Source organism: Pandoraea pnomenusa (assembly GCF_040391475.1).
GTDB classification, from domain to species: domain Bacteria; phylum Pseudomonadota; class Gammaproteobacteria; order Burkholderiales; family Burkholderiaceae; genus Pandoraea; species Pandoraea pnomenusa_C.
Genome location: NZ_JBEBXS010000001.1, coordinates 287,687 through 345,357 on the forward strand (window position 1 = coordinate 287,687; position 57,671 = coordinate 345,357).

Annotated in this window: 44 protein-coding genes and 2 tRNA genes (2 of these 46 running past the window's edge); 22 read left to right on the forward strand and 24 right to left on the reverse strand. The window is 64.0% G+C overall.

Going from position 1 to position 57,671, the window contains the following annotated elements; translation table 11 throughout:
* The 3 genes from ABWO90_RS01185 to ABWO90_RS01195 all read right to left on the reverse strand — a co-directional run.
* On the reverse strand, positions 1-463 hold the beginning of the coding sequence (locus ABWO90_RS01185; protein WP_353189371.1) for a branched-chain amino acid ABC transporter permease. Its footprint begins 794 nt before the window's first position; the window shows 463 of its 1,257 coding nt (coding positions 1-463); its start codon is at positions 461-463; its stop codon lies off the left edge, out of view.
* A complete protein-coding gene (locus tag ABWO90_RS01190; RefSeq protein ID WP_353189372.1) occupies positions 463-1,419 on the reverse strand; it encodes a branched-chain amino acid ABC transporter permease in 957 nt (318 codons plus the stop codon). Before ABWO90_RS01190 ends, ABWO90_RS01185 begins: the two co-directional genes overlap by 1 nt.
* Positions 1,420-1,653: 234 nt before the next feature.
* Complete coding sequence (locus ABWO90_RS01195; RefSeq protein WP_353189373.1) at positions 1,654-3,282, reverse strand: 3-(methylthio)propionyl-CoA ligase; 1,629 nt, start codon at positions 3,280-3,282, stop codon at positions 1,654-1,656.
* Positions 3,283-3,638: 356 nt separating this feature from the next.
* On the opposite strand from ABWO90_RS01195, the gene ABWO90_RS01200 reads away from it, so the two are divergent.
* The 6 genes from ABWO90_RS01200 (at position 3,639) to ABWO90_RS01225 (ending at position 8,109) form a co-directional block, all read left to right on the forward strand.
* Positions 3,639-5,156, forward strand: a complete 1,518-nt coding sequence (locus ABWO90_RS01200; protein WP_353189374.1) for a protein adenylyltransferase SelO — start codon at positions 3,639-3,641, stop codon at positions 5,154-5,156.
* 136 nt (positions 5,157-5,292) lie between these two features.
* Positions 5,293-5,715 carry a peptide-methionine (R)-S-oxide reductase MsrB gene (msrB, locus tag ABWO90_RS01205; protein WP_353189375.1) on the forward strand — a complete coding sequence of 141 codons (423 nt, stop codon included), beginning with the start codon at positions 5,293-5,295 and terminating at the stop codon, positions 5,713-5,715.
* 167 nt (positions 5,716-5,882) lie between these two features.
* Positions 5,883-6,293, forward strand: a complete 411-nt coding sequence (locus ABWO90_RS01210; protein WP_353189376.1) for a YgiW/YdeI family stress tolerance OB fold protein — start codon at positions 5,883-5,885, stop codon at positions 6,291-6,293.
* Positions 6,294-6,425: 132 nt separating this feature from the next.
* Entirely contained in the window at positions 6,426-6,959 is a 534-nt protein-coding gene (locus ABWO90_RS01215; protein WP_353189377.1) for a septation protein A, read from the forward strand.
* A gap of 29 nt (positions 6,960-6,988) precedes the next feature.
* Complete coding sequence (locus tag ABWO90_RS01220) at positions 6,989-7,252, forward strand: BolA family protein (RefSeq protein WP_010808081.1); 264 nt, start codon at positions 6,989-6,991, stop codon at positions 7,250-7,252.
* Positions 7,253-7,314: 62 nt separating this feature from the next.
* Positions 7,315-8,109 (forward strand): peptidylprolyl isomerase, encoded by a 795-nt coding sequence (locus tag ABWO90_RS01225; RefSeq protein WP_353189378.1) that lies wholly within the window; start codon positions 7,315-7,317, stop codon positions 8,107-8,109.
* Between the two features lie 243 nt (positions 8,110-8,352).
* Here the strand turns inward: ABWO90_RS01225 and purL are convergent, their stop codons facing one another.
* A complete protein-coding gene (gene purL, locus ABWO90_RS01230) occupies positions 8,353-12,384 on the reverse strand; it encodes a phosphoribosylformylglycinamidine synthase (protein ID WP_353189379.1) in 4,032 nt (1,343 codons plus the stop codon).
* 267 nt (positions 12,385-12,651) lie between these two features.
* On the opposite strand from purL, the gene ABWO90_RS01235 reads away from it, so the two are divergent.
* The 3 genes from ABWO90_RS01235 (at position 12,652) to pgi (ending at position 17,667) form a co-directional block, all read left to right on the forward strand.
* Positions 12,652-13,926, forward strand: coding sequence for a D-amino acid dehydrogenase (locus ABWO90_RS01235; protein ID WP_353189380.1), 1,275 nt, complete (start codon positions 12,652-12,654; stop codon positions 13,924-13,926).
* 242 nt (positions 13,927-14,168) lie between these two features.
* Positions 14,169-15,875, forward strand: a complete 1,707-nt coding sequence (locus tag ABWO90_RS01240) for an NAD(P)H-hydrate dehydratase (RefSeq protein ID WP_353189381.1) — start codon at positions 14,169-14,171, stop codon at positions 15,873-15,875.
* A 133-nt stretch (positions 15,876-16,008) separates the two neighbouring features.
* Positions 16,009-17,667, forward strand: a complete 1,659-nt coding sequence (gene pgi, locus ABWO90_RS01245) for a glucose-6-phosphate isomerase (protein ID WP_353189382.1) — start codon at positions 16,009-16,011, stop codon at positions 17,665-17,667.
* Between the two features lie 111 nt (positions 17,668-17,778).
* On the opposite strand, the gene ABWO90_RS01250 is transcribed toward pgi, so the two are convergent.
* Entirely contained in the window at positions 17,779-18,471 is a 693-nt protein-coding gene (locus ABWO90_RS01250) for an ABC transporter ATP-binding protein (protein ID WP_353189660.1), read from the reverse strand.
* A 52-nt stretch (positions 18,472-18,523) separates the two neighbouring features.
* Here ABWO90_RS01250 and ABWO90_RS01255 point away from each other — a divergent pair, with 52 nt between their 5' ends.
* Positions 18,524-19,183 (forward strand): arylesterase, encoded by a 660-nt coding sequence (locus ABWO90_RS01255; protein ID WP_353189383.1) that lies wholly within the window; start codon positions 18,524-18,526, stop codon positions 19,181-19,183.
* Positions 19,184-19,240: 57 nt separating this feature from the next.
* Here the strand turns inward: ABWO90_RS01255 and ABWO90_RS01260 are convergent, their stop codons facing one another.
* From ABWO90_RS01260 to tig, 8 genes are all read right to left on the reverse strand, one after another.
* Positions 19,241-21,166 carry a SurA N-terminal domain-containing protein gene (locus ABWO90_RS01260; protein WP_353189384.1) on the reverse strand — a complete coding sequence of 642 codons (1,926 nt, stop codon included), beginning with the start codon at positions 21,164-21,166 and terminating at the stop codon, positions 19,241-19,243.
* Positions 21,167-21,248: 82 nt separating this feature from the next.
* A tRNA-Asp gene (locus tag ABWO90_RS01265) sits at positions 21,249-21,325 on the reverse strand.
* A gap of 14 nt (positions 21,326-21,339) precedes the next feature.
* Positions 21,340-21,415: transfer RNA gene (locus tag ABWO90_RS01270), tRNA-Val, on the reverse strand.
* 56 nt (positions 21,416-21,471) lie between these two features.
* On the reverse strand, positions 21,472-21,774 hold the full coding sequence (locus tag ABWO90_RS01275) for an HU family DNA-binding protein (protein WP_353189661.1): 303 nt from the start codon (positions 21,772-21,774) through the stop codon (positions 21,472-21,474).
* A gap of 279 nt (positions 21,775-22,053) precedes the next feature.
* Positions 22,054-24,474: an endopeptidase La gene (gene lon / locus ABWO90_RS01280; protein WP_353189385.1), complete on the reverse strand. Its 2,421-nt coding sequence runs from the start codon at positions 24,472-24,474 to the stop codon at positions 22,054-22,056.
* A 194-nt stretch (positions 24,475-24,668) separates the two neighbouring features.
* Entirely contained in the window at positions 24,669-25,949 is a 1,281-nt protein-coding gene (gene clpX / locus ABWO90_RS01285; RefSeq protein WP_353189386.1) for an ATP-dependent Clp protease ATP-binding subunit ClpX, read from the reverse strand.
* 236 nt (positions 25,950-26,185) lie between these two features.
* The gene (clpP, locus tag ABWO90_RS01290) at positions 26,186-26,839 is read right to left on the reverse strand and encodes an ATP-dependent Clp endopeptidase proteolytic subunit ClpP (protein WP_353189662.1); all 654 of its coding nucleotides are present in this window, start codon (positions 26,837-26,839) and stop codon (positions 26,186-26,188) included.
* Between the two features lie 125 nt (positions 26,840-26,964).
* Positions 26,965-28,305: a trigger factor gene (gene tig / locus ABWO90_RS01295; protein WP_353189387.1), complete on the reverse strand. Its 1,341-nt coding sequence runs from the start codon at positions 28,303-28,305 to the stop codon at positions 26,965-26,967.
* 464 nt (positions 28,306-28,769) lie between these two features.
* Here tig and ABWO90_RS01300 point away from each other — a divergent pair, with 464 nt between their 5' ends.
* The 7 genes from ABWO90_RS01300 (at position 28,770) to ABWO90_RS01330 (ending at position 39,068) form a co-directional block, all read left to right on the forward strand.
* Positions 28,770-29,609 carry a TetR/AcrR family transcriptional regulator gene (locus ABWO90_RS01300; protein WP_353189388.1) on the forward strand — a complete coding sequence of 280 codons (840 nt, stop codon included), beginning with the start codon at positions 28,770-28,772 and terminating at the stop codon, positions 29,607-29,609.
* 345 nt (positions 29,610-29,954) lie between these two features.
* Entirely contained in the window at positions 29,955-32,453 is a 2,499-nt protein-coding gene (locus tag ABWO90_RS01305) for an acyl-CoA dehydrogenase (protein WP_353189389.1), read from the forward strand.
* Between the two features lie 70 nt (positions 32,454-32,523).
* Positions 32,524-33,957, forward strand: a complete 1,434-nt coding sequence (locus ABWO90_RS01310; protein WP_353189390.1) for a 3-oxoacyl-ACP reductase — start codon at positions 32,524-32,526, stop codon at positions 33,955-33,957.
* A 2-nt stretch (positions 33,958-33,959) separates the two neighbouring features.
* Entirely contained in the window at positions 33,960-34,898 is a 939-nt protein-coding gene (locus ABWO90_RS01315; RefSeq protein ID WP_353189391.1) for a MaoC/PaaZ C-terminal domain-containing protein, read from the forward strand.
* A complete protein-coding gene (locus ABWO90_RS01320; protein ID WP_353189392.1) occupies positions 34,895-36,217 on the forward strand; it encodes an acetyl-CoA C-acetyltransferase in 1,323 nt (440 codons plus the stop codon). Before ABWO90_RS01315 ends, ABWO90_RS01320 begins: the two co-directional genes overlap by 4 nt.
* A gap of 117 nt (positions 36,218-36,334) precedes the next feature.
* Positions 36,335-38,062, forward strand: coding sequence for an AMP-binding protein (locus tag ABWO90_RS01325; protein ID WP_353189393.1), 1,728 nt, complete (start codon positions 36,335-36,337; stop codon positions 38,060-38,062).
* Positions 38,063-38,207: 145 nt separating this feature from the next.
* A complete protein-coding gene (locus tag ABWO90_RS01330) occupies positions 38,208-39,068 on the forward strand; it encodes a DUF1571 domain-containing protein (RefSeq protein WP_353189394.1) in 861 nt (286 codons plus the stop codon).
* A 175-nt stretch (positions 39,069-39,243) separates the two neighbouring features.
* Here ABWO90_RS01330 and minE read toward each other — a convergent pair whose 3' ends face one another.
* From minE to minC, 3 genes are read right to left on the reverse strand one after another with little or no spacing between them, the layout of a single operon-like run.
* The gene (minE, locus tag ABWO90_RS01335; RefSeq protein ID WP_023595730.1) at positions 39,244-39,498 is read right to left on the reverse strand and encodes a cell division topological specificity factor MinE; all 255 of its coding nucleotides are present in this window, start codon (positions 39,496-39,498) and stop codon (positions 39,244-39,246) included.
* 9 nt (positions 39,499-39,507) lie between these two features.
* On the reverse strand, positions 39,508-40,323 hold the full coding sequence (gene minD, locus ABWO90_RS01340) for a septum site-determining protein MinD (protein ID WP_353189395.1): 816 nt from the start codon (positions 40,321-40,323) through the stop codon (positions 39,508-39,510).
* 43 nt (positions 40,324-40,366) lie between these two features.
* Positions 40,367-41,119 carry a septum site-determining protein MinC gene (gene minC / locus ABWO90_RS01345; protein WP_353189663.1) on the reverse strand — a complete coding sequence of 251 codons (753 nt, stop codon included), beginning with the start codon at positions 41,117-41,119 and terminating at the stop codon, positions 40,367-40,369.
* Positions 41,120-41,469: 350 nt separating this feature from the next.
* On the opposite strand from minC, the gene ABWO90_RS01350 reads away from it, so the two are divergent.
* Positions 41,470-41,670: a hypothetical protein gene (locus ABWO90_RS01350; protein WP_502922519.1), complete on the forward strand. Its 201-nt coding sequence runs from the start codon at positions 41,470-41,472 to the stop codon at positions 41,668-41,670.
* Between the two features lie 483 nt (positions 41,671-42,153).
* On the opposite strand, the gene ABWO90_RS01355 is transcribed toward ABWO90_RS01350, so the two are convergent.
* Positions 42,154-42,945 carry an SDR family NAD(P)-dependent oxidoreductase gene (locus ABWO90_RS01355; RefSeq protein ID WP_353189396.1) on the reverse strand — a complete coding sequence of 264 codons (792 nt, stop codon included), beginning with the start codon at positions 42,943-42,945 and terminating at the stop codon, positions 42,154-42,156.
* Positions 42,946-43,017: 72 nt separating this feature from the next.
* Positions 43,018-43,734, reverse strand: coding sequence for an SDR family oxidoreductase (locus ABWO90_RS01360; RefSeq protein ID WP_353189665.1), 717 nt, complete (start codon positions 43,732-43,734; stop codon positions 43,018-43,020).
* Positions 43,735-43,912: 178 nt separating this feature from the next.
* Between ABWO90_RS01360 and ABWO90_RS01365 the strand changes: the two genes are divergently transcribed.
* Complete coding sequence (locus tag ABWO90_RS01365; protein WP_502922520.1) at positions 43,913-44,818, forward strand: LysR family transcriptional regulator; 906 nt, start codon at positions 43,913-43,915, stop codon at positions 44,816-44,818.
* Between the two features lie 30 nt (positions 44,819-44,848).
* Here the strand turns inward: ABWO90_RS01365 and ABWO90_RS01370 are convergent, their stop codons facing one another.
* Positions 44,849-45,421 carry a TetR/AcrR family transcriptional regulator gene (locus tag ABWO90_RS01370; protein ID WP_353189398.1) on the reverse strand — a complete coding sequence of 191 codons (573 nt, stop codon included), beginning with the start codon at positions 45,419-45,421 and terminating at the stop codon, positions 44,849-44,851.
* 217 nt (positions 45,422-45,638) lie between these two features.
* On the opposite strand from ABWO90_RS01370, the gene ABWO90_RS01375 reads away from it, so the two are divergent.
* The gene (locus ABWO90_RS01375; protein ID WP_353189399.1) at positions 45,639-46,349 is read left to right on the forward strand and encodes an SDR family oxidoreductase; all 711 of its coding nucleotides are present in this window, start codon (positions 45,639-45,641) and stop codon (positions 46,347-46,349) included.
* Positions 46,350-46,467: 118 nt separating this feature from the next.
* Here the strand turns inward: ABWO90_RS01375 and ABWO90_RS01380 are convergent, their stop codons facing one another.
* The 3 genes from ABWO90_RS01380 to ABWO90_RS01390 all read right to left on the reverse strand — a co-directional run bounded on the left by ABWO90_RS01380 (position 46,468) and on the right by ABWO90_RS01390 (position 50,396).
* On the reverse strand, positions 46,468-47,376 hold the full coding sequence (locus tag ABWO90_RS01380) for a recombination-associated protein RdgC (protein WP_353189400.1): 909 nt from the start codon (positions 47,374-47,376) through the stop codon (positions 46,468-46,470).
* Between the two features lie 97 nt (positions 47,377-47,473).
* Positions 47,474-47,941: a cyanophycin metabolism-associated DUF1854 family protein gene (locus tag ABWO90_RS01385; protein ID WP_353189401.1), complete on the reverse strand. Its 468-nt coding sequence runs from the start codon at positions 47,939-47,941 to the stop codon at positions 47,474-47,476.
* Positions 47,942-47,960: 19 nt separating this feature from the next.
* Positions 47,961-50,396: a cyanophycin metabolism-associated ABC transporter gene (locus tag ABWO90_RS01390; protein ID WP_353189402.1), complete on the reverse strand. Its 2,436-nt coding sequence runs from the start codon at positions 50,394-50,396 to the stop codon at positions 47,961-47,963.
* A 294-nt stretch (positions 50,397-50,690) separates the two neighbouring features.
* On the opposite strand from ABWO90_RS01390, the gene cphA (ABWO90_RS01395) reads away from it, so the two are divergent.
* Together cphA (ABWO90_RS01395) and cphA (ABWO90_RS01400) are read left to right on the forward strand one after the other, a co-directional pair.
* The gene (gene cphA / locus ABWO90_RS01395; RefSeq protein ID WP_353189403.1) at positions 50,691-53,324 is read left to right on the forward strand and encodes a cyanophycin synthetase; all 2,634 of its coding nucleotides are present in this window, start codon (positions 50,691-50,693) and stop codon (positions 53,322-53,324) included.
* Between the two features lie 161 nt (positions 53,325-53,485).
* Positions 53,486-56,065: a cyanophycin synthetase gene (gene cphA / locus ABWO90_RS01400; protein WP_353189404.1), complete on the forward strand. Its 2,580-nt coding sequence runs from the start codon at positions 53,486-53,488 to the stop codon at positions 56,063-56,065.
* A 46-nt stretch (positions 56,066-56,111) separates the two neighbouring features.
* On the opposite strand, the gene ABWO90_RS01405 is transcribed toward cphA (ABWO90_RS01400), so the two are convergent.
* Both ABWO90_RS01405 and ABWO90_RS01410 read right to left on the reverse strand, forming a co-directional pair.
* The gene (locus ABWO90_RS01405) at positions 56,112-56,549 is read right to left on the reverse strand and encodes a GNAT family N-acetyltransferase (RefSeq protein ID WP_353189405.1); all 438 of its coding nucleotides are present in this window, start codon (positions 56,547-56,549) and stop codon (positions 56,112-56,114) included.
* A gap of 110 nt (positions 56,550-56,659) precedes the next feature.
* A protein-coding gene (locus tag ABWO90_RS01410; RefSeq protein ID WP_502922521.1) for a LysR family transcriptional regulator crosses the window boundary here: on the reverse strand, positions 56,660-57,671 show its 3' portion. The gene runs 14 nt beyond the window's last position; only the last 1,012 of its 1,026 coding nucleotides appear in the window; the start codon falls outside the window, past its right edge — the gene reads right to left on this strand; its stop codon occupies positions 56,660-56,662.

Below are 57,671 nucleotides of genomic sequence, written 5' to 3' on the forward strand. Positions count from 1 at the left end.
TGGGAATGCCGCGCTCTCCCCCGAACCACTCGGGCAGCATCGCCGCCATGACCCACACGAGTTCAGCCACACCCAGCGTGATCATCGCGAACGTCAGGCCCGCGCGACGCGTCGTGACGAAACCCAGCGTCGCCCCGGCCACGGCACCGGCGAAAGCGCCCGCGAAGGGCACCAGCGCCATCGACACCGGCAGACTCTGGACACCGATGCGGTTCATGCACCACACGCCGGCATACGCGCCCACGCCCGCGTACGTCGCGTGACAGAAGCTGAGCAGGCCGGTCGAGCCCAACAGAAGATTGAAGGAAAGCGCAAGAATGGCCGCAGTGCCCATCTGCGTCATGAGCGTCAACGCCGCGTCGGACGGAAAACACCAAGGTGCGACGGCAAGCGCAACGGCGAAGACCAGCCACACGGCTGACCGGCGCCGCCACGAGGCAGGTGCGACAGTGACGTCGTTCATCAACCCTCCCGCACACCGAACAACCCGCGCGGGCGCCACAGCAGCACGGCAACCATCAACAGGTACGGAACAGCCGGCGCCAGTTGGGCCACGCTCAGGCGAGCCAGTGGCACCAGTGCATCGCCCAACGTGCCGGAAGCGGCCTGGGACCACCACGATGCGAGGCTGGCATCGCTCGTCACGGCCCACGTCTGCAACAAGCCGATGAGCAACGACGCCACGAACGCCCCGCCCAACGAGCCGAGGCCACCGACCACCACCACCACGAACACCACGCTGCCGACGGTCGCCGCCATGCCCGGCTCCGTCACGAGCACGTTGCCGCCAGCGGCCCCCGCAAGCGCCGCCAACGCCGCACCGCACGCGAACACGCCGGTATAAAGCGCCGGGACGTCATACCCGAGCGCCTGCGTCATTGCCGGTTGCGACAGCGCCGCCTGCAAGACGAGTCCGACGCGCGTCGCACGGAAGGCCACCCACACCAGCAACGCAATCGCACAGGCCAACGCCATCAGAAACAGCCGGTAGGCGGGTACGGCGATGCCCGCCACCTGAACGATGACACCATCGAACGCAGCGGGTACGCCATAATCGACCGGCCCGCGTCCCCACGCCAGTTGCACCAGTTCCACGACGACATAGGCCAATCCGAACGTCGCCAGCAATTCCGCCAGCGCACCGCGCGAGCGCAAACGGCGCAGCACGCCACGCTCGAACAGCGCACCGAAGACACCCACGAGCAACGGTGCCACGACGAGCGCCGCCCAGAAACCGATCTGCGCCGACAGTGCATAAGCGAAGTACGCCCCCAGCATGTAGAAGCTGGCGTGCGCGAAGTTCAGCACGCCCAGCATGCTGAAGATCAGCGTGAGCCCGCTCGAGAGCATGAACAGCAGCAAGCCGTAGCTCACACCGTTCACGAGCACGAGGCCGGCGGTGGCACTCAGCAGATGCACTGCGTCTCCTTCGGAAAACCAATGAAAGACGCGGCGCAGAACGCCGCATCACGGGGATTTCAGGCTGACATTATAGAGGGGACGTACGACGCGAACGCCGCCGGATCGCCCGGAAAACGGCGTCAACAGGACATTTGAGCGATGTCCGAGCGGCGGTTCGGCATTTTCCGGGCGGATCGCAGGAAACTTCCCCGCGATACCGCCGCGACGACTCGCCCTTGGCGGCCACGCCGCTTACGACGCCGGCCGATAATCGCGAAACTTCTCGCGCAACTTGAGCTTGAGCATCTTGCCGGTAGCCGTGTGCGGAATCTCGTCGACAAAGACCACGTCGTCGGGGATCCACCATTTCACGACCCTGCCCTGATAGAACGTCAGCACGTCTTCGCGCGACAGCGACGAACCGGGCTTTCGCACGACGACCAGCAACGGGCGCTCCTCCCACTTCGGATGCGGCATGGCAATACACGCCGCCTCGTGAATCTCGGGGTGCGCCATGGCAATATTTTCGACATCGATCGAACTGATCCACTCGCCGCCAGACTTGATGACGTCCTTGCTGCGGTCCGTGATCTGCACGTAGCCTTCCGGATCGATCGTCGCCACGTCGCCCGTCGGGAACCAGCCGTCGACGAGTGGCGACGCGTCGTTGCGGAAGTAGCGATCCAGTACCCAGGGCCCGCGCGCGTAAAGGTCGCCGAACGCCTTGCCGTCCCAGGGCAGCTCGCCCCCATCCGGACCGACGATCTTCAGGTCGACGCCATAAATCGCTGTCCCCTGCTTCTCCAGAATGTGCTGCTGCGCCTCGGCCGGCATCTCGCGATGATGCTTGCGCAGATGGCACAACGTGCCGAGCGGCGACATCTCGCTCATGCCCCAGGCGTGAATGACGCGAACGCCGTAGTCCTTCTCGAACGTCTGCAACATGGCCGGCGGGCAAGCCGAGCCGCCGATCACCGTCCGCTCCAACGTGGAGAAACGCGCGCCGATGGACTTCACATACGTAATGAGGCCCAGCCAAACGGTCGGCACCCCGGCAGAGAACGTCACGCCCTCTGCCTCGAACAGCTCGTACAACGACTTGCCGTCAAGGTCCTTGCCCGGAAACACGAGCTTCGCGCCCACGAGCGCACTCGAATACGGCATCCCCCACGCGTTGACGTGGAACATCGGCACGACGGGCAGGACGGCGTCGCGCGCCGACATCGCCATCGCATCCGGCAACGCCGCGCCGAACGCGTGCAGCACGGTCGAGCGGTGACTATAGAGCACGCCCTTCGGATTGCCGGTCGTCCCCGACGTATAGCAGAGGCCGGACGCCGTATTCTCATCGAGCGTCGGCCAGGCGAATTCGCCATCCTCAGCGGCCACGAGGTCCTCGTAGCACAACAGCGGCAGGCTCGATGCAGGCAGGTGCGCGCGATCGGTCATCGCAATCCAGCCCGCAACGCCAGGACATTGCGGCGCGATCGTTTCCACGAGCGGCAGGAAATTGATGTCGAACGCGACGTAACGGTCTTCCGCGTGATTGACGATGTAGGCGATCTGTTCCGGAAACAAACGCGGGTTGACCGTATGGATGACGCTGCCCATGCCCGAGACTGCGTAGTACAGCTCGAGATGACGGTAACCGTTCCACGCCAGCGTGCCCACGCGCTCGCCGTCGCGCACGCCCAGCCGACGCAATGCCTGTGCCAGTTGCCTGGCACGCCGCTCGGCGTCACGCCAGGTATAGCGGTGGATGTCACCCTCGACACGACGCGACACGATTTCGGTGTCGCCGTGATGGCGGGCAGCGTGAGTGAGCAGCGAGGGGATCAGGAGCGGCGCGGCCATCATCTGGCCGAGGAGCGGTGTTGCCATGCGTCGAATCTCCAGAAAAGTCGGAAAACCGGAATTACGGGGATACGTCGGGAACAGCGATCGAATACCAACAGACACCCACGTACGTCGTACGCCATGCGCCTCGTACGTTATCTGTGCCTTTTGTTGCACGTGCCCGGTGATTTGGCACGTCTGATGCTTGAATTCGTGGACACCGCGGAGAATCATTCTTGACGTCCGCACGCGCCCGGTCAACGCTCATCGCTTGTGCGGCGCAACAAGGGCAACGGAACCGCCTGCGGTGACGAACGACCCGGCATGCCAGTGTACGCAACCCGGCAGCGCGCTACGGGGAGCTCAAGTAGAATGTTTGTTCACCATCAGGAACATTCCAAATGTCGGCTACCGACCGCCCCGCTGCCGTTTCCCCTGCGCTGAAGCCGTTCGGACCGCTGCCTTTAGCAAATCGGTTCGCTTCGCTTGGCGCCGATTTCTACACGCGGCTTGCGCCGCAACCGCTGCCCGCGCCCTATCTGGTCGGCTTTTCCCCCGACGCCGCCCGTTTGCTCGGCTGGTCGCCGGAGGCGGCACGCGATCCCGAATTTCTCGCTACCTTCGCCGGCAACGCGCCGCTCACCGGTGGCGACCCGCTTGCCAGCGTCTATTCCGGTCATCAGTTCGGCGTGTGGGCGGGTCAACTCGGCGACGGCCGTGCGTTGTTGCTCGGCGAGTCCGATGGGCCTGGCGGGCGCTGGGAGATCCAGCTCAAGGGCGGCGGATTGACGCCCTACTCGCGCATGGGCGACGGTCGCGCGGTACTGCGCTCGTCGATCCGCGAATTCCTTGGCTCCGAGGCCATGTTTCATCTCGGCGTGCCAACCACGCGCGCGCTTTGCGTGATCGGCTCCGACGCGCCCGTGCGTCGCGAAACGATCGAGACGGCGGCAGTCGTCACCCGGCTGTCGCCCAGCTTCATTCGCTTCGGGCACTTCGAACACTTCTGGGCGGCCGATCAGTACGACGCGCTGCGTCAACTGGCCGACTTCACGATCGACCACCATTTCCCGCACTGTCGCGAAGCCGCCAACCCGTATCTCGCGCTGCTCGGCGAGGTGTGCGACGCCACGGCCGAACTGGTCGCGCACTGGCAAGCCGTGGGCTTTTGCCACGGTGTCATGAATACCGACAACATGTCGATTCTCGGACTGACGATCGACTACGGGCCGTACGGCTTTCTCGACGGCTTCAATGCGCACCACATCTGCAATCACTCCGATACGCAGGGACGCTACGCCTATCAGGCTCAGCCGAATGTCGCGTACTGGAATCTGTTCTGTCTCGCCCAGGCGCTGCTGCCGCTTTTCGGCGAGGGCGAGGCGGCCATCGAACAGGCGCAATCGGTGCTTCCGGTGTTCAAGACCCGGTTCGCCGAAGAAATCGATCTGCGCATGCGTGCCAAACTCGGCCTGCGCGAGTCGCACGCCGACGACGAGACGCTCATCAACCGGCTATTCAAGCTGATGCACGAAGGACGTGTCGATTTCACGCATCTGTTCCGTCAGCTTGCAACCCTTCAGCTCGACAACCCGGCCGCCGACGCACCGCTGCGCGACATGTTCATCGACCGCGAAGGCTTCGACGCATGGGCCGTGGACTACCGCGCCCGGTTGCGCCATGAAGCGAGCACCGACGCGAAGCGCGCTATCGCCATGCGTCTCGTGAATCCGAAGTACATCCTGCGTAATCATCTGGCCGAAATCGCGATTCGGCGAGCCAATGAGAAGGATTTTTCGGAGGTCGACACGCTGCTCCGCGTGCTCTCGCATCCGTACGACGAGCAACCCGAATTCGAGCACTACGCCGCATTGCCGCCCGACTGGGCCGGGCAACTCGAGGTCAGTTGCTCCTCCTGAGCACGAGCGCCCCCGGCAGCCGCCGGCGGGCCAGACCGCTCGCCTTGCAAAACAACGCGTCCGCCCCCATCTGTGGCGGGTCCGAAGCCATACGACGCGCCAGCCCGATTCCGCTGGCGCCCCTCAGGAGACTTTCATGAGCAAAGTAGAAAAAAGCGACGCCGACTGGCGTGCCCAACTCGACGACGTCGAATATCAGGTCACCCGCCACGCCGCCACGGAACGCGCCTTCACGGGCCGCTACTGGGATCACTGGAAAGACGGCACGTATCGTTGCATCTGCTGTGGCGCACCGCTGTTCCAATCGACCGAGAAGTTCGATGCCGGTTGCGGCTGGCCGAGCTATTCCAAGCCGATCGAAAAAGGCGGCATCGACGAGGTGATGGATTACAGCCATGGGATGGTGCGCGTGGAAGTGCGCTGCCATAATTGCGACGCGCACCTCGGGCACGTATTCGAAGACGGTCCGCAGCCGACCGGCCTGCGCTACTGCATCAACTCGGCCTCGCTCAACTTCGAGGACACCTCGGGCCAACCCGACAAGCCCAAGGAAGACTGACCGGCCGGCACCCGTCGCGCCGAACTTTGGGCGACACTGGCATTCAAACGGTGGCCTCACGCCACCGAATGCCGATGAAATAGCGTGAAATCCACGTGCCATGCCCGCCATTGGCATTTTTTGGCAGTAGGCTTGCATCCCCCCACTCACTCAGGGAATTCAACGTCATGTCCAAGAAATCTGATCGCCGTATGACCTTGTCCATCGCCGCCGCGCTGGTCGCCGCGGGACTCGCCACCGCCGCACCGGCACACGCGCAGGTGAATGTGCCGTCGGCAGGCGGCAGCGTTGCCGTGCCTTCGGCCTCGCCGCGCGTCGCGACTGTCGAGCAGGCGCTCGCCGCCTCGAAGGACCTCGAAGTCGTGCTCGAAGGCTACATCGTCAACAAGCTCAAGCACGAGCACTACACGTTCCGCGACGCCACCGGGAAGACCATCGAGATCGAACTCGACGACAAGTATCTGCCGCCCGGCCGCGAGATCAACGACAAGACGCATGTGCGCATCTGGGGCGAAATCGATACGCATCGCCTCAAGCCCAATGACATCGATGTCAAGCGCATCGAAATCATTCAGTAAACAGGGCAGTCGCACGCTTTGCGCACACGCTCCGGCCAAGGCTTTGAAATATAATGCGGGATTGCGTCGGGCCCCCTGGCATTGTCCGGGTGCCCGGCACGGAAACTCCCGAAGCCCCCAAGTCGAGACTTCATGAAATTTCTCTTCGACCTGTTACCGGTCATCCTGTTTTTCGTCGCCTTCAAGTTCGCCGGCATTTACGTTGCCACGGGTATCGCGATCGCCACGACGATTGCGCAGGTCCTGTGGATGTGGATCCGTCACCGCAAGGTCGAACCCATGCAATGGGTCAGTCTGGGCATCATCGTGGTGTTCGGCGGTGCGACCATGCTGCTGCACGATGAGACCTTCATCAAGTGGAAGCCCACGGCGCTGTACTGGCTGTTCGGCATTACGCTGTTCGTCGCCGAACTCGCGTTCGACAAGAACCTGATCCGCGCGATGATGGAAAAACAGATGGCGCTGCCCGAGAACCTGTGGCGCGCCGTGAATTTCAGTTGGGCGTTGTTCTTCCTCGCGATGGGCGCACTCAATCTGGTCATCGCCTATCACTTCTCGACCGATACCTGGGTCGACTTCAAGCTCTTCGGCGGCATGGGCCTGATGGTCGTGTTCATCGTCGTGCAGAGCCTTTGGCTCGCGAAGTACATCAAGCAGGACGAATAACGTCCGGCGTTCGTCAGGAAGCCTCCCCCATGACCATGGAACAGCAAATCGAAGCGCGGCTGACGGCCGCCCTCGCCCCGCTCGAGTTCGCACTCGAGAACGACAGTGCCCGTCACGCCGGCCATGCCGGCGCGGCGTCGGGCGGTCACTACAACCTGCGCATCGTCTCTGCCGCCTTTACCGGACGTAACCGCGTGGCGCGTCACCGCCTGGTGTATGATGCGCTAGCCGATTTGATGCAGAACGGCATTCACGCCCTCGCCATTGTTGCGCTCGCCCCCGGCGAAGCGTAACTCGCATGCGACGCGTCCCCCGTCGATTAACCTTGCCTTCGTCATTCGTTAGGAAAAACAGCATGGCATTGAAACTCGCCCGCACGGCTCTGGCGCTCGGCGCCGCCGTGTCGCTGACCGCCGTCTCCCTTCCCACCCTCGCCCAGAACGTTGCCGTTGTGAACGGCACGCCGGTCCCCGTGTCGCGCGCCGACGCCATGGTCCGTGAAATGGTCCGCCAGGGTCAGCCGAACTCACCGCAGTTGCAACAGCAAGTGCGCGAAGAACTGGTCAAGCGCGAAGTCCTCGCGCAGGCAGCCGTCAGCAAGGGTCTGGCCTCGCAACCGGACGTCAAGGCACAACTCAAGCTCGCCGAGCAAGGCGTGCTCATTCGCGCCCTGATCACCGACTTCCAGAAGACCTCGCCGGTGACCGACGCCGAAGTGCAAGCCCGCTACGACCAGTTGAAGAAGCAGTTCGGCGAGAAGGAATACCACGCACGCCACATTCTGGTGCCGAGCGAAGACGTCGCCAAGGACATCATCGCGAAGCTCAAGGCCGGCGCGAAGTTCTCCGACCTCGCCAAGCAATTCTCGAAGGACCCGGGTTCGGCCCAGAACGGCGGTGATCTCGACTGGTCGCCGGCCAATGCCTACGTGCCGGAGTTTGCCGACGCGCTGCAGAAGCTGCAGAAGGGCCAGTTCTCGCAAACGCCGGTCAAGACGCAGTTCGGCTACCACGTGATCGCACTGGACGACGTGCGCGACGCACAGATCCCGCCGCTGTCCGACGTCAAGCCGCAGCTCGTGCAGCAGATGCAGGAAGAAAAGCTGCAAGCCTTCATCGAAGGCCTCGAGAAAAAGGCCAAGATTCAGTAATCGCCATCGCGGCATTACCGAACCGGAAGGAACCGCCGACAGGCGCAGTGCCGTTCAGTGACACCACTGAACGGCATTTTTCGTTTACGCGCGACGGTTGTCGCATAAAAAAACCGCCTGCCCCATCGAATGAGGCAAGCGGCTTCTTTCACCACTTCATTCGCCAATCGGCGTGCTACCGATGACGGGCACGTGTCCCGTCGTCGGCCGTCAGCGCACCATCAGCGCACCATCAGCGCACCATCAGGCGACCCAGCGACGCGCGTTGCGGAACATGCGCATCCACGGGCTGTCTTCGCCCCACTGCGTCGGCGCCCAGCTCATCTGCACCGTGCGGAACACGCGCTCCGGGTGCGGCATCATGACCGTGAAGCGGCCGTCGGCCGTCGTCACCGACGTCAGGCCGCGCGGCGAACCGTTCGGGTTGTACGGATACTGCTCGGTCGGCTGACCGCGATGGTCGACGAAGCGCATCGCCGCAATCGCCTGATCGATGTTGCCCTGCTGACCGAAGTTCGCGAAGCCTTCGCCGTGCGCAATGACGATCGGCAGGTGCGAGCCCGCCATGTCCTTGAAGAACAGCGACGGCGATTCCAGCACTTCCACCTGCGTCAGACGCGCTTCGTACTTCGATTGGTTGTACGTGAACTTCGGCCATGCCGCCGCGCCCGGAATCAGATTCGACAGGTTGCTCATCATCTGGCAGCCGTTGCACACGCCCAGGGCGAACGTATCGGCACGATTGAAGAAGCCTGCGAACTGCTCGGCCAGCGACGGGTTGAACAGGATCGTCTTGGCCCAACCTTCGCCGGCGCCCAGCGTGTCGCCGTACGAGAAACCGCCGCAGGCGATGAAGCCCTTGAACGCTTCCAGCGAATGACGGCCCGCCAGCAGATCGCTCATGTGAACGTCGTAAGCGTCGAAACCGGCCTTGTCCAGCACATACGCCATCTCGAGGTGCGAGTTCACGCCCTGCTCGCGCAGGACAGCCACCTTCGGACGGACGCCCGTCGCAATGAACGGTGCCGCGATGTCTTCGTTGGCGTCGAACGTCAGCTTCGGCGAAAGGCCCGGATCGCTGGTGTCGTTGAGCACGTCGTATTCGGCGTCGGCTGCGGCCGGGTTGTCGCGCAGGCGCGCGATACGCCAGCTCACTTCCGACCACACGCGGTGCAGCTCGGCACGCGGTGCGCCAAACACCTTCTTGGCGTCGCGGTAGATTTCGATAACGTCGGTCGTGTTCGGCTTGCCGATCACGTGGGTGCACGACGACAGGCCAGCTTCACGCAGAGCTTGCAGCACCGCGTCGCGCTCCGACGCACGCACCTGAATCACGCCGCCCAGCTCTTCCGAGAAGAGCGCACGCAGCGTCTTGTCTTCGCGTCGGCCGACCGTCTGCTTGGCCCAGTCCTTCGCGTCGCCGTAATCGGATTCGAAGCCCTCGTCGAGCGTGAGCATGTCGACGTTAAGCGACACACCGACGTGCCCGGCGAACGCCATTTCCGACACCGTGGCGAACAGACCGCCGTCCGAGCGGTCGTGATACGCGAGCAGCTTGCCGTCGCGGTTGAGTTTCTGGATAGCGTCGAAGAAACGCTGGAGGTCGGCGGGATCATCGAGATCCGGTGCCACATCGCCGATCTGCTGCGTAACCTGCGCGAGGATACTGCCGCCCAGACGGTTCTTGTTGTGACCCAGATCGATCGCGATCAGCACCGTCTCGCCGGCTTCTGCCACCGAACGCAATTGCGGGGTGAGATGACCGCGAACGTCCTCGATCGGCGCGAAAGCCGACACGATCAGCGAGACCGGCGCCACCACGTCCTTGTTGCGGCCCGCGTCTTCCCACTTGGTGCGCATCGACAGCGAATCCTTGCCCACCGGGATCGACAGGCCCAGTGCCGGGCACAGCTCCATGCCCACCGCCTTGACCGTGTCGAACAGCGCGGCGTCTTCGCCTTCGGTGCCGCACGCGGCCATCCAGTTGGCCGACAGCTTGATCTGATCGAGCGACGCGATCGGCGCCGCCGCAATGTTCGTGATGGCTTCACCCACGGCCATGCGACCCGATGCCGGTGCGTCGATCACGGCCAGCGGCGTGCGCTCGCCCATCGTCATGGCTTCGCCGCGATAGCCCGCGAAGTCCATCAGCGAAATCGCGCAGTCGGCCACCGGCACTTGCCACGGACCGACCATCTGGTCGCGCGCGGTCAGGCCGCCCACGGTACGGTCGCCAATGGTGATGAGGAACGACTTGCTGGCCACCGTCGGGTGACGCAGCACGGCACGCGCCACGTCGTCGAGCGACAGACCGGTAACGTCCACCGGCGGCAGCTCGGTCTTCACGCGCGTCACGTCGCGGTGCATGCGCGGCGGCTTGCCGAGCAGCACTTCCATCGGCATGTCGACCGGGTCCGGCGACTCCGGATGCATCGGATCGACAAGCTTCAACTGGCGCTCGTCGGTGGCAATACCGACCACCGCCACCGGGCAACGCTCACGCTGGCAAACGGCCTGGAATGCCGGGAAGCTGTCCGGTGCGATGGCGAGCACGTAGCGCTCCTGCGCTTCGTTGCTCCAGATTTCCGCAGGCGACATGCCCGACTCTTCGAGCTGCACCTGACGCAGATCGAAACGCGCGCCCTTGCCTGCGCCGTCGACCAGTTCGGGGAACGCGTTCGAGATACCACCCGCGCCCACGTCGTGAATCGACAGGATCGGGTTGGCCTCGCCCTGGCGCCAGCACCAGTTGATGACTTCCTGCGCACGACGCTCGATTTCCGGGTTGCCACGTTGCACGGAGTCGAAATCCAGTTCGGCCGTGTTCGTGCCCGTTGCCATCGAGCTGGCGGCACCGCCGCCCATGCCGATGCGCATGCCCGGGCCGCCCAGCTGGATCAGCAGCGTGCCGGCCGGCAGGTCGTGCTTGTGCGTGTGTTGTGCGGCGATGTTGCCCATGCCGCCGGCGATCATGATCGGCTTGTGATAGCCGCGCACACGACCGCCCACGTTTTGTTCGTAGGTACGGAAGTAGCCGCCGAGGTTCGGGCGGCCGAATTCGTTATTGAACGCCGCGCCGCCGAGCGGGCCGTCGATCATGATCTGCAACGGCGAGGCGATGCGGTCCGGACGACCGTAGTCGCTCCCCGTGTCGTCGGGCTTGCGCAGCGACGGCGGCACCGCCACGTCGCGGTCGTTTTCCCACGACTCACGGGCTTCCGGCAGCGCCAGGTTCGAGACGGTGAAGCCGGTCAGACCCGACTTCGGCGTGGAGCCACGGCCCGTCGCGCCTTCGTCGCGGATCTCGCCCCCCGCACCGGTCGACGCCCCCGGGAACGGCGAGATCGCCGTCGGGTGGTTGTGCGTCTCGACCTTCATCAACGTGTGGGTCAGCTCATTGCTACGGTCATACTTGCCATCGGCACCGCGCGGATACCAGCGCTCGACCTCCGCGCCTTCCATCACCGATGCGTTGTCCGAATACGCAACCACCGTACCCTGCGGGTGCAGTTGGTGCGTGTTCTTGATCATCTGGAACAGCGACTTGTCCTGTGCCTGGCCGTCGATCGTCCACTCGGCGTTGAAGATCTTGTGACGGCAGTGTTCGCTGTTGGCCTGCGCGAACATCATCAGTTCGACGTCGGTCGGATTGCGCTTCAGGCTGGTGAAGGCGTCGACCAGATAGTCGATTTCGTCCTCGGCCAGTGCCAGGCCGAGTTCGCGGTTGGCGGTTTCGAGTGCGCTGCGGCCCGCGCCGATCACGTCGATCGTTTGCAGCGGCTTGGCCGGGAGCTCGACGAACAGGGCTTCGGCGTCCTTGCGCGTGGCCACCACCGTCTCCGTCATGCGATCGTGCAGTACCGCGGCCACCCGAGCGAGCACGTCGGCGGACAACGACTTCTTGCCGCCGAGCAGGCCCGACTTCACGCCAACGGTGTATTCGACGGCGCGCTCGATACGGCGCACGTGATCGATACCGCAGTTGCGGGCGATGTCGGTCGCCTTGCTCGCCCACGGCGAAATCGTGCCCAGACGCGGGATCACCAGCAGTTGGTCGCCCACCGGCTCTTCACGCACCGGTTCACCATAGGTGAGCAAACCGGCGACACGGGCCACGTCTTCGCTGGAGAGCGGCTCGACGCTGGCCACGAGGTGCACGTAGCGCGCATCGATACGCACGATCGAGCTGTCGATGGCTTGCAGGGTCTGCAGAAGACGTTGCTGGCGGAATTCGGAGAGCGCCAAGGCGCCGGCGAAGCAGGCAATGTGATTCATGGAAGGACGGAAGGCGAGGCGTTCAAAACGCGGGGGAACGACAAACCGGGATTATACCCTGCTTACCCCGGGTTATACCCGAGTGCGCGACACGCATTCTGGCGGCGTCCCGCCCTTTGGGAGCCGCTCTCTGGTAACCTATGCGCCCCGTACCGAAGTCAAAATCGGAACACGGGCCGCGCAACCCGTCACCGGGCGCCCGGCCCGGCATAGAACGACACTAACAAGCGAACGAACGGGCGTTCGCCACACACCAGACGGTTGGGAATGAAGGTCATCGTTATCGGCGGCGGGGTTATCGGCACGTGTACCGCCTACTATCTGGCCGCCGCGGGGCATACGGTCACGCTCGTCGAACGCAACAGCACGGTTGCGCAGGAGAGCAGCTTCGGCAATGCGGGCGTCATCGCGCCAGGCTACGTCACGCCGTGGGCCGCGCCCGGCATGCCGCGCAAGCTGCTCGGCTACATGTTCAGTTCGGCCAGCCCTCTCATCTTCCGACCCGGCTTGTCGGCAGGCACCTGGCGCTGGGCCTCGCGCTGGTTGCGCGAGTGCAAGCTCGAGCGTTACCGCGCCAACCGGGAGCGCATGCAGCGGCTCGCGTTCTACAGCCAGCGCTGCCTGCACGATCTGCGTGAAGTGCATGTCTTCGAATACGAACACACGCAGGGCTACCTGCAACTGTTCCGTACCGAGCGCGAAATCAAGATGAACGAGCCTGCGCGCGCGATGCTCACCGAGAACGAGGTGCCGCACCGCCTGCTCACGGCCGAGGAATGCCGCAAGCTCGAACCCGCGATTTCGACCGACGCCCAACTCGCGGGCGGCCTGCACCTGCCTCGCGACGAGACCGGCAACTGCCCGTTGTTCACCAAGCGTCTCGCCCAGATCGCCCGCGACATGGGCGTGACGCTCGCCACCGAAACTACCGTGCTGTCGGTGCGCCCGAACGTCGGCCGCGCCGGCGTCACCGTGGAGACCGCCAGCACCGGCGAAGTGGCGCAGCAAACGACGCTCGAGGCCGATGCCGTCGTGATCGCCGCCGGCGTGTCCAGCACCGCCCTGCTCCGCCCGTTGGGCATTGACCTGCCGCTCTGGCCGATCAAGGGGTATTCGATCACGGTGCCGGTCAAGACCGAACTGTTCAGCCCGCGCATCGCCGTCATGGACGAGTCGTACAAGACCGCCATCACGCCGCAGGGCAACCGTCTGCGCATTGCCGGGACGGCCGAACTGGGCGACACCGAGCTGGTCTTGCGCGAGCGCGCCATCGCCACGCTCTACAAGGTCGCCACCGACTGGTTCCCCGGCGCGGGCAAGTACCGCGAAGCGCGCGCGTGGGTCGGCGCGCGTCCGATGTTGCCCGACGGCCCGCCGCTGCTCGGCGCCACGCACCTGCCCGGCATTTTCCTGAACGTCGGCCATGGCTCGACTGGCTGGGCGATGGCGTGCGGCTCCGGCCGCGTGCTCGCCGACGTCATCTCGGGTCAGACACCCGAAATCGACCTGAACGGGCTGACGCTCGCGCGTTACGACCGATAAGCGGACGCCCGCAGCCCCGGTTATCCGGTAACCCGGCCACACGGCTGGATAACCTGGCACAAGGATCGGGGATCGCACGGGCAGGCACCACCAGGCATTGGCGGCATAATCGGCACTGAGGCACGCGACTTGCGCCAGGCCCGGGCGCGCCCGACGGCGCAACCCCGGTGGCAGGACGTGAGCAAACACCTGCCATCGCGCGCCGAACCCTACCGCCCCAGCCTCCGGGAGCTTGCCCTGTCATGTCCGATTCCCTGCACGCCGACGCATCCGCCCCCTTGGCAGCACCGGCCAGCCCCAGCCTGCTGGCGCGTCCCGCTGGCGCCGCCGCGCCTGCGCAAACGTCGATCCAGAGCGCCGACGCGCGCCAGTCTCTCGACCTTTACCTGCCCGGCACATTGCGCGACGTCGAACGCTCGGCGGCCGCGAAACTCCCCCCTCACACCCTGATGGCGCGCGCCGGTGCGGCTGTCGCCCATTGGCTGTACGGACACCTGCCGGCGCTCGCGAGTGCGGGCAGACAGCCCGTGCTGTTGCTGGCGGGCCCCGGCAATAACGGCGGCGATGCCTACGTCGCGGCCCGGGAATTGCATCGCCACGGGGTGCTCGTCGACGTCTGGCAATTCGCCCCGCCTTCGGCCGAGGACGCACGGTGGGCACATCGGCAGGCACTCGATGCCGGCGTGCCGGTTCGCCCCGCGCCCGGCACGTGGCCACAGCCGTCGACCTACGCCTGGATCGTCGACGGGTTGTTCGGCATCGGCTTGTCGCGGCCGCTCGACGGTGCCGCCGCCGCGCTTGTCGAGAACATCAACGTCGCCCATGCACAGGGCACCCCCGTGCTCGCCATCGACATCCCGAGCGGCCTCGCGGCGCAGACGGGCGTCGCGAAAGGTCCCGTAATTCAGGCAGACGTGACCCTCGCCATGCTGGGCGCGTGTCCCGGGCTGTTCACCGGCGCCGGACGCGACGTGACGACAGAGGTACTGATTGCCTCGCTGGGCGCCGAAGCGGCACTGGCCAACGCGCGCGACGCCGATACCGCGATCGCCATTGCTACCAACGCGCCCGCTGCGTTTCTGGCTCACCTGCCGCGGCGTCATCACGTCTCCCACAAAGGGAGCTACGGCGCGTTGGCCGTACTAGGCGGACAGGCAGGGATGGTCGGTGCCCCGTTGCTCTCGGCGCGCACCGGGCTGATGCTGGGCGCAGGACGCGTCTACGTGGGCTTCGTCGCCCACGACGCGCCCGCGTGGGATCCAGTGCACCCCGAGCTGATGTTGCGGGCGGCGGAAGACCTCGACCTCTCGGCCATGCAGGCGGTGGCGATGGGGCCGGGACTCGGCACGTCGGCGGCGTCTGCCGCCTGTCTGTCTCGTGCACTCGCCCTGGAGCATACGCCGCTCGTGATCGACGCCGACGCCCTCAATCTGCTGGCCGCCGAACCGTCGCTGGCGGAACGCGTACGGCGGCGCGCCGGGTCGACCGTCTTGACGCCGCATCCGCTGGAGGCGGCGCGTCTGGCGGGTTGTGACGTCTCACGCATTCAGTCGGATCGCCTCGCATCCGCGCGTGCGCTTGCGCAGCATTTCGGGGCGACCGTCGTGCTCAAAGGCTCCGGCACCGTCGTGGACGACGGCACGCATGCCTGGATCAACACGACGGGGAATGCCGGGCTGGCGACCGCAGGCACGGGCGACGTACTCACCGGCGCCATCGGCGCCCTGCTGGCGCAAGGCATGCCCGCGACACAGGCCGCGCTGGCCGCCGTCTGGCTGCACGGACGTGCCGCCGAGCGCTGCGTGGCGAGCGGCGCGGGACCTGCCGGCCTCACTGCCTCTGAACTTTTGCCCGCGATGCGCGCCGAACTGGCTGACCGGCTCGACGATTCGACGCGTGCGACGTGCGTCGTCCAGCCACTTCGTGGGATACCGCGCCCGGCGCGCTGACGGCTGCCGACTTGCCGGCGATCCGGGATTTGGCGCACGTAGCGCGTGGCCCGTGCGGCCCGTCGCGTCATTTCGGGCCGAATGTGCGGCGACTCCCGTTATACTTCGCTTTATCGAATTGTCCCTATCGCACATGCCGTACAAGTCATCCGTTCGTCTGGATCAACTCCCCGCCTGGCGCACTCTGCTCGAGCACCGCGACGAGATCGCCGCGCAGCACATGCGCGACTGGTTTGCAGGCGCCGGGGCCCATGCACGCGTCGAACAATTCTCACTGCGTGCGGCCGGCCTGTATCTCGATTATTCGAAGAACCGCATTACCGAAAAGACGCGCACACTGCTCACGCATCTGGCACGCGAATGCCATCTGCCGGCCAAGCGCGACGCCATGTGGGCAGGCGAACACGTCAACGTGACGGAGAACCGCGCGGCGTTACACGTGGCATTGCGTGCGCCGAAGTCGATGGCCTTTCGCGACACCACGGGCGATGTGAGCCGCGGCGTGTGCGAAACGCTCTCGCGCATGCAGGCGTTCAGCGAGCGCGTGCGTGGCGGCGAATGGCTTGGTGCGACGGGCAAGCGCATCAGGCATTTGATCAACGTGGGCATCGGCGGCTCCGATCTCGGGCCGCGCATGGTGTGCGACGCCCTCGCCGCGTACGGACGCGAGGACCTGTCGGCGCACTTCATCGCCAACATCGATCCGACCGAACTGGCACGCACGCTGCCCGCGCTCGATCCCGAAAGCACCCTCGTCGTGGTGTGCTCGAAGACGTTCACCACGCTCGAGACCATGACGAATGCCCGCACGATTCGCGCCTGGTTCCTGCAAAACGGCATTCCCGAAAACGCGCTCGACAAGCACTTCGTGGCCGTGTCGACGAACACGGACGAAGCCGTTCGTTTCGGTATCCGCAAGGAAAATGTGTTCGAGTTCGGTGAGTGGGTCGGCGGGCGCTATTCGCTGTGGTCGTCGGTCGGACTTATCATCATGCTGTATCTCGGCGCACAGCATTTCGAATCGCTGCTTGCCGGGGCACATGCGATGGACGAGCATTTTCGCCACGCGCCGCTCGAAGCCAACATGCCCGTGCTGCTCGGAATGCTCGGCATCTGGTACCGGAATTTCTTCGACGCGCAAACGCTCTCCATCGCTCCCTACACCGACGCACTGCAAAAGCTGCCGCCCTACCTCCAGCAACTGGACATGGAAAGCAACGGCAAGTCGGTGCAGATCGACGGCGCGCCTGTCGCATGGCAAACCGCACCGATCATCTGGGGCGAGCCGGGCACCAACGGTCAGCACGCCTACTTCCAGATGCTGCATCAGGGCACGACACTGGTACCGGTGGACTTCATTGCCGTCCTGACACCGCAGTACGACGGTCCCGCCTATCTCGACCATCACACCAAGCTGCTCGCCAACTGCTTCGCGCAAAGCGAAGCCCTGTTGCAAGGCGGCTCGATGGCCACCGCAGAACAGGCCGGCGGACCGCTTGCCGCCCAGCGACGCTTCGACGGCAACCGGCCGAGCAACACGCTGGTCATCGACGCGCTAACGCCCGAACGGCTGGGTGCATTGATCGCCCTCTATGAGCACAAGATCTTCGTGCAGGCCGCGATCTGGAACATCAACCCGTTCGATCAGTGGGGCGTGGAGCTCGGCAAGACGCTTTGCCGCGCCATCGAACCCGAACTCGTCGATCCGGACTCGATTCCCCCCGACGCACACGACGCGTCGACCGCGTCGCTGATTCGTCTCGCAGGCGAAGCACTCAAGGGCAAGCGATAAGCCCACGCGCGACATGACACCGTGCGCCGCCCGCCAACGGCGTGACGAGCGCATCGGTGAACGAATCGGTGAACGATACGAGCCGGTATCCCGACCGAGTTCGGCAGTCAGTCAGAGATCGGTGGAATTGGCCAGGCGCCCGCCTGCCAACTGTACGGTGGCGTCACAACGCTGAGCGATCGCCAGATCGTGCGTGACCAGCACCAACGTGGCGCCGCTTGCCTCGTTGAGCGAGAACATCAGGTCAATGACCCGCTCCCCTGTCGCGGTATCGAGACTTCCCGTCGGTTCGTCCGCAAACAGCACGGCCGGTTCCGTAACGAACGCGCGCGCCAGTGCAACGCGCTGCTGCTCGCCGCCCGAGAGCTGCTTCGGATAATGCGTAAGGCGCGACGCCAGCCCAACCTGCTCAAGCAACCTGACGGCACGATCGCGCACATCGCGTGTCTCACCCAGCAGTTCCAGAGGCAACATCACGTTCTCGAGTGCGGTCAGGTGCGCCATCAACTGGAAAGATTGAAAGACGAATCCGACCGCCCCCCGACGAAGGGCGGCCCGGCCCTCCTCGTCGAGGTCGCCGAGCGACTTGCCGAGCAGCGTGATGCTGCCGTCGGTCGCCGTATCGAGCCCGGCCATGAGGCCGAGCAGCGTCGACTTACCCGAGCCCGAGGCACCGACGATGGCCACACTCTGGCCTTTTGCGACGGAAAAATCGATATCCTGCAAAATGACGAGCTCACCGGTCGCGTCGCGCAACCGTTTGCCCAGACCCCGCACCTCAATTACGTTTTCGGAAAACGACATGGCAAGAAGAGAGTTCTTGAAATTGGCCGCCTCAGCCGTCGTCGGCTGGTGCATGCTGACAGGGACCGCAGCGAACGCCGCGAGTTCTGGCGCACCGACGATCCTCGTCGTCGGCGACAGCCTCTCGGCAGAGTATGGCATCGCGCGTGGCGCCGGCTGGGTCAATCTGATGCAGCAGACGATCACGCAAAACGGCTTCGATTATAACGTCGTCAACGCGAGTATCAGTGGTGACACGACGAGCGGCGGACGCGCCCGCCTGGCCCCGTTGCTCGAGCGCTATCGACCGGCCATCACAATCCTCGAACTCGGCGGCAACGACGCGCTGCGCGGCATTCCGCTCGATCTCACGCGCACGAATCTGCACGAGATGATTGCCGCTGCGCGCAAGGTCGGTAGCCGGGTGATCGTCGTGGGCATGCGTATTCCGCCCAACTACGGCCCCGACTACAGCGAGCAGTTCTTCACCATGTTCTCCACGATCGCCAAACAGGAGAAGACAGGGTATGTACCCTTCCTTCTGGCAGGCGTCGTGGAGCATCCCGACTGGTTCCAGCAGGACCAGATTCATCCGCTGGCCAAGGCGCACCCGCAAATTTTGCAAAACGTCTGGCCGACGGTGAAGCCGTTGCTCAAGCCGGCGTCGGGTAAATCTCCGTCGAAGGCGGCCGACTCGCGCGGCAATCCGAATTCGCCGAAGTCCGGCGCATAAAAAAACGCGGCCGACTGGCCGCGTTTTTTATCTCATCGGAACGTCGCCGTGTGGCGATCAGTTGCCCGACGTCTTCGTCACATCGTTGACGACCTTGACCTTCGAGCGCTCGCGCAGATCACCCATCCAGGCGTTCCACTCGGCCTGCGCGGCCAACTGATTCAACTGCTGCGCTTCGGCTGCGAGGCGCTGCGGGTCTTGCGTCGCGGGCTGCGTCACCTTGCTGATGCGATACACCGCGTAACCCTGGCCTTCGCCCAGCTCCACGCCCACATACGCAGGCAGCTTCGCCGTGTCGGCGCCAAAGATCGCCGTCAGTGCCACCGGTGCCAGCTTGCCCGGATTGTCACGCGAGACCATCTGTGCAGGACCAAACGCCGCATCGCCGCCCTTCTTGAGCGCTTCGAGCTTGGCGAGACCCACCTTCTTCGCTTCCTGCTCGGCCAGATCGGCCGTCGCCTTTTCCTTGACCTGTGCCGCGATCTGCGCGAGCGGCGGCGTGGCGGCCGGATGGTAGTTCACCACGCGGGCAGAGACCAGCACGCCCTGACCAACGTCCACCGCTTCCGTATTGCGCTTGTTCTTGAGCGACTCGTCCCCGAACACGGCCTTGAGCAGCTTCTCGTTGCCGAGCGGGCCCTGCGCCTGCGACGGGTCCGGCTTGCGTGTGACGGTTGCCGTCATCACCTTCAGGTTCAGCTTGTCGGCGACCGGCTGGAGGCTGTCCGGCTGCTCGTACACCGCATTGGTGAACTGATCGGCCAGCTTGGCGTAAGACTTTGCCGACTCCTGTTGACGATACTGATCGGCCAGTTGCGCCTTCACGTCCTCGAACGCCTTGGTCTGCGCCGGCTTGATGCCCGTGAGCTTGATGATGTGATAGCCGAAGTCGCTCTTCACCACGTCGCTGATGTCGCCTTCGGCCTTCAGCGCGAACGCCGCATCGGCGAACGGCTTGACCATCGCGTCACGCGCAAAGAAGCCCAGATCGCCACCGTTGGCCTTCGAGCCCGGGTCTTCGGAATTCTGGCTCGCGAGCTTGGCAAAGTCGTTCGGGTTCTGCTTGAGTTGCGCCAGCAGCGCCTCGGCCTTGGCCTTCGCCTTGGCGTGATCGGCAGGCGACGCATCGGCCGGCGAGGCAATCAGGATGTGCGACGCACGACGCTCTTCCTGCGTCGTGTATTGCTTCAGGTTGTCGTTGTACATCTTGCGCAGCACGTCGTCGCTCGGGGCGGTCTGCGCCGATGCCGGCATGGCCTTCGGGTCGAGCACCACGTACTGGATCTCGGCCGATTCCGGCGTCTGGAAGGCGGCCTTGTGTGCGTCGTAGTACGCCTGAATCTGCTCTTGGGTCGGCGTGACCTTGCCCGCGAAATCGGACACCGGGAACGTCAACGCCGAGACTTCGCGCTGCTGCGCGCGCAACTGTGCGAACTGGTCGAGCACCGTCTTCGGCAGCATGGCACTCGCCTGCACGCTCGACGGCAACTGGTTCGAAGCGAGTTCGAAACGGATCTGCGCCTCGAGACGTTGCGGGGTCAGATTCTGTGCAGACAGCAGTTGCTCGTAGGCGGCCTGATCGATCGAACCGTCCGGGCGACGCAGTTGTGCGATTGCCGGAATCGCCAGCAAGGCTTCACGCACTTGCGCGTCGGGCACCGACAGATTCTTCTTGAGGGTTTCCTGCGTGAGCAGCTTCTGCTGGATCAGGTTATCGAGCACGGCGCCGCGCATCTCGGGCGTGTTGATCTGGCTCGCATCGACGGCACCGCCGAACATCTGTTGCATGCGTTCGGTCTGCGCGCGAAGCACGTTGTCGTATTCCTGACGGCTCACCGTCTGATCGCCGACCTTGGCAATCGTGCCGGCATCCGAGGCATATTCCTGCCAGCCATGAACGCCGAACACCACGAACGACGGCACAATCAGCACCGTCAGGAAGATGAGGACCAGTCGTTGATGACGGCGGATGAAGTCGAACATACGAGATCGGAAAAGTCGTCTGGAAGCGTCTTAGGACGTCATATGGCAAAAAAGGCGAACCGAAGTTCGCCTTTTCACAATTTGGCGGAGCGGACGGGGCTCGAACCCGCGACCCCCGGCGTGACAGGCCGGTATTCTAACCAACTGAACTACCGCTCCCCAAGATCTGGAACTGGTGGGTGCTGAGGGGCTCGAACCCCCGACCTACGCCTTGTAAGGGCGCCGCTCTACCAACTGAGCTAAGCACCCGTTCCCGATTCTAGTTTTGTTCTTGCTACAGCATCCTGCCGAAGCAGGAAAGCTCGTTAGTTTAACGCATCTTTCAGATCTTTGCCAGGGCGAAATTTCGGCACCTTCGCGGCCTTGATCTTGATCGCGGCACCCGTGCGCGGATTGCGGCCCGTGCGCGCTGCGCGCTTGGCAACGTGGAACGTGCCGAAGCCCACCATCGTCACAGGATCACCCTTCTTCAGCGACTTCTTTACCGCACCTACCAATGCATCAAGTGCGCGTCCGGCAGCCGCTTTTGAAATGTCTGCCTCACTCGCGATATGCTCGATCAGATCCGTCTTATTCACTGTAACCCCCTTGCAAGGATAGTAGGCGATTTGAGCCGCGGAGACGCTCTTGGTGCGCCTTGACTTCGATCTGCGAGGTCCGCTGGCTTTGCCATTAGACAAGCCGGAAACCCTGATGTCAAGCCGTTTTGCAGCGTTCCGGCAGCATAGAAAGCACTCCTGAATCTGCACTTTCCCGCCGCTATTTTCGAGCACTTTGAGTGAATAAAAAAAGCCCGGGGAAAACCCCGAGCTTTTTGTGTCTTTTTTTGCCTGAAGGACGAAAGCGAAAAGATGCGCTCCCCTTCGCCGTCAGACAATCGAAGACAATCAGTGCTTGATCACGTCCTGCTTGCCACCTGCTTCGGTGTTCGGCGTGACGGGCGCCGCCTTGGCTTCCTCTTCCGGCAGCGGCACAGGTGCATGCTCCAGCGCCAGCTCAAGCACCTTGTCGATCCAGCGCACGGGCACGATCTCCAGCGCGTTCTTGACCGTATCGGGAATCTCGGCGAGATCCTTCACGTTCTCTTCCGGAATCAACACCAGCTTGATGCCACCACGGTGTGCCGCGAGCAACTTCTCCTTGAGACCGCCGATCGGCAGCACTTCGCCGCGCAGCGTGATCTCGCCGGTCATTGCCACATCCGCACGCACCGGAATGCCGGTGAGCACCGAGACCAGTGCCGTCGTCATCGCGATACCGGCAGACGGACCGTCCTTCGGCGTCGCACCTTCCGGCACGTGAATGTGGATGTCCTTCTTCTCGAACTGCTCGTCAGTCACACCCAGTCGGCGAGCACGCGAACGCACCACCGAGCGGGCCGCTTCGACCGACTCCTTCATCACGTCGCCGAGCGAGCCCGTGCGAATGATGTTGCCCTTGCCCGGCATCAGCGCGGCTTCGATGGTCAGCAGATCGCCGCCCACTTCCGTCCACGCGAGACCCGTGACCTGGCCGATCTGGTTTTCCTTCATCGCCAGACCGAAGTCGAACTTGCGCACGCCCAGGAAGTTGTCGAGATTGCTCGCATCGACCTTGATCGACGAGCCATCGACCTTCTTGAGCAACAACATCTTCACGACCTTGCGGCAGATCTTCGAGATCTCACGCTCGAGCGAACGCACACCGGCTTCGCGCGTGTAGTAGCGAATGATGTCGCGAATCGCGGCTTCCGTCAGATCGATCTCGCCTTCCTTCAGCCCGTTGTTCTTCTTCTGCTTCGGCAGCAGATAACGCTGGGCGATGTTCACCTTCTCGTCTTCCGTGTAGCCCGAGAGGCGAATCACTTCCATACGATCGAGCAACGGCGCCGGAATGTTCAGCGAGTTCGACGTCGCCACGAACATCACGTCCGACAGATCGAAGTCGACTTCGACGTAGTGGTCCGAGAACGTGTGGTTCTGTTCCGGATCGAGCACTTCGAGCAATGCCGAGCTAGGATCGCCGCGGAAATCCATGCCCATCTTGTCCACTTCGTCGAGCAGGAACAGCGGGTTACGCACGGCAACCTTCGACAGACTCTGCAGAATCTTGCCGGGCATCGACCCGATGTACGTTCGACGGTGGCCGCGAATCTCGGCCTCGTCACGCACGCCGCCGAGCGCCATGCGCACGAACTTGCGGTTCGTCGCACGTGCGATCGACTGGCCAAGCGAGGTCTTGCCCACACCGGGGGGCCCGACCAGGCACAGGATCGGCGCCTTGACCTTGTCCACGCGCTGTTGCACGGCAAGATACTCAAGGATACGTTCCTTGACCTTCTCGAGACCGAAGTGGTCTTCGTCGAGCACCTTCTCGGCGTTCGACAGGTCGTTGTTCACCTTGCTCTTCTTGCGCCACGGCAGACCGACCAACGTGTCGATGTAGTTACGCACGACGGTCGCTTCGGCCGACATCGGCGACATCAGCTTGAGCTTCTTGAGTTCGGCGTCGGCCTTTTTCTTGGCTTCCTTGGGCAGGTGCGCAGCCTTGATGCGCTTCTCGAGCTCCTCGAGATCGGCACCTTCTTCACCTTCGCCCAGTTCCTTCTGGATGGCCTTGACCTGTTCGTTCAGGTAGTACTCGCGCTGGCTCTTCTCCATCTGGCGCTTCACGCGGCCACGGATACGCTTTTCCACCTGAAGAATGTCGATCTCGCTCTCAAGCTGCGCGAGCAAATGCTCGAGGCGCTCGATGACCGGAAACATCTCCAGAATCTTCTGCTTCTGCTCGAGCTTGAGCGGCAGATGTGCAGCGATGGTGTCGGCCAGACGACCCGCTTCGTCGATACCCGACAGCGACGTCAGGATCTCGGGCGGAATCTTCTTGTTGAGCTTCACGTACTGATCGAACTGCGCGACGATCGCGCGGCGCAGCGCTTCGGACTCGGGCGAATTGCCGTCATCCGGTTCCAGCGGCATGACTTCCGACGTGAACTGCGTTTCTTCTTCGTCCACGCTCAGCGTGCGGGCGCGCTGAATCCCCTCGACGAGCACCTTGACGGTGCCATCGGGCAGTTTGAGCATTTGCAGGATGTTCGCCACGCAGCCGATCTCATAGAGATCCTTGGCCGTGGGTTCATCCTTGGCTGCCGCCTTCTGGGCGACGAGCATGATGTGCTTGCCGCCTTCCATGGCGGTTTCAAGCGCTTTGATCGATTTCGGACGCCCCACGAAAAGGGGAATCACCATGTGCGGAAACACGACCACGTCGCGCAAAGGCAACAGGGGCAGTTGAATCGCTTCGGGCGGGAGGATTTGGGTGCCTGACATCTCGTTCCCCATATTTAACGATACCGTTGTGTTCCAGCTAATTGAGGCCGCCGGCGAGAATTACAAGGGGCAGGATGAGCCCTTTCGCCGACAAGGTGCACCACTCGGGGTTTCATTGCCCGTGGCACTAGTATGAAGGAAAAAAAGCCGTCCATGTTTCCATGAACGGCTTCGGGTGGCACTGAGTTGACCGTTCAATTGGAGCCGGCAACCTTGGGCGACTCCTGGTAGATCAAGAGTGGTTTTCCGTCGCCGCTGATCGCGTTTTCGTCCAGAATCACCTTGGTCACACCCTTGAGCGACGGCAGCTCGTACATCACTTCGAGCAGCGCCTGTTCGATGATCGAACGCAGGCCGCGCGCGCCGGTCTTGCGCTTGATGGCCTTGCGAGCCACCGCATGCAGCGCTGCCGGACGAATCTCGAGTTCCACGCCTTCCATCGCGAACAGTCGCTGGTACTGCTTGACCAGCGCGTTCTTCGGCTCGATGAGGATGGTGACGAGTGCGTCTTCGTCAAGCTTACCCAACGTGGCAACCACCGGCAGACGACCGATCAGTTCCGGGATCAGACCAAACTTGATCAGGTCTTCCGGCTCGACGTCGCGCAGCAGTTCGCCTGCGTCGCGCTCTTCCCCGGTCTTCACCGTTGCACCGAAGCCGATACCCGTCTTCTCCGTGCGGTTCATGATGATCTTCTCGACACCATCGAACGCGCCGCCGCAGATGAACAGAATGTTCGTCGTATCGACCTGGATGAAATCCTGATTCGGATGCTTGCGTCCACCTTGCGGCGGCACCGACGCCATCGTGCCTTCGACGAGCTTGAGCAGCGCCTGCTGCACACCTTCGCCCGACACGTCACGGGTAATCGACGGATTGTCCGACTTGCGGCTGATCTTGTCGATTTCGTCAATGTAAACAATGCCCTTCTGCGCCTGCTCGATCTCGTAATTGCAGTTCTGCAGCAGCTTCTGGATGATGTTTTCGACGTCTTCACCCACATAACCGGCTTCGGTCAGCGTGGTGGCGTCGGCAATCACGAAGGGCACGTTGAGCAAACGCGCGAGCGTTTGCGCGAGCAGCGTCTTGCCCGACCCGGTCGGCCCGATCAGCAGGATGTTGCTTTTGGACAGTTCGACCTCGTCGCGCTTGTCGCCGAGGTGTTTCAATCGCTTGTAATGGTTGTAGACCGCCACCGCCAGAATCTTCTTGGCGCGGTCCTGACCGATCACGTATTGATCGAGACTCTCGCGGATTTCCTGTGGCGACGGCAGATCGGACTTGCCGCCACTGCCGCTCTCGTCTTCGGCCGCTGCGGCCTCGTCGCGGATGATCTCGTTGCACAGATCAATGCACTCGTCGCAGATGAACACGGACGGACCCGCGATGAGCTTCTTGACCTCGTGCTGACTCTTTCCGCAGAACGAGCAGTAGAGCAGCTTTTCGCCGTTGGAAGTGCTTTTTTTATCCACCATATCTGTGTCAGCCTGCTAGCAATTTGCGCCCCGGTCGTCCCCCGTCGGGGGCGGCAAACGCGGCATACGTGAATCCCATTGTAACGCCATGCCGCGCGAGCGTGTGGCCCACCCGCGACAGCAAGAAATTCCCTTTTACGACAAAGACTTGGCGCAAACTCCCGGCATTCCCGAACGAAAATACCCGGTGTCGCGCCAAATTCTCCGCCGTCAGTCGCGCCGTTTTCGGGACGCGATCAGGGACGCTTTTCCAGCACGCGATCGATCAACCCGTACTCAACGGCATCGGCCGCCGACTTGAAGTTGTCGCGATCGGTATCGCGCGCGATGACTTCGAGCGATTGACCGGTGTTCTCGGCCAGCAGACGGTTCAGGCGATCCTTGAGCAGCAGGATTTCACGCGCGTGGATTTCGATGTCCGACGCCTGACCACGGGCGCCGCCCAGCGGTTGGTGAATCATGATGCGCGCGTTCGGCAGCGCGAAGCGCTTGCCCTTCTCGCCCGCTGCCAGCAGGAAAGCGCCCATGCTTGCCGCCATGCCCAGGCACAGCGTCGAGACCGGCGGCTTGACGAACTTCATCGTGTCGTAAATCGCCAGGCCGGCCGAGACGGAACCGCCCGGCGAGTTGATGTACATCGAGATTTCCTTGTCCGGATTTTCGCTCTCGAGGAACAGCAATTGGGCGACGACGAGGTTGGCGCTCTGGTCGTTGACCTCGCCCACCAGGAAAATGATGCGCTCCTTGAGGAGTCGCGAATAGATGTCGTAAGCGCGCTCACCACGACCACTTTGCTCGACGACCATCGGGACGAGGCCGAGGCCTTGCGTGTCGAGGGCGGAGTTGTGCGTCTGGGAGGCGAGTTGGGCGAGCAATTCGGAACGGGTAATCATATCGGTTCGACCCTTCTATCGAGATGGTTTTGCGCGCCGCAGGGAGGAGGCCCGGGGGCCATTTGGAAAAGAACCGCCACGACCTTTCGGTCGCGGCGGTTCAGTCGGTCGTACGCGGTCGATTACGATTGCGTGTTGCCAGCCAGCTCTTCGAAGCTAACTTGCTTGTCGGTCACCTTGGCCTTGCCCAGGACGAACTCGACAACGTTGTTCTCGACGACGAAACCTTCCATTTCCGCCATGCGCTGCTGATCGCCATAGTACCAGCGGACGACTTCTTGCGGGTCTTCGTAGCTCTTCGCGAACTCTTCGACTTCCGCCTTGATCTGTTCCGGCTTGGCTTGCAGGTCGTTTTGCTTGACGAGTTCGGCGAGGATCAGGCCCAGCTTGACGCGACGTTCAGCCTGTTCCTTGAACATTTCGGCCGGGATCGGCACGTTGCCGGCGTTCGGCACACCGCGTTGCGCGAGGTCCTGACGCGCCATGGCGACCAGGCGCTCCTGATCCTGTTCGACCAGTGCGTTCGGCACGTCGAGTTCGGCAACCGAAATCAGGGCATTCATGACCTGATCCTTGAGGAGAGCCTGCGTGCGACGCTTCACTTCGCGCGACAGGTTTTCCTTGATGTCGGCGCGCATCTTTTCGATGCTGCCGTCGGCGATGCCGAGCGACTTGGCGAATTCGGTGTCGACTTCCGGCAGGTGCGCCCACTCGACCTTCTTGAGCGTGACGGTGAACGTGGCGGTCTTACCGGCCACTTCCTTGCCGTGGTACTCGTCCGGGAACTTGAGTTCGAATTCCTTCGACTCGCCGACCTTCAGGCCCAGCGTTGCCTTTTCGAATTCGGGCAGCATGCGGCCTTCGCCCAGCACGAACACGAAATCTTCGGCGCTGCCGCCGGCGAACACTTCGCCGTCGATCTTGCCGACGAAGTCGACCGTCACGCGATCGCCTTCCTTGGCTTCAACCGCGCCGCCGTCGCCATGCTCGCCGGCTTCGCCGCGCACGTGGTAGTGCACGCGCTGCTTGCGCAGGATATCGATGGTGCGATCGATCTCGGCTTCCGAGACGTCGGTCGTCGTGCGTGCCACTTCGGCAGCCGCCAGATCACCGATCTTGACTTCCGGGTAGACCTCGAACGTGGCGTCGAACGCGTATTCCGTGTCGGCCGCGTCGGCCTTCGGTGCGAAGCGCGGCTGACCGGCCACGCGCAGATCCTGCTCCTTCGTAACTTCGAAGAATTGCTGGCCGACCTTGTCGCTCACGACTTCGGCTTCGACCTGACCACCATATTGCTGGGTGACCATCTTCAGGGGCACCTTGCCCGGACGGAAGCCCGGCATGCGAACCGTCTTCGACAGCTTCTGAATGCGTGCTGCAACTTCCTTTTCCACTTCCTGCTTGGGCAGGGCGACGGTAAAGCGACGCTCGAGCTTGCCGAGGTTTTCAACAGCGATAGTCATAAGAGTATTCGTCCATCCAGAGGGTCGTTCTGTGTCACGGCGAGGGAAATGCCGCGAGCGGACCCAGTCAGTTAATCAACCTTGGGCCGGAACCGACGATGCGACGCCGGCTTCCCTCCGCCCCCAACGAATCGGGGTAGCGCCAAAACGGTTTTGCAAACAAAGCGGGACATTTTAGCAAACTATTGTCCCGCCACGAGACTTTCCAGCCCGAAATCGCCGAAATCGGGCCATTCCCGGACCTTCCCCCGGCTGGACGTCCTGCCCCTCGTCCTCACCATGCGGTCCGGCCGAAACCCAGTATTAGAGGGCGCCATCCACAAAAAGATCTTGGGAGACGCTCACGCAGCACCTAGGATTCAATCGAACGTTTGAATGAAACGTAAGTTCATTGCGTCATTGCATTGGATCATTAAGTCGATGCGGCCCTGAGCAGTTGTGCCGCGCCCTACTGGAGGTGAGTCGTGAGCGCACGTCTTTCCGCCGGCCGGCAAGCCGGCGACACCAAATTGCGGATTCTCGATGCCGCAGAAGATCTCTTCATCGAGTACGGCTACGAAGCCATGTCCCTGCGCCAGATCACGTCTCGCGCCGAGGTCAACCTCGCCGCCGTGAACTACCACTTCGGCAGCAAGGAAACCCTGCTCCAGGCGATGCTTTCGCGTCGGCTGGACCGCCTCAACGACGAACGCCTCGCCTTGCTGACCCGCGCCGAAGCCGAATGGCCGGGCCAGCAGTTGACCTGCGAGCACGTGCTCGGCGCGATGTTCATCCCGGCACTTGCCATCTCGCATCACCGCGACATTGGCGGCCCCGCGTTCCTGCGCCTGCTCGGACGCGTCTACGCCGATCCCTCGCCGTTTATCCGCGACTATCTGCAGCGGCACTACGCTCCGGTGTTCGAACGCTTTTTTGAGGCGTTCGCCCGTGCCCTGCCCCAACTTCCTCGTCAGGAACTGGGATGGCGATTGCACTTTGCCTTGCAGGCGCTCTCCGGTGTGCTGGCGAGCAGCGACACGTCGCGTCTGATCGACACCTTTGCGCAAGGCCAGCCGATGGGCGACCTGCAGGTGGTGGCGCGACTGACTGCGCTGATGGTCGCGGCGCTCAAGGCGCCAATGCCCGGAGAGGAGCAGTTGGCAAGCTTCGCCGCCGTGTTTGCACTGACGAAGGACGCCGACGTGACACCGCCGCGCGAAGCGGGTGCTGCGTCCGGACCGGACATGAACGCTGCGAACGGCGACGCCGACGTCTCAGCCACTCCGGCACCCAGCAACAATGACCGCACCCTGGCAAGCGCCTGACGCACCCGCACGCCCGATGGCATCACGGCAAGCCTGCGCAACGACGGTGGACCACGGCGCCAAGCGCCAGAGCCACCGGCGCCGGAAGCTTGAACGCATCACCCGAATGACCGGCGAATCTGCGGCATTCATCGCACCAATGTATCGCCTGACGATCCAACAATAACGCCGTCACCGGTTCGCGAGAGGCATCGAGAGGCATCCCGACCCCGCGAGCACCGGCAGATGGCCCAAGGACGACAGCCCCCCCGGGCGCTACCTGCCTGCCGCGCATGGCGACTTCGCCGGGCGCGCGCGAGCGGCATCGCATGTGCGGGCCGTCGAACCGAAAGGGAGGAGGAAATCATGACCGTATGGATTCTCGCGTTTGTCGTGGGCCTGTGCGCCTTGTTGTTCTATCGCGCTCACGCCTGGCAGTGGCTGATTGCGACGGTGTTGTGGGTTGCCGCAGGGGCCGCGTTCGAACTGACCGGAACGGTGGCGAGCGTCGTGCTCGCGATCGTCTTCGTACTTCCCGCACTGATACTGAGCATTGCCCCGCTGCGTCGCGCGTGGATTACTGCGCCGATGCTCGCCAAGTTCCGGACCATCATGCCGGAAATGTCGGAGACCGAAAAAGACGCCATCGAAGCTGGCACCGTCTGGTGGGATGCCGATCTCTTTTCGGGCCGCCCCGACTGGCAGAAGTTCATGGCGCTGCCCGCGCCGTCGCTGAGCGCCGAAGAGCAGGCGTTCATGGACAACGAGGTCGAGCATCTCTGCGATCTTTCGAATGACTGGGAAAGCACGCAAGTCTGGCAGGATCTCCCGCCCAAGGCTTGGCAGTACGCCAAGGACGCCGGCTTCCTCGGCATGATCATTCCCAAGCGCTACGGCGGCCTCGAATTCTCCGCCTACGCGCACTCGCAAGTCGTGATGAAGCTCGCGTCGCGTTGCTCTGCCGCCGCCGTATCGGTCATGGTGCCGAACTCGCTCGGCCCGGCCGAGCTGCTGCTGCACTACGGCACCGAGGAACAAAAGAACTACTACCTGCCGCGCCTGGCCAAGGGGCAGGAGATCCCCTGCTTCGCGCTGACGAGTCCTTACGCGGGCTCCGACGCCGCGGCCATCCCTGATGTCGGCGTCGTCTGCCGCGGTGTGCACGAGGGCCGCGAAACGCTGGGCTTTCGCGTAACGTGGAACAAGCGCTACATCACACTCGGCCCCATCGCGACGGTGCTCGGCCTCGCCTTTCGCGCACTCGACCCCGAGCATCTGCTCGGCAATGACGACGAGCCGGGCATCACCTGCGCGCTCATTCCGACGGACCATCCGGGCGTTGTCATCGGACGGCGTCACTGGCCGCTGAATGCCGTGTTCCAGAATGGCCCGAACGCCGGCAAGGATGTCTTCATTCCGCTCGACTGGGTGATCGGCGGCCAGGCACAGGTCGGCCACGGTTGGCGGATGCTGATGGAATGCCTCGCTGCCGGACGCGCGATTTCCCTGCCCTCATCGAACGTCGGCTATTCGAAGATTGCCGTACGCGCCACCGGTGCTTATGCGGCGGTACGCCGCCAGTTCCGCACGCCGATCGGCAAGTTCGAGGGCGTGCAGGAAGCGCTCGCCCGCATGGCGGGCAACCTGTACGCGATGGACGCCGCGCGTCGCATGGCGGCGTTGGCGGTCGATCTCGGCGAAAAGCCCTCGGTGATCTCCGCGATTGCGAAGTATCACGTGACCGAGCGCGCGCGCAAGGTGGTGAACGACGGCATGGACGTCGTTGCCGGCAAGGGCATCTGCATGGGCCCGAACAACTTCCTCGCCCGCGCCTACCAGCAAATTCCTGTGTCGATCACGGTCGAGGGCGCGAACATCATGACCCGCTGCCTGATGATCTTCGGCCAGGGCGCGATCCGCTGCCATCCGTATGTCCTCAAGGAACTCGCCGCTGCGCAGACCGCCGATCGCGGCGCCGCCGTGCGCGCTTTCGACGACGCACTCTTCGGGCATCTGACCTTCGTCACGAGCAACATCGTGCGCGGTGCGCTGCAGGGCATCACGCATGCGCGCTTCTCGTCGGTGCCGTCGAACGCCGCACCCGAGTTGCACGCCTACTATCGCGCGGCCAACCGCATGTCCACGCTGCTGGCGATTGCGGCAGACGTTTCGATGGCGGTGCTCGGCGGCTCGCTCAAGCGCCGCGAGAGCATTTCCGGCCGTCTGGGCGACATCCTGTCGCAATTGTTCCTGCTCACGGCCACCCTCAAGCGTTTCGAAGACGAAGGCCGTCCGCAAGCCGATCTGCCGCTGGTGCACTGGGCCGCGCAAGACGCACTGTGGCAAGCCCGCGAGGCCTTCGAAGGCGTGCTGGCGAACTATCCGTCGCGGTTCGTCGCATGGTGGATGCATTGGAAGCTCGCCCCGCTCGGCCTGCCCTACGCCAAACCGTCCGATGCGCTGGCCTCCCGTGTGGCCGAACTGATGCAGACACCGGGCGACGCGCGCGAGCGCCTCATTGCTGGCAGCTACTCGCCGCGTCCGGAAGTCGACGGTCTCGCCTACGGCGAAATCGTCTTCCAGATGACGCCGCACGTCACCACGATCGAGCAGCGCTTGCGCAGTGCCGTCAAGGAAGGCCGTCTGCCGACCATGCCGCAGAGCCTGCCCGACTTCGCTCGCTGGGTCGATCACGCCGCCAGCCTGCAACTGGTGAGCGACGACGAACGCCGCGTGTTGGCGCAATACGCCGATTACGCCGCACGCGCCGTCGCGGTCGACGATTTTCCGGCCGACTTCGGGCGTCTCGCCGACATGCAGCAGGCGCAGCAGCGAGAGACTGCCGACGAAGCGCTCACCTCATGAGCCATGCCCCATATCCCGCTAGCCCCACCAATCCCGCCAACCGTTCCGAGACTTTGAGGATTTCCGCGCCGTGACGACGTCCGACCGTTATCTCGCTTTCGCCAACTCCGCCGTCGGCAGCCGCCTGGCCAACGCGCTGGGACTGCCTCGGCCCGTGCCGCTGGAGCGCATGCCCGACTACGGCGACGACGTGGCCGAAGCACGCGCCATCCCCGCGCCGCTCGCCGTCGTGGGCGGCGCAGGCGACGCCCCGCTGCTGCCCGGCCTCGCCCGCGAACTGCATTGGCTCGGGGTTCCGAGCCTTGCGCACGCCGAGCGCCTCGACTGGATCTCGTACGCCAACAAGGCCGGCACGATGAGCGGACGTTTCAATGCGAGCGAGGGTGTCCGCCCGAAAGCCTTGCTGTTCGATGCAAGCGCCATCGCCAGCACCGACGAACTGGGTGCGCTGTACACGTTCTTCCACGACACGGTCGCGTCGCTCGACAGGTGCGGCCGCGTCCTCGTGCTGGGACTCCCGCCCGCGATGGCACCGACGCCGCAAGCCAGCATCGCGCAACGTGCGCTTGAGGGTTTCGTGCGATCACTCGCGAAGGAGCTTCGCCGCGGCGCCACAGCACAGCTGCTTTACGTCGCGCCCCGCGCGCGCGAATCGCTGCACTCCACGCTGCGATTCTTCCTGTCGCCGCGCGCCGCCTACGTCAGCGGTCAGGCCGTCACACTCCAGGACCCGGTGTTCGACACGCCGCCAATGCGCGATCAGCGCCCGCTCGCCGGACAGGTCGCGGTCGTCACGGGGGCGGCACGCGGCATCGGCGAAGCCATCGCGACGGTGCTGGCACGCGACGGCGCGCATGTCGTCTGCGTCGACATCCCGTCCGCGCAAAGCGCCCTGGAGACAGTCGCCACGCGGCTCGACGGCAGCGCCCTCGCCTGTGACATCGCAGCGCCCGAAGCCGGCGCCACACTCCTCGCCCATCTCGCCATTCACGCGCCGCGCGGCCTCGACATCCTCGTTCACAACGCCGGCATCACGCGCGACAAGACGGTCGTACGCATGAGCGACGCACAATGGCAAAGCGTGCTCGACATCAACGTCGGTGCGCCACAACGCATTAACGCCGCCCTGCTCGAGGCCGGCGTGCTGCGCGCCAACAGCCGCATCGTGGGTGTGGCGTCGATCAGCGGCATTGCCGGCAATCGCGGGCAGACGAACTATGCGACGTCGAAGGCCGCGGTGATCGGACTGGTCGAAGCGTGGTCGCCGCAGCTGGCGGCGCGTCAGATCAGCGTCAATGCCGTCGCGCCCGGTTTCATCGAAACGCAGATGACCGCTGCGGTGCCCTTCGCGATTCGCGAAGCCGGACGCCGCATGAACTCACTCGGTCAGGGCGGCTTGCCGGTCGATGTCGCGGAGACCATCGCGTGGCTGGCGCACCCGGCCTCGGGCGCCCTGACCGGACAGACCGTGCGTGTATGCGGCCAAAGCCTGCTCGGAGCGTAACCATGCCCAACGATCGTCCGCCCGAGCCCACCGACACGTCTGCCGCGCCGCATATCGTGGACGTCGCACGATTGCCGGCGCCGCTACATTTATATCTGCGTGCACTGCTGACATCGCGCAAACAGGCAACGGCCCGAGCACTGCCGCCGCTTGCCTTCCGGCGTCGCAATGTCGTGCTGGACGCCACCGACATCGCCCGCTACGCGCGTTTGTGCGGCTTCTCCGAGGCGCACGGTGTCCCTCCGACGTGGCCGCACTTGCTGGCCTTCCCGCTGCACATGCTGCTGATGACCGACCGTGCGTTTCCCTACGCCATGCTCGGCATGGTGCATCTGGCCAATCGCATCCGCCCGCTCGCGCCCCTTACGGCGGGCGACCGGCTCGACATCGACGTGCAATGCGGCGCGCTCTATGCGCACGACAAGGGACAGGTGTTCACGGTGCTGACCACGGCGCATCGTGACGGGAAGCTCGTCTGGCGCGGCGAGAGCCTCTACCTGCGCACGGGCGTGCGCAACGCGCTCGGCAGTCCTTATCGTGCAGAACTCAGCGCCGGGGCATCGCTCGTCAAATCGGCGACGTGGCAAGTGCCGGGCGACCTCGGTCGTCAATACGCGCGCGTCTCCGGCGACTACAACCCGATCCATCTGTGGCCGGTCACGGCCCGGCTATTCGGATTTTCGCGCCCGATCATTCACGGCATGTGGAGCTTCGCGAGAGCCCTCGCGGCGGTGATGCCGGCCGATGCGTCGAACATGCGCGATCTCGATCTGCTCGTCGAATTCAAGACGCCGATTTGGCTGCCCGGCGAAGTGACACTCTGGCGCGACCCGCAAGGCAGCGCTTTCGAACTGCGCGATGCGGCGGGTACGGTGCCGCATCTGCGCGGACGCTGGACTTCCGCATCCCCGACATCCTCCCATCCGGACCCTCAGTCATGAGCGCCTTCAAGCCCACCGCACCCGCCCCTGCCCTTCGCCGCGTGGCGATCCTCGGCGGCAATCGCATTCCGTTTGCGCGCTCGAACACCGCCTACACGACCGCATCGAATCAGGACATGCTCACGGCAGCCTTTCAGGGCCTCGTCGACCGGTTCGAACTCCACGGCCAGACGCTCGGCGAAGTGGCGGCCGGCGCCGTGCTCAAGCATGCCCGCGACTTCAACCTGACGCGCGAATCGGTGCTGTCCACGACGCTCGCCCCGCAAACGCCCGCCTACGATGTCCAGCAGGCCTGCGGCACCGGGCTGGAGACGGCCATCCTCACCGGCAACAAGATCGCGCTCGGCCAGATCGACGTCGCCATTGCGGGCGGTGTCGACACGGCCTCCGACGCGCCCATCGGGGTGAACGAAAAACTGCGCAAGATCCTGCTCGAGACCAACCGTCAACGCAGTACCGCAGGCAAGTTGGGCGCTCTCTCCAAAGTGCGTCCGGGCATGCTGTTCAGCCCCGCGTTACCGCGCAACGGCGAGCCCCGCACGGGCCTGTCGATGGGCGAGCATTGCGAGTTGATGGCCAAACACTGGCAGATCGAGCGCGCCGCGCAGGACGAACTCACGCTCGCCAGCCATCAGCATCTGGCAGCCGCTTATGAGCGCGGTTTCTTCCTCGATCTCATGACACCGTTTCGCGGCCTGCAACGCGACAACAATCTGCGCGCCGACGTCTCGCTCGAGAAACTCGCGAGCCTCAAGCCGGTGTTCGATCGCAGCGCGGCCGGCACGCTCACCGCGGGCAATTCGACACCGCTCACCGACGGCGCGTCGTGCGTGCTGCTCGCCAGCGAAGACTGGGCGCGAGCGCACAACCACCCCGTGCTCGCCTATCTGACGTATTCGCAAACCGCCGCCGTCGACTACTTCAATCCCGACGAGGCGAAACGGGAAGGCCTGCTCATGGCACCGGCCTACGCCGTGCCGCGCATGCTCGCGCAGGCGGGCCTGACACTACAGGACTTCGACTTCTACGAGATTCACGAGGCGTTTGCCGCGCAGGTGCTTTGCACGCTGAAGGCGTGGGAAGACCCCGCGTACTGTCGCGACAAGCTCGGATTGGCTGCACCGCTGGGCAGCATCGACCGCCAGCGGCTGAACGTCAACGGTAGCTCGCTTGCGTGCGGCCACCCGTTCGCCGCCACCGGCGGGCGCATTCTCGCCACGCTCGCCAAGCTGCTCGCCGAGCGCGGCGGTGGTCGCGGTCTCATCTCGATTTGCGCCGCCGGCGGTCAGGGCGTCGTGGCCATGCTGGAGCGCGAATGATGTAAAGCCATGCAGGGGCAATAAGTATCGCCGGCCGACCCGCGAGCGTCGAGTTGCCGTCAGAGCAACCGCGCCGCGCTTCCCAGGCCGGAGCCGGCGAACCACAGGGAGAGGATGATGGAACAAGCAGTCCAGGAGGGGCGCGTGTGGCTGCGCGCCTATCCACCCGGCGTGCCTGCCGATATCGACGTGACCCGTTACACGTCGCTCGTCCAGGCCTTCGACGAGTGGATCGACAAATACCGCGAGCGCGTCGCGTTCGTCAGTCTCGGCAGCGAGATCACCTATGCGGAAGTCTCGCGCCAGGCTTACGCGTTTGCAGCGTGGCTGCAAGCGCAAGGCGTGATGCCGGGCGAGCGCGTCGCGCTCATGATGCCCAATTGCTTCCAGTACCCCATCTGTCTTTTCGGCACGCTCATCGCGGGCGCCGTCGTCGTCAACGTCAACCCGCTGTACACGGTGCGCGAGTTGAAGCATCAGCTGGCCGACAGCGGCGCGCGCACGATCGTCGTGTTCGAGAACTTCGCGAAAACGGTGCAGGACGCCATTGCCGGCACCGAGGTGCGTCGGGTGCTCGTCACGCAGATCGGCGACTTGCTCGGCCCGGGGGTGAATATCAAGGGCCGCGCCGTCAATTTCCTCATGCGCCACGTCGCGAAACAGGTGCCGCCGTACGCGCTGCCGCAGGCTATCGCGCTGCGTCACGCGCTCGCACACGGCGCAACGCTCACGGCCAAACCCGTCCCGCTCAGGCGCGACGACCTCGCCTTCCTGCAGTACACGGGCGGCACCACGGGCGTGGCCAAAGGCGCGATGCTCACGCACGGCAACGTGCTCGCCAACCTGCTGCAGACCGAGGCATGGGCCGCCGACCAGCTCGACGGTGCCATCGAAGTGAATCTGTCGTTGCTGCCGATGTACCACATCCTGTCGCTCACGGTGAACTGCCTGATCTTCATGAGCCTGGGCGGACGTAACATCCTCATTGCGAATCCACGCGACGTGAAGAAGGTCGTCTACATCATTCGCAACGAAACCTTCACCGGTGTGACCGGGGTCAACACGCTCTTCAACGGCTTGCTGGAGAACGCCGACTTCTGCGCCCGCGATTTCTCCGCACTCAAACTGTCGCTCTCCGGTGGCATGGCCACGCAGCGCGCTGTCGCCGAGCGCTGGAAACAGGTCACCGGCAAGCCGATCATCGAAGGCTACGGCCTCACGGAATGCTCCCCCATCGTGACGATGAACCCGGTCGATCTGGCGCATATGAACGATTACGAGTTCAGCGGCTCCATCGGCCTGCCCGCACCGTCGACCGAGGTTCGCTTCAAACGCGACGACGGCACCTGGGCCGACCCCGGCGAACCGGGCGAGCTATGTGTGCGCGGCCCGCAGGTGATGCGCGGCTACTGGCAGCGTCCGCAAGACACGGCGAAGACCATCGACGCCGACGGCTGGCTGATGACCGGCGACGTGGGCGTGATGGACGAGCGCGGCTACGTGCGCCTCATCGATCGCAAGAAGGACATGATTCTGGTGTCGGGCTTCAACGTGTATCCCAATGAAATCGAGGACGTCGTGATGCTCCATCCGTCGATACGCGAAGCGGCCGTGGTCGGCGTGCCCGATCCCGTGGTCGGCGAGCGCGTGAAACTCGTCGTCGTTGCGAAAGACCCGCAATTGAGCGCGGACGCCGTGCTCGCTCACTGCCGCGAGCATCTCACCGCGTACAAGGTGCCGCGCATGGTCGAGTTCCGTCAGGGCGAGTTACCCAAGACAGCAGTCGGGAAGATTCTGCGTCGCGAGTTGCGCGACGCGGCCCCAGCGATCCAGGGAGACAAATAACATGTCGACGCACCACCGAGTCCATGCCGGCCACCGCGGCGCCTCCGTATCTTCCATATCCTCCATACCCTCCATACCCTCCAGATCCTCCGTATCCGCCCTATGCGCCGGGCTCGCGCTCGCTTTCGGCATTGGCACGTTGCACGTGCCCGCGGCGTTTGCGCAAGCGTCGTCGCCAGCCGACGCTGCAGCCAGCGCCGCCCCGGCGACCGGCACGACCGACCCCGAAGTCGCGAAGCTCGCCGTCATGCCGGTCGCGGCGCAGACCCAGTGGCTTGCGCGCACCATCAAGAGCGGCGAACTGGCAAAGATGAGCGACGAGCAGATCGTCGCGCGCATGCAGGTCGTTCAGGCAGACGCCCTCGTGCGTTTCCTGAAGGCCGAGTCGGCCGCCATGCCCGAGTACCAATACGAGCTCACGCGTCACGAGCGCATCAACAACCAATGGCAGAGCACGCCCGATCGCATGACCGTGAAGATCCGCGAAAAGCCGTTGCAGATCTATACGAAGTGGCTGCCGGACGGCGCGCACACCGGGCAGGAAATCCTGTACGACGAGACGAAGAACCCGAAGGAGATGTACGGCCATCTCGGCGGGATTCTCGGTTTTACGTCGATCTGGAGCAGCATCGACGGCCCGCTCGCGCGCTCGCAGTCGAATCACACGGTGCGCGACCTGGGTTTCGCTTTCATCGCCGAGCAGATCGCTCACGACGGTCGCAGTTTCCGCGCCGCCGGCCTGCCCGAGAAGCCCGCCAGAATTTCGATATCCGAACTGAATGGCACGCGAGTCCTGGCATTGGAATGGGACGCACCTTCCGGCCCGCCGCAGCATTACGCGAACAAGTCGCGGGTGTTGCTCGACCTGAAGACTGGCCGCCCGCGCGGCATCGAGGCGTGGGACGCCGCCGGACAGAAAATCGAGGAAATGCGTTTCGAGAAGGTTCGCAAGGAACAGTGGACCGACGCGACGTTCGACCCGAAGAACCCGGACTACAAGTTCTGAGTCGGCGACACAGCGTCGCGTAGCGCCCGGACCCGCGCGACGCGCACAGGCACGACAGAAGCCCGCCACCCTGACTTCGGGGTGGCGGGCTTTGGTTCGGGCGGACTTCCGACATCGACAAGCGCAGTGCGCGCGATACCCCGTGGCATCGGGCACACCGGCCTGCCGCGACCGATCAGGTCTGCGGCAGTTCGATCTTCACTTCGAGCACTTCCAGGTTGTCCTGATGCTCGACGCTGACCTTGATGTCGTCTTGTCCGATCTTGACGTACTTGGAGATGACCGCGACCAGCTCGCGTTGCAGGGCCGGCAGGTAGTCCGCCGGCGGCGACGAGCCCGCGCGCTCGTGCGCCAGAATGATCTGCAGGCGCTCTTTCGCGACGGCGGCGGTCTTTTTCTTCTCCCCCAGGAGGAAAGACAGGAAGGACATGGGCGCTCCTTACTTCGAGCCGAAAATGCGCTGCAACAGCCCCGGCTTTTGATAGTCGGTAAAGCGCATGGGCTTGTCTTCGCCCTTGAATCGGCTCACCACGTCACGATAGGCGTCGGCCACGTCGGTGCCGTCCAGATGAATCGCCGGCGTGCCCTGGTTCGAGGCATGCAGTACCGATTCCGACTCCGGAATCACGCCGATAAGCTTGATTCGCAGAATTTCCTGGATGTCTTCGAGCGACAGCATCTGGCCGTCGTTGACACGCTTCGGGTTGTAACGGGTGATGAGCAGGTGCTCCTTGATCGGCTCGCTGCCTTCGATGGCACGCTTCGTCTTCGACGACAGAATGCCCAGAATGCGGTCCGAATCGCGCACCGACGACACTTCGGGGTTCGTCACCACGAGCGCCTCGTCGGCGAAGTGCATCGCGAGCAGCGCACCCGACTCGATACCGGCCGGCGAATCGCACACGATGTATTCGAAGCCCATGTCGGCGAGGTCATTGATGACCTTCTCGACGCCGGCTTGCGTGAGTGCTTCCTTGTCACGCGTTTGCGAGGCCGGCAGGATAAACAGGTTTTCGCAGGACTTGTCCTTGATCATTGCCTGATTCAGATTGGCTTCGCCCTGGATCACATTGATCAGGTCGTACACCACGCGGCGCTCGCAACCCATGATGAGGTCGAGATTGCGCAGACCAACGTCGAAATCGATGACTGCCGTCTTGTGCCCCTGCAAGGCGAGGCCGGCGGAAAAGCTGGCGCTGGTCGTCGTCTTGCCGACGCCACCCTTGCCAGAGGTCACCACAATCACTTTTGCCATCTGTCGATGCCTTCCCAAACTTGAGGATGAAATTAGCTACGAATCATTTGAGCCCGAGGGGCTCGAAAATCAGTTTGTCGTCTACCAGCCGCACCTGCACCGAACGCCCCTGAACATCAGGCGGCAGCGCATATTCGCCAGTCCGGTAAATACCGGCGATGGAAATCAGCTCGGGTTCCAGGCAGGTGCAGAAGATGCGCGCGTCGAGCTTGCCCTTCACGCCTGCCAGTGCCCGCCCCCGCAGCGGCGCGTAAATGTGAATATTACCTTCCGCGATCACCTCGGCCCCATAACTGACGAGATCGAGGATGATCAGATCGCCCTTGGCATAGATCTGCTGGCCGGAACGCAGCGGTCGATCGATGATCGTCGACGCAACGGCGGCAGCCTCGGGTGCGGCCGGCGCCGTCACCGGCGCGGGCTCCGACGTCACCGTTTCGGCCGACGCCTCCTGCTCGCGCGTGGCGCGCGGTACCCGACGCTCGTGGCTATCCAGGCGAGGCAGCCCGTCCACGACCGCCCAATCGGCTTGTTCGGAATTGGCGACCACCCCGATCGGCTTCATGCGGAACTCGGCCAGCATTTCGGCCAACGCGGGCACGGCCACGCGCTCGTCGGCGGACAGACGCCGCACGTCGATAGCGACGGTGTCGCCTGCAAAAAACTCCGGGGTCGCTTCGAAACGTTGCGCCAGTTCGGTGCGCAGGGTGTCCAATTGCGGCGTCTTGACAACGAAATGCAGGGTATCGACGGCTCCACTGCGTAACTCGAAGTACGGCGTTTTCTTTTGCGGCATGTCAGGTTGGTGTGCGCGAATTGCTGGCAAATTGGGCCATTCTACCGCCCCTTGCGAGAGAGCAAACCGCAAATAAGCAGGATAAGCCCGCGATTTGCCCAAAAATCACCATTGGTGCGATGCACCATACCTCCCCGTTGGGTGTGCAAAAGCGGCAGAAAAATCCTGATGGAGTGACATGAGTTTGTCACTCCACCGCACTATGCTGGCGGTGGGAAAGTCCCAGAAAACACATACTGCAACGCAACAACGAAAGTCCGAATTTTGTCGCGCAAGTGCCATATTCGTGACCTATCCTTAAAGTCCCTGATGAGGGACCCCCTGTGGAACCGAAAAACCGGGAGACGAAGATGCTGAGCCAAATGCTGAGTCATCATGAATTTGCCACCCTGATGCTGATCAAGGACGCTCCGAAGGAAGTGGAGCTTGATCGCCCGGACCTCGAATCGTTGCTCGAGAGCAAGCTGATCGAATGGGAAGAGTTGGAGCCGGGTGTGAAGTCCCCGCGCCTGACTGTCCAGGGCAAGTATGTCCTTCAGGCCGTAGCCTGAGCGTCGCGCCTGCTGTTGAGGTGGCAGTAGCAACAAAAAAGCCCGCCGAAAGGCGGGCTTTTCATTTATCGGGCCGCTTGACCCTGTGATTTCGTGCGAATTCAGCCGTGCCGCACATGGCTACGATGCGACCGCCGCCACGTGTGTCGCGCCCCCGGATGCTCCCGGCACCAGTTGCGATCCACAAGCCACGCGACCGCCGCGCCGACCACCAGCGCGATCACCAACATTGCAATCAAGCTCCCTGTAAGCATAGCGGCCTCCTAACTTCGATATGGCGGGATGGCACGTTTTCATTCTAGGCAATCCCTATCGAAATGGGTACCCGAAAGTGATTCGGGTATACCGCGTTTGCGTTACATCAAGCCTTGGCACAAAGCCTGCGACGGACTGCCGCGACGCAGCAAATTCGCGGCTGACAGCCGTATGACTGCGACCTGACGGTGGCCGGTCGGTCGACCACCGTCATCCGTCGACGAATGCTCAAAGCGAATCGACCACCCCGCCGTCGACACGCAGCGCAGCACCCGTCGTGGCCGATGCTTGCGGCGACGCAACATAGACGACCATGTTGGCGACCTCGGTGGTACTCGACGCGCGACCGATGATCGAAGACGGACGGTGCTCACGTACGAATTCCGCGGCAGCTTGCGCCATGTCGGCGTCCGCCGGCACGCCTGCCCGGTGCAACATCTCGACCACGCCGTCGGACAGCGTCGGCCCCGGCAGCACCGCGTTCACCGTGACGCCCGTGCCACGCATGCGCTTGGCGAGCCCGCGTGACACGGCCAGTTGGGCCGTCTTCGTCATGCCGTAATGGATCATGTCTTCGGGAATATTGAGCGCGGACTCCGAAGAAATGAAGATCACGCGCCCCCATCCGCGCTCGGCCATGCCCGGCAGATACGCCCGCGACAGACGCACGCCCGAGAGCACATTGATGTCATAGAAGCGCTCCCACTCGGCGTCCGGAATCTCGAAAAAATCCTGCGGACCGAACACCCCCGCGTTGTTCACGAGAATGTCGACATCGGGCACGGCCGAGACCAGATCTTCGCAGCCTGCCGCGCTCGACAGATCGGCGGCAAGACCGCGCACCTGTGCATTGGGCAACGCGTCACGCAGCTTCGCCACCGCCGCGTCGACGCCTGCTTGCGAACGCCCGTTGACAACCGTCGTGGCGCCGGCGGCGGCCAGCCCATGAGCAATCGCAAAGCCGATGCCCGCCGTCGACGCCGTGACCAGCGCCACCTTGTCTTTCAGATCGATATGCATGAATGACTCTCCTGAGAACGATTGACCTGAATACGATTTCACTTCGTCAGAATGATGCAACGGTGCCCGATGTCAGGCGATTGCGCCGCCGGCGTCGATCAGCACCGTGGTGCCTGTAGCGCTCGGCGTACCTGCCAGATACAACATCGTGTTGGCGACGTCTTCGGCCGCCACCACGCGTCGTGCAGGCAGACGCTCCGCTGCATTGCGATACATCGCCTCCCGGTCGGCCTCGGCCATCTTGTTCCACAGCGGCGTCACGGTGAGCCCCGGCGACACGGTATTCACGCGCACCGGCGAGAGCTCGAGGGCGAGCCCTCGGCCGAGCGCTTCGATCGCGGCGTTGATGGCCCCTTGCACAACCGACGACGTGTTCGGCCGCACGCTCAGATAGCCGGAAGTCAGGGTGAGCGAGCCGCCGTCTTCGATGCGCGCGTAGCGGGCCACGTGATAGGTGCCCCAGAACTTGCTGTCGAACGCGGCGTGTGCGTCGTCGAGCGATAGCTTACGCACTTGTCCCGTCGGCGTCTGCGCGGCAGAAATCACCACATGCTGCCACGGCGCGTGATCCGCGAAAAACCGCTCGACGGCCGCCGCGTCCGTCGTATCGAGCACGACCGCACGCGCTGCACTGCCAATGGTCGCCAGCGCGTCGTCGAGTTTCGCCTGGCTGCGCGAGGCTATCGTCACCGCAGCACCGGCCCGGGCAAACGCCTGCGCCGCCGCACGACCGATGCCGGAACTGCCGCCAATCACCAACACACGCTGACCTTCGAAATTGAACATGATGAAGCTCCACAAAGAGAGAAAGACGATGGGGAAAGCGTGACACCGCCCAAACGTTCGCGAAGACTTACCCGCCGTCCCGCCGTGATGTCATGGAGGCTATTGTGATCCTCGCCTTGCACGAAGATAATCCCCTTAAAAACTGAATCACTCTCTTTAATTTATTGAGAATCGAGGCGCGATGATCGATCAGACAATGGATCTCACCCTTTTCGACCGGGTCGTGGCCACCGGGAGCATGTCGGCGGCCGCCCGAGATCTGGGCCTGTCGCTCGCCGTCGTGAGCAAACGCCTTGGGTTGCTGGAGCAGCGTCTTGGCGTGCGCCTGCTCAATCGCACCACGCGCAAGCAGGCACTGACCGAGGAGGGTCAGGTCTTTCACGCTTGCTGCCAGCGCATTCTTGCCGAGATTGCTGAGACGGAGCGGTTGATGACCCGTCAAGCGGGCACCGTCGGCGGCGTGCTTCGCGTCAGTGCGCCGCGCGCGTTCGGTCGCCGCCATCTGGCGCCGTTGCTCGTCGCCTTCCGCGAGCGGCATCCGGACCTGAAGGTGCACCTCGAACTGAGCGACCTTTGGGTCGATCTGGTATCGCACGGCATCGACGTTGCCATTCGCGTCGGCACCCTGCCCGACTCCAGCCTCATCGCTCAAGAACTGGCCCCGAACTACCGCGTGCTCATTGCGTCGCCGGAATATCTGGCGCGACGCGGCACGCCGCAGGACGCAGGCGACCTGCAACAGCACGATTGCATTCTGTTCGGCAACGCGCCGCACGGCGACTGGCGATTCGTATGGCAGTCCGAAACGTTACGCATCCAGGTTCGCGACACTTATGTCGTCGATGACGGCGATACCGCTCACGAACTCGCACTGCACGGCGCAGGTATTGCGCAGAAATCGATATGGGACGTCGGCGACGATATCGCGGCGGGACGCCTCGTGCGGGTCCTGCCGACCCTGCAGATCCCGGCCTCGCCGTTGCACGCGGTGTATCCGCACAGCAAACACCTCGCGCCGCGCACGCGGGCCTTCGTCGACTTCCTTCGCGATCAGCTTCGCGCCACGTGGCGCTGGCCCTCGCGCTGACGTGGCACGGCGCCACGTGCTGCGAACGCCTCAACCCTGTGCGTCGTCACCCTTCAGCGCCAGTCGCCCCGCCGCGAGTAACGCTTCCGCCAGCGCCGGGTCAGCGCCCGAGACGGCGCGCGAGAGCACCAGCGTGCCCACCATTTGCGAGAAGCGCGCCATGGCGTCCGAACGCGCCTGCGTCGGCGGCACGCCTCGCGCCACGCCTGCGGCTTCCATTCGCGCGATCACATCGGCCAGCCCTTTCGCGTAGCACGCTTGCGCTTCGCGACCAATGCGCGGTGCGTCGCCCGCAAATCCGGCCATCGGGCAGCCACACGCCACGTCGTCGCGATGCGCCGGCGACAGGTACTGCGCCACCCGTCCCTCCGGAGGTATGTCCGCCAGCAGCGTGTCGCTGGCGTTCACGGCGCGTTCCATGACCGCAGCAACAAGGGCATCCTTCGACTTGAAATGGTTGTAGAAGCCGCCTTGCGTGAATCCCGCAGCCTTCATCAATGCCGTCAGCCCGACCGCATCCACACCGTGCTTACGGAACAACCGCTCGGCCGCCGCCACGATCGTCTCGCGATTCTCTGCCGCTCGTTCTCTCGAAATACCCATCGATGGCTCCCCAACGATCAATGAAGCGCAATCGCCGCTATGACCGTCATCGAAAAAGACAATGTCGATCACCATTGACACCATCATGCCGACTTCGGCACAATGCCTCACAAATGACGATGGCGATCACAATTGTCATGGAGTATAGCCGATTCATCACGCCGTCACCTTCCCTGGGTTCCCGGGAGCGGCGCCCTTACCTTGCTGGAGATGTGAAATGAAGATCGAAGATGCCGTCGTATTCGTCACCGGCGCCAATCGCGGGCTGGGACTGGCGTTCGCAAAAGCGGCCCTCGCCCGGGGCGCGAAGAAGGTTTACGCAGGCTCACGCGATCCCGCGAACGTCACGTTACCGGGGGTGATCCCGGTCAAACTCGATGTCAATGACCCTGCGGACGTTGCCGCGGCGGCCCGACTCGCGGGCGATGTCACGCTGCTCGTCAACAACGCGGGGATCGCGCGCTTGTCCGGCGGCCTCACGAAGCCGGGTGCCGCCGAACTGCTGCGCGAGACGCTCGATACCAACCTGTTTGGCGTGCTCGCCATGTCGCAAGCGTTTGCGCCCGTCCTTGGCCGCAATGGCGGCGGCGCGCTGCTCAACGTGCTTTCCATCGTGAGCTGGATCAACGCGACGGCACTCGCCGAGTACTCGATCACGAAGGCGGCCGCATGGTCGCTGACCAACGGCCTGCGTCAGGAATTGCGAGATCAGCACACACAAGTGGTCGGTTTGCACGCCGGGTACATCGACACGGATCTGACCCGGGGTTTCGATGCGGAAAAGATCGCCCCGTCGGACGTGGTGCGTCAGGCTTACGACGCCCTCGAAGCGGGGGAAACGGAGGTCAGCGTGGACGACGCCACGCGGCAGGTGAAGCAGGCGCTCTCGCACGGGGTTTATCTCGCTGACCCTGCGGCAAGCGCATAAGCACGTAAGCACATAAGCGCGTAAGGCTCGACAGAAGCAAAAACGCCGCGACACCCCTTCGGGTATCGCGGCGTTTTTCGGTCCTCGGCGTGCGCGGGAAACCCGGCGCCGGAGCCGGTCAGGCCGCCTTGTCCATCTGACGTTCGCCACCCACGGCTTCGACCAGATCGTCGAGCATGCGCGCCAGTTCGCCGGTCATCAGGGCGACGTCGGCGTCGAACTTCTCGGCCTCGCCTTCGGCCGTCGGGTCGGCGGCATCCTTGATGATATCGAGCGGCGTCACGCGCTTGATCATGAAGGCGTCGGTCAGCACGAACGAGATGCGATCGTTCCACGTCATGGCCAGCTTGGTGCAGCGCTTGCCCGCCTCGATGTGTTGACGCACGTCGGCGCCGTCGAGCGGGTGGCGCACGTAACGCACGGCTGCCTTCTCGTCGGTGTTCGAGCGCAGTTCCACGTCCTGGTCGACGGTAAAGCCGCCGGGCGCATCGTTACCCGCGAGCCACGACGTCATCACGGCCACCGGTGCTTCGTTGAGTTCGACGTTCTCGAGAATGATGTCGAGCGTCTTGAGCAGGAGGCTGCGCACTTCGTCGGCCTTCGCGGGCGACGCGGCATCGATCACCAGCCAGCGGTTGACCGGATCGATCCACACGCGCGTGTCGCGGCGAATGCCGAAGGCACGCGGCAGCAGTTCGTCGGTGACCTGCTCCTTGAGCTCGCGCATCTGCTTGCGGCCCGGCTTGAAGCCCTGCTGCTCTTCGAGTTCGGCCGCCTTGGCGCGCGTGACCTGATTGACGACGGTCGACGGCAGCAGCTTCTTCTCGGCACGATACGCCAGCAGGAACTGACGGTTGATGCTGTGCACGAGCTCGCCGCCTTCACGCGGCGGGGCCCAGCCCTGCACCTGCATTTCGAGGCTGCCGCCCTCGCGGAAGGCGTGCTTCTCGAGCGCCTCCTCCATTTGCGCGACGCTCATGGACCAACCGGCAGGAATTCGGTGCAACTGAAGATTCTTGAACCACATCGGGCATCACCGCAAAAAGCAAAAACGCGATTTTACCAGCGCCGGGACATCCGGCGATATGTGGCAACGGGATTCGGTCGAAAAGCGTCGAAAAGCGTCAGAGGAATCGGTCGAGAATCTTGCGGCTGGGCTTGTCCAGCTTGCCCGAATCGCGAATCAGGAAGTGAATGCCATGGCTGTCGGTGATGAGCAGCGTGGGGCCGCCCAGGCGACGAATGTCCTCTTCGCCCCGCAGCACGAACGACGCTTCGCCCCGGTTGGTCTCGACGGTCCAGGTGCTGGGCGTGGCATATGTCGACACGCCCTTGATGCGCAGCACCTCCGGCATGAATTCCCGTGAGGCCAGTTCTTCGTCCACGAGCGCGCGCATGGCGGCGGGCAGTGCGTCGAGCGAATCGAGCCAGACAAGTTCGCGGCCGTCCGTGCTGACGAGAGCCAGTCCATCGTCCGGGGCAGCGATCGGGAAGGCACGCACCGGCACCACACCTTCGTGGGCGATACCGGAGGCGTCGGTCAGCACGAGACGTCCGAAGGCGTTGCGCGACAAGGTGAAATCAATCTGCATGGTTGTCTTCGCGAACGGTTCAGTTGACGGATAGCGGCTGGGCCGGTGCAGCGGCAACGGCTGCGACCGTAGCGGCCGCCTCGGCCGAGGCAACGACCTCGTCGACGTCCGTATCGACATTGCGCTGCTGCGCCTGATAGAGCTTGTAGTACGCGCCTTCGCGTGCGATCAGTTCGTCGTGGTTGCCCACTTCGACGATCTTGCCGCGATCGAGCACCACGAGACGATCGGCCTTGCGCAGCGTGGAGAGTCGGTGCGCAATGGCAATCGTCGTGCGTCCCTTGACGAGGTTGTCGAGCGCCTTCTGGATTTCCTTCTCGGTGGCCGTGTCGACCGAAGACGTCGCCTCGTCGAGAATCAGGATGCGCGGATCGATCAGCAGCGCGCGCGCAATGGAAATCCGCTGACGTTCGCCGCCCGAGAGCGCCTGGCCGCGTTCGCCGACAAGTGAATCGTAGCCATGCGGCAGGCGCAGGATGAACTCGTGCGCATGGGCGGCGCGCGCTGCGGCCACGATCTCGGCACGCGTAGCGTCGGGCTTGCCGTAGGCGATGTTGTCGGCAATCGTGCCGAAGAACAGAAACGGCTCCTGCAACACCAGGCCCACATTGCGGCGGAAGTCCGACACCGGCAGCGCGCGAATGTCCACGCCGTCGATCTGGATCGAGCCCTCGGCCACGTCATAGAAACGGCAGATCAGGTTCACGAGCGTGCTCTTGCCCGACCCGCTGTGCCCGACCAGACCGATCATCTCGCCCGGCGCAATGCGCAGGTCCATGCCGCGGATCACTGCGCGGTTACCGTAGCGGAAACCGATGTCGCGAAGATCGATCGCGCCCTTCACTTCCTTCAGATGCACGGGGTTGACCGGCTCGGGAACGTTGGAGACGTGATCGAGAATATCGAAGATGCGTTTGGCGCCGGCAGCGGCCTTCTGCGTGACCGACACGATGCGGCTCATCGAATCGAGACGCGTGTAGAAACGGCTGATGTAGGTGAGGAACGCGGCCAGCACACCGACCGTGATCTCGTGCTTCGAGACCTGCCAGATCCCGAACATCCACACAACCAGCAGGCCGACTTCGGTGAGGAACGTGACGGTCGGCGAGAACAGCGACCACACCCGGTTCACGCGATCGTTGACCACGAGGTTGTGCCGGTTCGCTTCCTTGAAGCGCGCCACTTCGCGGTTTTCCTGCGCAAACGCCTTGACCACGCGGATGCCCGGAATCGTATCGGCGAGCACGTTGGTGATTTCCGACCAGATCCGGTCGACCTTCTCGAACCCGTGACGCAGGCGATCGCGCACGAGATGGATCAGCCAGGCGATAAACGGCAGCGGCAAGAGCGTGACCACGGCGAGCCACGGATTGATCGACACCAGAATGACCGCCGTCATGACGATCATCAGCACATCGGTGGCGAAGTCGAGCAGGTGCAGCGAAAGGAACACGCAGATGCGGTCACTTTCCGAACCGATGCGTGCCATCAGATCGCCCGTCCGCTTGCCACCGAAGTATTCCAGCGAGAGACGCAGCAGGTGCGAATACGTGGCCGTGCGCAGATCGGCGCCGATGCGCTCCGACACCTTCGCCAGCAGATAGGTACGCGCCCAGCCGAGCACCCAGGCCACGACGCCCGCGCCGAGCAGTCCGGACAAATACTTTCCCACCAGGTGGTAATCGATGGGCTGACCGTTCTGGAACGGGATCAGCACGTTGTCCATGAGCGGCATCGTCAGATACGGCGGGATCAACGTGGCGCCCGTAGCACACAACGTGAGCAGGAAGCCTGCCAGCAGTTGGAAGCGATACGGCCGGGCGAAGCGCCACAGACGCAGCAATGCCCATGTCGACGGTGGGGCTTCCACCTCTGGATTGCATTGCGGGCAATCGTCGCTGCCCGGGGGCAGTTCGGCCTGACAGATCGGGCAGACGCCCGGCTCCTCGGTCACCTCGCTTGCCAGAGCGCCCGCGACCTGCGCGTCGCGTTGCCGCGCAATGGTGTCCATCAGGGTGAGCGCCGCCGGGTTACGCCCCAGCGTATAGCGCCAGGTCGCGAGCTTCTCGCGGGCGTCGCACAGCTCCAGCGAGCCCACCCCCGCGTGATCGGTATGCGTGAGCGAAAGGTCGGAACGAAACGACCAGGCTTGCCATCCGTGGGTCCAGTCGGCCCCGGCCGCCCCGCCGCCGCGCCGGGCTTCGCGCGCCAGAACGCGCCGATCGGTCGCCACGGCCACGCCGTGTGCGAAGTGCAGTTGCGCGTCCAGATCGAGCGTCAGCCAGGCCAGCACGATCTCGCCGTCGGCCAGTTGCGCGGAGAGCGCCGGGTACCACGGCTCGCTCGCGGCGTTACGGACAGACGAGGGTAACGCGGCGGCGGCTGCGGCGGCGGCGGCCGGTGAGACGGGTGAATTGGCGGCGGAAGAAGCCGCCGGAGCGGAGGTGTCGGTCATTGCTGCGGCAGACGTGTCCTCAAGGGGCGGACATCAGGCAAACGAGTAAAAACGAGGCGAACTTTCCCTGTCAGGTCCGCGAAATTGCCGCAAGTATAACCACAGCGACGCCTTTTGCGGCGCGGAGTTCCCGCATGACACAGTGCAACATGGAAATATTGTTGTGGCAGTCAACCGTTTGCCGATTTTTACGTTAAGTAACCAGTTAACTGTAAGAGCGCGACCGGCTGTGCCGTCTGAAATCGGCCTCGCCGGCTTCTTCGAAACCAGCCCTGACGCGTGAATTAGCCTTAGATGAAAAAGAAAGACATTGAGATTTTCGATGTCCTGTCGCTGCGCGGACCGAATATGTGGACATATCGGCCGGTGCTTGAGGCATGGGTCGATATCGGCGAACTCGAAGAGTTCCCGTCCAACAAGATCCCGGGGTTCCCCGAGCGGCTCTCCGAGTGGCTGCCCAGCCTCATCGAGCACCGTTGCAGCATCGGCGAGCGCGGCGGCTTCCTCCAGCGCCTGCACGAAGGCACGTGGCCCGGCCACATCCTCGAGCACGTGACGCTCGAACTGCAGAACCTCGCCGGCATGCCCGGCGGTTTCGGCAAGGCCCGTGAAACCCCGATCAGCGGTGTATACAAGGTGATCGTTCGCGCCTGGCACGAAGACGTGACCCGCGCGGCCCTGTTCTCCGCCCGCGATCTGGTCATGGCCGCCATCGAAGACCGCCCGTACGACGTGGAAGCCGCTGTTGAAAACCTGCGCGGCCTGGTCGACAAACACTGTCTCGGCCCGAGCACGGCGTGCATCGTCGATGCCGCCGACGACCGCGACATCCCTCACCTGCGTCTGTCCGACGGCAATCTGGTGCAACTGGGTTACGGCGCCGCCGCCCGTCGCATCTGGACCGCCGAGACGGACCGCACCCCGGCCATCGCCGAGAGCATCTCGCGCGACAAGGATCTGACCAAGCAACTACTCGAATCGTGCGGCGTGCCCGTGCCGGAAGGCCGTCTGGTCGACAGCGCCGACGATGCCTGGGAAGCCGCCGAAGACATCGGCCTGCCGGTCGTCGTCAAGCCGTACGACGGCAACCACGGCCGCGGTGTGTTCATCAACCTCACCACGCGTGAAGAAGTCACCACGGCGTTCGCCGTAGCACTCGAGGAAGGCAACGGCGTGATCGTCGAGCGCTTCGTGCCGGGGCTGGAGCACCGCCTGCTGGTGGTGGGCGGCCGTGTCGTGGCTGCCGCGATGGGCGAAATGGCCTCCGTGCTCGGCGACGGCAAGCATACCGTCTCCGAACTCATCGAATTGCAGATCAACAGCGATCCGCGTCGCGGCAGTGCCGAAGACCAGCCGCTGAACCGCGTGCGCATCGATTCGTCGGCCCGCCTAGAACTCAAGCGTCAGGGGTTCGACGCCGATTCCGTGCCGCCCGAGGGCAAGCACGTGCTGATCCAGCGCAACGGCAATGTCGCGTTCGATGTCACCGATCGCATTCACCCGAGCGTGGCCGCGCATGCATCGCTGGCCGCGCGCATCGTGGGCCTGGACATCGCCGGGGTCGACCTCGTGGCCGAAGACATCTCGCGCCCGCTCGTCGAGCAACGTGGTGCCATCGTCGAAGTCAACGCCGGTCCGGGCCTGCTCATGCACCTGAAGCCGGCCGACGGTTCGCCGCGCCCGGTGGGCCGCGCCATCGTCGATCACCTGTTCCCCGATGGCGATGCCGGCCGCATTCCGGTCGTCGGCATTACCGGCACGAACGGCAAGACCGTGACCGCGCGTCTGCTCACGCACTTGCTGCAACTGGCGGGCGAGCACACCGGTCTGGCCTGCAGCGACGGCCTGTTCCTCGACAAACGCCTGGTCCAGAGCGGCGATCGCGCCAACTGGGACGCCGCCAACCGCGTGCTGATGAACGCCAGCGTCACGGCCGCCGTCTTCGAGAACGACAGCACCGCCATTCTCTCGGAAGGCCTCGCCTACGACCGCTGCCAGGTCGGCATCGTGACGAACATCGACCGTCCGGACCATCTGGGCCAGTATTTCGTCGAAGACGTGGACCGCATGTTCAGCGTGATGCGCACGCAGGTCGACGTGGTGTTGCCCGACGGCGTAGCCGTGCTCAATGCCCGCGACCCGCTGGTCGTGGAAATGGCCGAGCTGTGCGACGGCGACGTGATCTTCTTCGGTCTGGACGAGCATCTGCCGGCCATCGCGGAACATCGTGCGGCAGGCAAGCGCGCGGTATTCGTGCGTAACGGTCAGGTTGTGCTGGCGACCGGTGCAGAAGAAGTGAGCATTGGCGCGACCGCCAACATGCCGCTGACGTACGCCGGCCGCGTGAGCTTCCAGATCGAGAACGTGCTGGCCGCCGTGGCTGCCGCCTGGTCGATGGGCGTCGCCCTCGATATCCTGCGCACGGGCGTGACCACGTTCGACGTCGGTCAGGTCGATGCGCCGGGCCGCTTCACGCTGTTCGAAAAGCATGGCGCCGCCGTGATCGTCGACGACGCCCACAACGCTCCTGCTCTGAACGCACTGGCGGCCGCACTGGCCACCCTGCCCGCCGAACGACGCACTGTCGTCTACGGCCCGGGCCTCGACCGCATGGACGAGGACCTGCAAGCCGAAGGCAAGCTGCTCGGACAGACGTTCGACCGCGTGGTGCTGTGCGACGACATGAGCGTGTCGCGCAAGCGCGCGTTACCGGAATCGCGTGCCCAACTGCGCGCCGGCATCGACGCCGCAGGCCGCAAGGTGCAAGTGGTCGACGCCGGCGTGCGGCGCGCGGCGGCCGAAGCCGCGCTGGCCGAGCTCAGCAGCGGCGACCTGCTCGTCTTGCAGGCCGACGAAGGGGGTGCCGGCCCGATGCTCGAACTCGTGCATCTGTGGATGGGCCAGCCACCGCGGGCAATGGCCGCCTAAGCTGACAAATACGCTGCCCTTTGAGAAACGGCGGCATGCGAGAGACCCTCGCGCCGCCTTCTCTATATAGATAGCTACCGAATACCCAAGCCACAGTCGTATTTTCTCGCCAACCAACCGCTATACAGGGACGCGAAGTGGACAGACAGGGATTGCAATTTATGGAAGTCTCCCGTATCCGCGCATTGCGCGGTCCGAACCTCTGGAGCCGTCATACCGCCATCGAGGCGATCGTGACGTGCACCGATCTGGAATACTCGATCGGCAATCTGGCCGGTTTCGAAGCCCGTCTGCGCGCTCGCTTCCCGGAGCTGCCCGCACTCACGCCCGACGCGGAAGAGCGTCCGGTGTCGCTGGCTGACGCACTCGCCACCACGGCGCTGCATCTGCAAGCCGCCGCCGGTTGCCCGGTCACGTTCAGCCAGACCACGCAGACCATCGAGCCGGGTACATTCCAGGTTGTCGTGCAATACAGCGAAGAACCGGTCGGCCGCCTTGCCTTCGAACTGGCGCAGCAACTGATCAACGCAGCGCTCGAAGACACCGCATTCGACCTGGCCGACGCCCTGTATCGTCTGCGCGACCTCGACGAAGACGTGCGCCTCGGCCCGTCGACCGGCTCCATCGTCTACGCCGCCGTTGCACGTGGCATTCCCTATCGTCGCCTGACCGAAGGCTCGATGGTGCAATTCGGCTGGGGCAGCAAGCAGCGCCGCATTCAGGCAGCCGAGACCGACCGCACGTCGGCGGTCGCCGAGTCGATCGCGCAGGACAAGGACCTGACCAAGACGCTGCTGCACGCGGCCGGCGTACCGGTACCGCTCGGCGGCACCGTGCGCGACATCGAAGACGCGTGGAAGCTGGTTCAGGAAATCGACGCACCGGTCGTGGTCAAGCCGCGCGACGGCAATCAGGGCAAGGGCGTGGCCGTGCGCCTGCGCACGCGCGAAGAGATCGAAAAAGCGTTCGAAGCCGCGCAGGACATCAGCCGCGACGTCATCATCGAGCGCTACATTCCGGGTCACGACTTCCGCCTGCTCGTGATCGGCAACAAGCTGGTCGCCGCTGCGCGCCGCGACCCGCCCCAGGTGACCGGCGACGGCGTGCACACCGTGCGCCAGCTGGTCGAAGCGGTCAACGCCGACCCGCGCCGCGGCGAAGGTCACGCCACATCGCTCACCAAGATTCGTTTCGACGACATCGCGCTTGCCACGCTGGCGAAGCACGGTCTGAACGCCGATTCCGTGCCTGAAGCCGGCGCCCGCATCGTGCTGCGTAACAACGCCAACCTGTCCACGGGCGGCACCGCCACCGATGTGACCGACGACGTCCATCCGGAAATCGCGGCGCGTGCCGTCGCGGCCGCCCAGCAAGTGGGCCTGGACATCGCCGGTGTCGACGCCGTGTGCGAGACGGTCATCAAGCCGTTCGAGGATCAGGCCGGCGGCATCGTGGAAGTCAACGCCGCCCCGGGGCTGCGCATGCACCTGCAACCGTCGTACGGCAAGGGCCGCGCCGTGGGCGAAGCCATTGTCTCGACCATGTTCGAAGACGGCGACGACGGCCGCATTCCGCTCGTGGCGGTCTCGGGCACGAACGGCAAGACGACCACCGTGCGACTGATCGCTCACCTGATCGGCCAGCAGGGCCTGCGCGTGGGCATGACCGGCACCGATGGCATCTATATCAGCGGCCAGCGTATCGACACCGGCGATTGCAGCGGCCCGCGCAGCGCACGCAACGTATTGATGCACCCGGATGTCGACGCAGCCGTGTTCGAAACCGCGCGCGGCGGCCTGCTGCGCGAAGGTCTCGCCTACGACCGCTGCGACGTGGCCGTAGTGACGAACATCGGCATGGGCGACCATCTCGGTTTGTCGTACATCAACACGGTCGAAGATCTGGCCGTGCTCAAGAGCGTGATCGTGCGTAACGTGGCCCCGCGCGGCATGGCGGTGCTCAATGCTGCCGACCCGATGGTCGCGCGCATGGCCGACGCCTGCCCGGGCGACGTCACGTACTTCGCCGTCGACGCAACGCATCCGGTGCTCGCCACGCATCGCGCGAAGGGCAAGCGCGTGGTGTATGTCGATGGCGGCAACATCGTCACGGCGCGCGGCAGCGAAGAAACGCGCTACGCCATGAGCGCCATTCCGCTCACACGCGGCGGCGCCATCGGCTTCCAGGTCGAGAACGCCATGGCGGCCATCGGCGCGGCCTGGGCGCTGAACATCGCCCCGGACACGATCCGCGCCGGTCTCGCCACGTTCGTGAACGACGCCGGTACGGCGCCGGGCCGATTCAACGTGTTCGATCACAAGGGCGCGACCGTGATCGCCGACTACGGCCACAATCCGGACGCCATCGCCGCGCTCACGCAAGCGGTCGAAACCATGCCGGCGCGCCGGCGTTCGGTGGTGATTTCGGGGGCGGGCGACCGTCGCGACGAAGACATTCGCCGTCAGACCGAAATCCTCGGCGACGCCTTCGACGACGTGCTGCTCTATCAGGATCAGTGCCAGCGCGGCCGTGAAGACGGTGAAGTGCTCCGGCTGCTGCGTGAAGGGCTCAGCGGCGCGCAGCGCGCAAGCCATGTCGAAGAGATTCACGGCGAATTCCTCGCCATCGACACGGCGCTCTCGCGTCTGCAACCGGGTGACCTTTGCCTGATTCTCATCGATCAGGTCGACGAAGCGCTCGCGCACATCGGACAGCGTGTGGCCGAATCGGCAACTGTGTAAGGTTGTTCGTCTCTCCGAAGACGAATGCGCCGTCGCCTGTCGGCGGCTAATTCACCGGGAGCAGTCGCTGCATGGCGCAGCGACTCGCCGCCGGAAATCCGGCAGCCCCCTCTTCCGCCAAAATTGAGCCCAGACGGGCGCATACGTTGACGGCTTCGATCACCTCGAAACCAAGGCACGAATAAAACGGCGCGTTCCACGGCACGTCGCGAAACGTGGTGAGTGTGAGTCTTTTGAGATCCTCACTTCGCGCGTGCGCGGCAGCCGCGTCGAACAACCTGCGTCCGATCCCCTGCCCCTGCCATTCTCGTTGCACCGACATTTCCCAGAGATGGAGGTCGGTGCCCAACACTTCGGCATCGAGAAAACCCACCGGCCTGTCTTGCGCATCGACCGCCACCCATACCGTGGCGCCGGCTATCCACGTGAGATGCTGCGCCTCGCTCATCACATCGCCATCGGCAACCCATGCCAGATCGGGCAACGCGCGAAACGATGCCGCCGCACTGCGCTCGATTGCCGGGAATGCTGCGGCATCGGCCCGTGTCGCGAGCCGCACCCGCACCGCGCGTGCGGACGCGGCGTCGGCCTGCATCAAACCACGACCTCCTGCGGCGCCATTTCGGTGCCGTAGGCCGCCCAGCGACCGTTGGTGCTCGCGTCGGCGTCGGCCGCCGCGACCGTCGGTTTGCACTGCCCGGCCGTCTCGTCGAGCCCCTGCAGCAGCGGGCAACGCTCGAAGAGTTCGGCGATGAAGTCAACAAATACGCGAACTTTAGGCGATAAATGGCGGTTATGGGGATAGACCGCCGAAATCGGCATGGGCGGCGGTTTCCACTGATGCAGGATCTCGACGAGCTGTCCCGATTGCAGATACGGCAGCGCCATGAATCGCGCCAACTGCACCGTACCGAACCCGGCCAGACCGAGTTGCAAATAGGCCTCGGCGTCGTTCACGGCAACCGAGCCCTGCATGTGGACTTCGAGTTCCTTGCCATCGACGAGAAACTGTTCGTCGATCACGCGCCCCGTGCGACTCGAGAAATAGTGCACGGCCGTGTGGCGCTGCAAGTCATCGAGGGTATGCGGCATGCCCATGCGCTCCAGATACGCGGGCGATGCGCACGTCAGGCTCTGGAACAGACCGACACGCCGTGCGACGAGGCTCGAGTCCTGCAACGTCCCCACGCGCAACACGCAGTCGACACCTTCCTGAATCAGATCGACGGGCTTGTCGCCCATGCCGACCATCAGCTCGATTTCCGGGTAGCGGTCGTGGAATTCGCACAGCGACGGCAGCACCACCAGCTTGCCGAGCGAGCCCGGCATGTCGATGCGCAGCTTGCCGCGCACGCGCTGGCTGCTTTCGCGGAACGACGATTCCGTCTCCTCGATATCCGCAAGAATGCGCAGGCAACGCTCGTAATACGCCGCGCCGTCGGGTGTGAGGTTGAGCCGCCGGGTCGTGCGTTGCAACAGGCGCGTGCCCAGATGCGACTCAAGGTTCTGGATGATCGTGGTCACCGAGGTGCGCGGCAACCCGAGATTGTCGGCCGCGCGTGAGAAGCTGTTCGCCTCGACTACGCGCGTAAAGACCTGCATCGCT

What these genes read in the sequence shown, in the direction of transcription:
- ABWO90_RS01195 (WP_353189373.1), bottom strand. Translation starts at nt 3,282, where the DNA reads ATGGCAACACCGCTCCTCGGCCAGATGATGGCCGCGCCGCTCCTGATC.
- ABWO90_RS01200 (WP_353189374.1), top strand. Translation starts at nt 3,639, where the DNA reads ATGTCGGCTACCGACCGCCCCGCTGCCGTTTCCCCTGCGCTGAAGCCG.
- msrB (WP_353189375.1), top strand. Translation starts at nt 5,293, where the DNA reads ATGAGCAAAGTAGAAAAAAGCGACGCCGACTGGCGTGCCCAACTCGAC.
- ABWO90_RS01210 (WP_353189376.1), top strand. Translation starts at nt 5,883, where the DNA reads ATGTCCAAGAAATCTGATCGCCGTATGACCTTGTCCATCGCCGCCGCG.
- ABWO90_RS01215 (WP_353189377.1), top strand. Translation starts at nt 6,426, where the DNA reads ATGAAATTTCTCTTCGACCTGTTACCGGTCATCCTGTTTTTCGTCGCC.
- ABWO90_RS01220 (WP_010808081.1), top strand. Translation starts at nt 6,989, where the DNA reads ATGACCATGGAACAGCAAATCGAAGCGCGGCTGACGGCCGCCCTCGCC.
- ABWO90_RS01225 (WP_353189378.1), top strand. Translation starts at nt 7,315, where the DNA reads ATGGCATTGAAACTCGCCCGCACGGCTCTGGCGCTCGGCGCCGCCGTG.
- purL (WP_353189379.1), bottom strand. Translation starts at nt 12,384, where the DNA reads ATGAATCACATTGCCTGCTTCGCCGGCGCCTTGGCGCTCTCCGAATTC.
- ABWO90_RS01235 (WP_353189380.1), top strand. Translation starts at nt 12,652, where the DNA reads ATGAAGGTCATCGTTATCGGCGGCGGGGTTATCGGCACGTGTACCGCC.
- ABWO90_RS01240 (WP_353189381.1), top strand. Translation starts at nt 14,169, where the DNA reads ATGTCCGATTCCCTGCACGCCGACGCATCCGCCCCCTTGGCAGCACCG.
- pgi (WP_353189382.1), top strand. Translation starts at nt 16,009, where the DNA reads ATGCCGTACAAGTCATCCGTTCGTCTGGATCAACTCCCCGCCTGGCGC.
- ABWO90_RS01250 (WP_353189660.1), bottom strand. Translation starts at nt 18,471, where the DNA reads ATGTCGTTTTCCGAAAACGTAATTGAGGTGCGGGGTCTGGGCAAACGG.
- ABWO90_RS01255 (WP_353189383.1), top strand. Translation starts at nt 18,524, where the DNA reads ATGCTGACAGGGACCGCAGCGAACGCCGCGAGTTCTGGCGCACCGACG.
- ABWO90_RS01260 (WP_353189384.1), bottom strand. Translation starts at nt 21,166, where the DNA reads ATGTTCGACTTCATCCGCCGTCATCAACGACTGGTCCTCATCTTCCTG.
- lon (WP_353189385.1), bottom strand. Translation starts at nt 24,474, where the DNA reads ATGTCAGGCACCCAAATCCTCCCGCCCGAAGCGATTCAACTGCCCCTG.
- clpX (WP_353189386.1), bottom strand. Translation starts at nt 25,949, where the DNA reads ATGGTGGATAAAAAAAGCACTTCCAACGGCGAAAAGCTGCTCTACTGC.
- tig (WP_353189387.1), bottom strand. Translation starts at nt 28,305, where the DNA reads ATGACTATCGCTGTTGAAAACCTCGGCAAGCTCGAGCGTCGCTTTACC.
- ABWO90_RS01305 (WP_353189389.1), top strand. Translation starts at nt 29,955, where the DNA reads ATGACCGTATGGATTCTCGCGTTTGTCGTGGGCCTGTGCGCCTTGTTG.
- ABWO90_RS01315 (WP_353189391.1), top strand. Translation starts at nt 33,960, where the DNA reads ATGCCCAACGATCGTCCGCCCGAGCCCACCGACACGTCTGCCGCGCCG.
- ABWO90_RS01320 (WP_353189392.1), top strand. Translation starts at nt 34,895, where the DNA reads ATGAGCGCCTTCAAGCCCACCGCACCCGCCCCTGCCCTTCGCCGCGTG.
- ABWO90_RS01325 (WP_353189393.1), top strand. Translation starts at nt 36,335, where the DNA reads ATGGAACAAGCAGTCCAGGAGGGGCGCGTGTGGCTGCGCGCCTATCCA.
- minE (WP_023595730.1), bottom strand. Translation starts at nt 39,498, where the DNA reads ATGTCCTTCCTGTCTTTCCTCCTGGGGGAGAAGAAAAAGACCGCCGCC.
- minD (WP_353189395.1), bottom strand. Translation starts at nt 40,323, where the DNA reads ATGGCAAAAGTGATTGTGGTGACCTCTGGCAAGGGTGGCGTCGGCAAG.
- minC (WP_353189663.1), bottom strand. Translation starts at nt 41,119, where the DNA reads ATGCCGCAAAAGAAAACGCCGTACTTCGAGTTACGCAGTGGAGCCGTC.
- ABWO90_RS01350 (WP_502922519.1), top strand. Translation starts at nt 41,470, where the DNA reads ATGCTGAGCCAAATGCTGAGTCATCATGAATTTGCCACCCTGATGCTG.
- ABWO90_RS01355 (WP_353189396.1), bottom strand. Translation starts at nt 42,945, where the DNA reads ATGCATATCGATCTGAAAGACAAGGTGGCGCTGGTCACGGCGTCGACG.
- ABWO90_RS01365 (WP_502922520.1), top strand. Translation starts at nt 43,913, where the DNA reads ATGATCGATCAGACAATGGATCTCACCCTTTTCGACCGGGTCGTGGCC.
- ABWO90_RS01370 (WP_353189398.1), bottom strand. Translation starts at nt 45,421, where the DNA reads ATGGGTATTTCGAGAGAACGAGCGGCAGAGAATCGCGAGACGATCGTG.
- ABWO90_RS01375 (WP_353189399.1), top strand. Translation starts at nt 45,639, where the DNA reads ATGAAGATCGAAGATGCCGTCGTATTCGTCACCGGCGCCAATCGCGGG.
- ABWO90_RS01380 (WP_353189400.1), bottom strand. Translation starts at nt 47,376, where the DNA reads ATGTGGTTCAAGAATCTTCAGTTGCACCGAATTCCTGCCGGTTGGTCC.
- ABWO90_RS01385 (WP_353189401.1), bottom strand. Translation starts at nt 47,941, where the DNA reads ATGCAGATTGATTTCACCTTGTCGCGCAACGCCTTCGGACGTCTCGTG.
- ABWO90_RS01390 (WP_353189402.1), bottom strand. Translation starts at nt 50,396, where the DNA reads ATGACCGACACCTCCGCTCCGGCGGCTTCTTCCGCCGCCAATTCACCC.
- cphA (WP_353189403.1), top strand. Translation starts at nt 50,691, where the DNA reads ATGAAAAAGAAAGACATTGAGATTTTCGATGTCCTGTCGCTGCGCGGA.
- cphA (WP_353189404.1), top strand. Translation starts at nt 53,486, where the DNA reads ATGGAAGTCTCCCGTATCCGCGCATTGCGCGGTCCGAACCTCTGGAGC.